The sequence below is a fragment of the Vibrio sp. YT-17 genome, assembly GCF_033337375.1.
Taxonomy (GTDB): Bacteria; Pseudomonadota; Gammaproteobacteria; order Enterobacterales; family Vibrionaceae; genus Vibrio; species Vibrio alginolyticus.
Map to the genome: position 1 here is coordinate 115,344 of NZ_JAWOQP010000008.1, position 57,044 is coordinate 172,387.

General features: G+C 44.4%; 58 protein-coding genes, 1 riboswitch and 1 other annotated feature (2 of these 60 cut by a window edge). Of the genes, 35 read left to right on the forward strand and 23 right to left on the reverse strand.

Translation table 11 applies throughout. From position 1 onward, the window contains the following. The 7 genes in view from R7F67_RS09995 to R7F67_RS10025 are tightly spaced (at most 12 nt apart) and all read left to right on the forward strand, a layout consistent with a single transcriptional unit that may run on beyond the window. Positions 1–285: the 3' portion of an SDR family oxidoreductase gene (locus R7F67_RS09995; protein WP_318057165.1), read on the forward strand. The gene continues 441 nt to the left of window position 1, outside the view; the window shows 285 of its 726 coding nt (coding positions 442–726); its start codon lies beyond the left edge, outside the window; it ends in the stop codon at positions 283–285. 12 nt (positions 286–297) lie between these two features. Further along, positions 298–1,608 (forward strand): NAD(P)/FAD-dependent oxidoreductase, encoded by a 1,311-nt coding sequence (locus R7F67_RS10000; RefSeq protein ID WP_318057166.1) that lies wholly within the window; start codon positions 298–300, stop codon positions 1,606–1,608. A 1-nt stretch (position 1,609) separates the two neighbouring features. Then, a complete protein-coding gene (locus R7F67_RS10005) occupies positions 1,610–2,428 on the forward strand; it encodes a DUF1365 domain-containing protein (protein WP_064368029.1) in 819 nt (272 codons plus the stop codon). Then, on the forward strand, positions 2,422–3,678 hold the full coding sequence (locus tag R7F67_RS10010; RefSeq protein ID WP_025766883.1) for an SAM-dependent methyltransferase: 1,257 nt from the start codon (positions 2,422–2,424) through the stop codon (positions 3,676–3,678). The genes R7F67_RS10005 and R7F67_RS10010 overlap by 7 nt, the downstream gene beginning before the upstream one ends. Positions 3,679–3,684: 6 nt before the next feature. Beyond that, positions 3,685–4,197, forward strand: coding sequence for a DUF2878 domain-containing protein (locus R7F67_RS10015; protein ID WP_025766882.1), 513 nt, complete (start codon positions 3,685–3,687; stop codon positions 4,195–4,197). Then, positions 4,157–4,750, forward strand: coding sequence for a chalcone isomerase family protein (locus R7F67_RS10020; RefSeq protein WP_025766881.1), 594 nt, complete (start codon positions 4,157–4,159; stop codon positions 4,748–4,750). Before R7F67_RS10015 ends, R7F67_RS10020 begins: the two co-directional genes overlap by 41 nt. Next, positions 4,750–5,283, forward strand: a complete 534-nt coding sequence (locus tag R7F67_RS10025) for a DUF3833 domain-containing protein (protein ID WP_005378200.1) — start codon at positions 4,750–4,752, stop codon at positions 5,281–5,283. Before R7F67_RS10020 ends, R7F67_RS10025 begins: the two co-directional genes overlap by 1 nt. A gap of 133 nt (positions 5,284–5,416) precedes the next feature. On the opposite strand, the gene purB is transcribed toward R7F67_RS10025, so the two are convergent. The 3 genes from purB to mnmA all read right to left on the reverse strand — a co-directional run bounded on the left by purB (position 5,417) and on the right by mnmA (position 8,693). Beyond that, a complete protein-coding gene (gene purB / locus R7F67_RS10030) occupies positions 5,417–6,787 on the reverse strand; it encodes an adenylosuccinate lyase (protein ID WP_318057167.1) in 1,371 nt (456 codons plus the stop codon). A gap of 153 nt (positions 6,788–6,940) precedes the next feature. Further along, on the reverse strand, positions 6,941–7,558 hold the full coding sequence (gene hflD / locus R7F67_RS10035; protein ID WP_005378194.1) for a high frequency lysogenization protein HflD: 618 nt from the start codon (positions 7,556–7,558) through the stop codon (positions 6,941–6,943). Between the two features lie 10 nt (positions 7,559–7,568). Beyond that, on the reverse strand, positions 7,569–8,693 hold the full coding sequence (mnmA, locus tag R7F67_RS10040) for a tRNA 2-thiouridine(34) synthase MnmA (protein ID WP_005378192.1): 1,125 nt from the start codon (positions 8,691–8,693) through the stop codon (positions 7,569–7,571). 188 nt (positions 8,694–8,881) lie between these two features. Between mnmA and R7F67_RS10045 the strand changes: the two genes are divergently transcribed. Further along, complete coding sequence (locus R7F67_RS10045) at positions 8,882–9,151, forward strand: hypothetical protein (protein WP_005378190.1); 270 nt, start codon at positions 8,882–8,884, stop codon at positions 9,149–9,151. A 117-nt stretch (positions 9,152–9,268) separates the two neighbouring features. Next, complete coding sequence (locus tag R7F67_RS10050; RefSeq protein ID WP_005378187.1) at positions 9,269–10,573, forward strand: inosine/guanosine kinase; 1,305 nt, start codon at positions 9,269–9,271, stop codon at positions 10,571–10,573. A gap of 128 nt (positions 10,574–10,701) precedes the next feature. On the opposite strand, the gene R7F67_RS10055 is transcribed toward R7F67_RS10050, so the two are convergent. Continuing rightward, positions 10,702–11,109: an H-NS family nucleoid-associated regulatory protein gene (locus R7F67_RS10055; protein ID WP_005378185.1), complete on the reverse strand. Its 408-nt coding sequence runs from the start codon at positions 11,107–11,109 to the stop codon at positions 10,702–10,704. Between the two features lie 582 nt (positions 11,110–11,691). Then, positions 11,692–11,874: riboswitch (Lysine riboswitch) on the forward strand. Positions 11,875–11,983: 109 nt separating this feature from the next. Here R7F67_RS10055 and tet(35) point away from each other — a divergent pair. The 9 genes from tet(35) to hisIE all read left to right on the forward strand — a co-directional run bounded on the left by tet(35) (position 11,984) and on the right by hisIE (position 21,131). Further along, positions 11,984–13,585 (forward strand): tetracycline efflux Na+/H+ antiporter family transporter Tet(35), encoded by a 1,602-nt coding sequence (tet(35), locus tag R7F67_RS10060; protein WP_005378182.1) that lies wholly within the window; start codon positions 11,984–11,986, stop codon positions 13,583–13,585. A 180-nt stretch (positions 13,586–13,765) separates the two neighbouring features. Continuing rightward, positions 13,766–13,903: a sequence feature (His leader region), on the forward strand. Between the two features lie 53 nt (positions 13,904–13,956). After that, entirely contained in the window at positions 13,957–14,853 is an 897-nt protein-coding gene (hisG, locus tag R7F67_RS10065) for an ATP phosphoribosyltransferase (RefSeq protein WP_005378180.1), read from the forward strand. 5 nt (positions 14,854–14,858) lie between these two features. Then, entirely contained in the window at positions 14,859–16,157 is a 1,299-nt protein-coding gene (gene hisD / locus R7F67_RS10070) for a histidinol dehydrogenase (RefSeq protein WP_171342733.1), read from the forward strand. 12 nt (positions 16,158–16,169) lie between these two features. Next, a complete protein-coding gene (gene hisC / locus R7F67_RS10075; RefSeq protein ID WP_054575133.1) occupies positions 16,170–17,210 on the forward strand; it encodes a histidinol-phosphate transaminase in 1,041 nt (346 codons plus the stop codon). Positions 17,211–17,279: 69 nt separating this feature from the next. Continuing rightward, positions 17,280–18,353 carry a bifunctional histidinol-phosphatase/imidazoleglycerol-phosphate dehydratase HisB gene (hisB, locus tag R7F67_RS10080; protein ID WP_033905090.1) on the forward strand — a complete coding sequence of 358 codons (1,074 nt, stop codon included), beginning with the start codon at positions 17,280–17,282 and terminating at the stop codon, positions 18,351–18,353. Positions 18,354–18,379: 26 nt separating this feature from the next. Then, positions 18,380–18,994, forward strand: coding sequence for an imidazole glycerol phosphate synthase subunit HisH (gene hisH / locus R7F67_RS10085; RefSeq protein WP_033905091.1), 615 nt, complete (start codon positions 18,380–18,382; stop codon positions 18,992–18,994). Between the two features lie 12 nt (positions 18,995–19,006). Further along, entirely contained in the window at positions 19,007–19,744 is a 738-nt protein-coding gene (gene hisA, locus R7F67_RS10090) for a 1-(5-phosphoribosyl)-5-[(5-phosphoribosylamino)methylideneamino]imidazole-4-carboxamide isomerase (protein ID WP_033905092.1), read from the forward strand. Further along, entirely contained in the window at positions 19,726–20,499 is a 774-nt protein-coding gene (hisF, locus tag R7F67_RS10095; RefSeq protein WP_004749837.1) for an imidazole glycerol phosphate synthase subunit HisF, read from the forward strand. The genes hisA and hisF overlap by 19 nt, the downstream gene beginning before the upstream one ends. After that, positions 20,496–21,131, forward strand: coding sequence for a bifunctional phosphoribosyl-AMP cyclohydrolase/phosphoribosyl-ATP diphosphatase HisIE (gene hisIE / locus R7F67_RS10100; RefSeq protein ID WP_033905093.1), 636 nt, complete (start codon positions 20,496–20,498; stop codon positions 21,129–21,131). The genes hisF and hisIE overlap by 4 nt, the downstream gene beginning before the upstream one ends. 275 nt (positions 21,132–21,406) lie before the next feature. Here the strand turns inward: hisIE and R7F67_RS10105 are convergent, their stop codons facing one another. From R7F67_RS10105 to R7F67_RS10120, 4 genes are all read right to left on the reverse strand, one after another. Next, on the reverse strand, positions 21,407–21,922 hold the full coding sequence (locus tag R7F67_RS10105) for a YchJ family protein (protein WP_005378159.1): 516 nt from the start codon (positions 21,920–21,922) through the stop codon (positions 21,407–21,409). Positions 21,923–22,009: 87 nt separating this feature from the next. Further along, a complete protein-coding gene (locus tag R7F67_RS10110) occupies positions 22,010–23,224 on the reverse strand; it encodes an EAL and HDOD domain-containing protein (RefSeq protein WP_005378158.1) in 1,215 nt (404 codons plus the stop codon). Positions 23,225–23,322: 98 nt separating this feature from the next. After that, complete coding sequence (gene lpxH / locus R7F67_RS10115; RefSeq protein ID WP_005389817.1) at positions 23,323–24,060, reverse strand: UDP-2,3-diacylglucosamine diphosphatase; 738 nt, start codon at positions 24,058–24,060, stop codon at positions 23,323–23,325. 60 nt (positions 24,061–24,120) lie between these two features. Further along, the gene (locus R7F67_RS10120; RefSeq protein ID WP_205390797.1) at positions 24,121–24,615 is read right to left on the reverse strand and encodes a peptidylprolyl isomerase; all 495 of its coding nucleotides are present in this window, start codon (positions 24,613–24,615) and stop codon (positions 24,121–24,123) included. 202 nt (positions 24,616–24,817) lie between these two features. On the opposite strand from R7F67_RS10120, the gene cysS reads away from it, so the two are divergent. Both cysS and R7F67_RS10130 read left to right on the forward strand, forming a co-directional pair. Further along, entirely contained in the window at positions 24,818–26,200 is a 1,383-nt protein-coding gene (gene cysS, locus R7F67_RS10125) for a cysteine--tRNA ligase (protein WP_205390798.1), read from the forward strand. Positions 26,201–26,287: 87 nt separating this feature from the next. Then, the gene (locus R7F67_RS10130) at positions 26,288–26,866 is read left to right on the forward strand and encodes a thymidine kinase (protein WP_205390799.1); all 579 of its coding nucleotides are present in this window, start codon (positions 26,288–26,290) and stop codon (positions 26,864–26,866) included. A 60-nt stretch (positions 26,867–26,926) separates the two neighbouring features. On the opposite strand, the gene R7F67_RS10135 is transcribed toward R7F67_RS10130, so the two are convergent. The 3 genes from R7F67_RS10135 to R7F67_RS10145 are packed head-to-tail and all read right to left on the reverse strand — an operon-like array spanning position 26,927 to position 29,286. Continuing rightward, a complete protein-coding gene (locus R7F67_RS10135) occupies positions 26,927–27,565 on the reverse strand; it encodes a YdcF family protein (protein ID WP_005389814.1) in 639 nt (212 codons plus the stop codon). Beyond that, positions 27,562–28,389 (reverse strand): NAD-dependent epimerase/dehydratase family protein, encoded by an 828-nt coding sequence (locus R7F67_RS10140; protein ID WP_205390801.1) that lies wholly within the window; start codon positions 28,387–28,389, stop codon positions 27,562–27,564. The genes R7F67_RS10135 and R7F67_RS10140 overlap by 4 nt, the downstream gene beginning before the upstream one ends. Positions 28,390–28,407: 18 nt before the next feature. Further along, positions 28,408–29,286 carry a LysR family transcriptional regulator gene (locus tag R7F67_RS10145; RefSeq protein ID WP_025766872.1) on the reverse strand — a complete coding sequence of 293 codons (879 nt, stop codon included), beginning with the start codon at positions 29,284–29,286 and terminating at the stop codon, positions 28,408–28,410. Positions 29,287–29,375: 89 nt separating this feature from the next. Here R7F67_RS10145 and R7F67_RS10150 point away from each other — a divergent pair, with 89 nt between their 5' ends. Continuing rightward, a complete protein-coding gene (locus R7F67_RS10150) occupies positions 29,376–29,822 on the forward strand; it encodes a PACE efflux transporter (protein WP_025766871.1) in 447 nt (148 codons plus the stop codon). A 43-nt stretch (positions 29,823–29,865) separates the two neighbouring features. Here the strand turns inward: R7F67_RS10150 and R7F67_RS10155 are convergent, their stop codons facing one another. Continuing rightward, positions 29,866–30,099, reverse strand: coding sequence for a TIGR02647 family protein (locus R7F67_RS10155; RefSeq protein WP_005387662.1), 234 nt, complete (start codon positions 30,097–30,099; stop codon positions 29,866–29,868). Positions 30,100–30,398: 299 nt separating this feature from the next. On the opposite strand from R7F67_RS10155, the gene focA reads away from it, so the two are divergent. Then, positions 30,399–31,259, forward strand: a complete 861-nt coding sequence (gene focA, locus R7F67_RS10160) for a formate transporter FocA (RefSeq protein WP_005378146.1) — start codon at positions 30,399–30,401, stop codon at positions 31,257–31,259. An 85-nt stretch (positions 31,260–31,344) separates the two neighbouring features. Here focA and R7F67_RS10165 read toward each other — a convergent pair whose 3' ends face one another. Both R7F67_RS10165 and R7F67_RS10170 read right to left on the reverse strand, forming a co-directional pair. After that, positions 31,345–31,470, reverse strand: a complete 126-nt coding sequence (locus R7F67_RS10165; protein WP_254903806.1) for a hypothetical protein — start codon at positions 31,468–31,470, stop codon at positions 31,345–31,347. Positions 31,471–31,836: 366 nt separating this feature from the next. Next, positions 31,837–32,649: an ABC transporter permease gene (locus R7F67_RS10170; RefSeq protein WP_033905097.1), complete on the reverse strand. Its 813-nt coding sequence runs from the start codon at positions 32,647–32,649 to the stop codon at positions 31,837–31,839. 462 nt (positions 32,650–33,111) lie between these two features. Between R7F67_RS10170 and torE the strand changes: the two genes are divergently transcribed. The 4 genes from torE to R7F67_RS10190 all read left to right on the forward strand — a co-directional run bounded on the left by torE (position 33,112) and on the right by R7F67_RS10190 (position 38,953). Then, positions 33,112–33,291, forward strand: a complete 180-nt coding sequence (gene torE, locus R7F67_RS10175) for a trimethylamine N-oxide reductase system protein TorE (RefSeq protein WP_005378141.1) — start codon at positions 33,112–33,114, stop codon at positions 33,289–33,291. Positions 33,292–33,341: 50 nt separating this feature from the next. Beyond that, complete coding sequence (gene torC / locus R7F67_RS10180; protein ID WP_005378139.1) at positions 33,342–34,526, forward strand: pentaheme c-type cytochrome TorC; 1,185 nt, start codon at positions 33,342–33,344, stop codon at positions 34,524–34,526. Between the two features lie 26 nt (positions 34,527–34,552). Continuing rightward, positions 34,553–37,015, forward strand: a complete 2,463-nt coding sequence (torA, locus tag R7F67_RS10185; protein ID WP_225455370.1) for a trimethylamine-N-oxide reductase TorA — start codon at positions 34,553–34,555, stop codon at positions 37,013–37,015. A 198-nt stretch (positions 37,016–37,213) separates the two neighbouring features. Beyond that, positions 37,214–38,953 carry a glycoside hydrolase family 36 protein gene (locus tag R7F67_RS10190; protein WP_205390804.1) on the forward strand — a complete coding sequence of 580 codons (1,740 nt, stop codon included), beginning with the start codon at positions 37,214–37,216 and terminating at the stop codon, positions 38,951–38,953. A 76-nt stretch (positions 38,954–39,029) separates the two neighbouring features. Here the strand turns inward: R7F67_RS10190 and R7F67_RS10195 are convergent, their stop codons facing one another. Then, complete coding sequence (locus R7F67_RS10195) at positions 39,030–40,244, reverse strand: putative manganese transporter (protein WP_017820871.1); 1,215 nt, start codon at positions 40,242–40,244, stop codon at positions 39,030–39,032. 186 nt (positions 40,245–40,430) lie between these two features. Here R7F67_RS10195 and R7F67_RS10200 point away from each other — a divergent pair, with 186 nt between their 5' ends. Continuing rightward, on the forward strand, positions 40,431–41,336 hold the full coding sequence (locus tag R7F67_RS10200) for a manganese-dependent inorganic pyrophosphatase (protein WP_017634678.1): 906 nt from the start codon (positions 40,431–40,433) through the stop codon (positions 41,334–41,336). Positions 41,337–41,404: 68 nt separating this feature from the next. Then, on the forward strand, positions 41,405–41,794 hold the full coding sequence (locus R7F67_RS10205) for a DUF2750 domain-containing protein (RefSeq protein WP_005378129.1): 390 nt from the start codon (positions 41,405–41,407) through the stop codon (positions 41,792–41,794). An 82-nt stretch (positions 41,795–41,876) separates the two neighbouring features. Here R7F67_RS10205 and R7F67_RS10210 read toward each other — a convergent pair whose 3' ends face one another. The 6 genes from R7F67_RS10210 to pspF form a co-directional block, all read right to left on the reverse strand. Further along, the gene (locus R7F67_RS10210; protein ID WP_005393308.1) at positions 41,877–42,668 is read right to left on the reverse strand and encodes an ATP-binding cassette domain-containing protein; all 792 of its coding nucleotides are present in this window, start codon (positions 42,666–42,668) and stop codon (positions 41,877–41,879) included. Next, positions 42,665–43,660 carry an oligopeptide/dipeptide ABC transporter ATP-binding protein gene (locus tag R7F67_RS10215; protein ID WP_005378126.1) on the reverse strand — a complete coding sequence of 332 codons (996 nt, stop codon included), beginning with the start codon at positions 43,658–43,660 and terminating at the stop codon, positions 42,665–42,667. The genes R7F67_RS10210 and R7F67_RS10215 overlap by 4 nt, the downstream gene beginning before the upstream one ends. Then, positions 43,660–44,547, reverse strand: coding sequence for an ABC transporter permease subunit (locus R7F67_RS10220; RefSeq protein ID WP_005378123.1), 888 nt, complete (start codon positions 44,545–44,547; stop codon positions 43,660–43,662). Before R7F67_RS10220 ends, R7F67_RS10215 begins: the two co-directional genes overlap by 1 nt. Then, positions 44,534–45,496, reverse strand: a complete 963-nt coding sequence (locus tag R7F67_RS10225) for an ABC transporter permease (RefSeq protein ID WP_005378122.1) — start codon at positions 45,494–45,496, stop codon at positions 44,534–44,536. Before R7F67_RS10225 ends, R7F67_RS10220 begins: the two co-directional genes overlap by 14 nt. After that, positions 45,496–47,115, reverse strand: a complete 1,620-nt coding sequence (gene sapA, locus R7F67_RS10230; RefSeq protein WP_205390806.1) for an ABC transporter substrate-binding protein SapA — start codon at positions 47,113–47,115, stop codon at positions 45,496–45,498. The genes R7F67_RS10225 and sapA overlap by 1 nt, the downstream gene beginning before the upstream one ends. A 205-nt stretch (positions 47,116–47,320) precedes the next feature. Continuing rightward, the gene (pspF, locus tag R7F67_RS10235; RefSeq protein ID WP_017820869.1) at positions 47,321–48,328 is read right to left on the reverse strand and encodes a phage shock protein operon transcriptional activator; all 1,008 of its coding nucleotides are present in this window, start codon (positions 48,326–48,328) and stop codon (positions 47,321–47,323) included. Between the two features lie 232 nt (positions 48,329–48,560). Here pspF and pspA point away from each other — a divergent pair, with 232 nt between their 5' ends. The 7 genes from pspA (at position 48,561) to R7F67_RS10270 (ending at position 55,900) form a co-directional block, all read left to right on the forward strand. Beyond that, positions 48,561–49,232: a phage shock protein PspA gene (gene pspA, locus R7F67_RS10240; RefSeq protein WP_005378119.1), complete on the forward strand. Its 672-nt coding sequence runs from the start codon at positions 48,561–48,563 to the stop codon at positions 49,230–49,232. Positions 49,233–49,246: 14 nt separating this feature from the next. Continuing rightward, a complete protein-coding gene (gene pspB, locus R7F67_RS10245) occupies positions 49,247–49,480 on the forward strand; it encodes an envelope stress response membrane protein PspB (RefSeq protein ID WP_005378117.1) in 234 nt (77 codons plus the stop codon). Next, positions 49,473–49,862 carry an envelope stress response membrane protein PspC gene (pspC, locus tag R7F67_RS10250; protein ID WP_017634673.1) on the forward strand — a complete coding sequence of 130 codons (390 nt, stop codon included), beginning with the start codon at positions 49,473–49,475 and terminating at the stop codon, positions 49,860–49,862. Before pspB ends, pspC begins: the two co-directional genes overlap by 8 nt. Before the next feature lie 161 nt (positions 49,863–50,023). After that, positions 50,024–51,055 (forward strand): efflux RND transporter periplasmic adaptor subunit, encoded by a 1,032-nt coding sequence (locus R7F67_RS10255; protein ID WP_005378114.1) that lies wholly within the window; start codon positions 50,024–50,026, stop codon positions 51,053–51,055. Position 51,056: 1 nt separating this feature from the next. Further along, a complete protein-coding gene (locus tag R7F67_RS10260) occupies positions 51,057–52,154 on the forward strand; it encodes an efflux RND transporter periplasmic adaptor subunit (protein ID WP_005378112.1) in 1,098 nt (365 codons plus the stop codon). Then, entirely contained in the window at positions 52,151–55,261 is a 3,111-nt protein-coding gene (gene vmeI / locus R7F67_RS10265) for an efflux RND transporter permease subunit VmeI (protein ID WP_230238176.1), read from the forward strand. Before R7F67_RS10260 ends, vmeI begins: the two co-directional genes overlap by 4 nt. A gap of 72 nt (positions 55,262–55,333) precedes the next feature. After that, positions 55,334–55,900 (forward strand): DNA-3-methyladenine glycosylase I, encoded by a 567-nt coding sequence (locus R7F67_RS10270; protein ID WP_005378109.1) that lies wholly within the window; start codon positions 55,334–55,336, stop codon positions 55,898–55,900. A 24-nt stretch (positions 55,901–55,924) separates the two neighbouring features. Here the strand turns inward: R7F67_RS10270 and R7F67_RS10275 are convergent, their stop codons facing one another. Beyond that, positions 55,925–56,785 carry a lipase secretion chaperone gene (locus R7F67_RS10275; RefSeq protein ID WP_064376947.1) on the reverse strand — a complete coding sequence of 287 codons (861 nt, stop codon included), beginning with the start codon at positions 56,783–56,785 and terminating at the stop codon, positions 55,925–55,927. A gap of 12 nt (positions 56,786–56,797) precedes the next feature. Further along, positions 56,798–57,044, reverse strand: the 3' portion of a protein-coding gene (locus R7F67_RS10280) for an esterase/lipase family protein (RefSeq protein ID WP_017820863.1). It continues 659 nt past the right edge of the window; only the last 247 of its 906 coding nucleotides appear in the window; its start codon lies beyond the right edge, outside the window; it ends in the stop codon at positions 56,798–56,800.

Genomic DNA, 57,044 nt, shown 5'->3' on the forward strand with positions numbered 1-57,044 from the left:
GCAGTCAGTTATTTTGCACGCACGCTCGCCGTCGACTTGAAAAAGAAAGGGATCAAAGTGGTAACGGTGTTTCCTGGTTTTGTTGAAACGCCGTTGACTGACAAAAACGACTTCGAAATGCCAATGATCATTTCTACTCAGCAAGCGTCGGACTCTATCAGGAAGCAGTTAGCCGCCAACAAGACCTATATCTATTTCCCAGCGAGATTTACCAGTATTTTACGTTTTATCTCGTTACTTCCATACAGTTGGCAAGCTCGCCTAACTGCTAAACTCGTATCATAAGAAGGAATAAAAATGAAAACAGCAGGAAGAAAGAAGATAGCGATTGTGGGAACGGGAATCTCTGGCCTTACTTGTGGTTATTACTTGCATAAAGAACATGATGTAACGCTTTTTGAAGCGAACGATTACATCGGTGGCCATACTGCAACCGTTGATGTGAGCCTTGATGGTAGAGAATACGCGATAGACACTGGGTTCATCGTCTATAACGATCGTACGTACCCTAATTTCATTAAAATGATGAGCGAGATTGGCGTTGAAGGTCTGCCGACTCAAATGAGCTTCAGTGTCAGAAACGATGGGAACGGACTAGAGTACAACGGCCACACAGTGTCGACATTGTTTGCTCAAAAACGTAACTGGGCAAACCCTAAATTTTATCGATTTATCTTCGAGATACTTCGTTTCAATAAACTTGCCAAGCGCTTCGCTAGCGAGCAATCTTCGCACTCTCAGACGTTAGGTGAGTTCCTTGACGAACACAAATTCAGTGCTTTTTTTACCGATAACTACATATTACCGATGGGTGCTGCGATTTGGTCGTCGACTTTAGCTGACATGCGCGCATTCCCTCTTATGTTCTTCTTACGTTTCTTCCTCAACCACGGTCTGCTAGATGTGACTAACCGACCACAATGGTATGTGATTAAAGGTGGTTCACGTTCATACATTCCACCATTGACCAAAGGCTTTGCCGAGAATATTCGTCTTAATAGTCCTGTCGAAAAAGTGGTTCGCAACGAAAAAGGGGTTGGCGTTCAAGTTCGCGGAGAAACGCATTGGTTTGATGACGTTATCTTTGCTTGTCACAGTGATCAAGCAATGAGAATGCTAGAGGATATCAGCCCAATTGAGCAGGAAATCTTGGGGGATATGACATACCAAGCAAATGAAGTTGTTCTTCATACCGACTCTGCCGTACTACCAAAACGTAAGGCAGCATGGGCATCATGGAACTACCTATTGGAAGGCAGTGAAGAGCAACAGCAACGCCTCCCTTCGCTCACTTATAACATGAACATTCTTCAGCATATTCAATCAGAACACATGTTTTGTGTAACGTTGAATAGTACTGAGCAAATTAACTCAAATAAAGTCTTGCGTTCGTTCACTTATCATCATCCAGTATTCACCACTGAGTCTATTGCAGCGCAGCAGCGCAAAAATGAGATACAGGGTAAACAAAGTACCTGGTTCTGCGGCGCTTATTGGTACAACGGTTTTCATGAAGATGGCGTGCGTAGCGCGCTTGATGTTGTGAAAGAACTAGAAGAAAAGTACCGCGAACAAAATGTGGTTCCTTTCGAAAAAGGCGCAGCGTGATATGGATAGCCAAATGAACAGCCGATTGTTTATAGGCAACGTTCGTCACCGTCGATTCACGCCGGTGAATCATGAGTTGAACTACTCTTTATTTATGCCCGCCATTGATGTAGACGAGATCGATGCTTTAGAGAAAAAAGTATGGGGTTTTGGTTCGCGTTGGTGGCATTGGGCTCGCTTCAAGCGCAGTGATTACATTGGTGAAGGTAGCGTCAAGTCGGCAGTGCACAGCAAAATTGAAGAACTGACAGGTGTTCGCTGTACCGGCAAGGTAATCGCAGTCTGTCACTTGCGTTATCTAGGACTTTATTTCAGTCCCGTTAATTTCTACTACGTTTATAACGCGGAAGGAGAATGGAAGTATCTCCTCGCAGAGGTGAGTAACACTCCTTGGAATGAACGACATTACTACGTGGTGTCAGCAGATAAAGAAGAAGAAAAGTTTGGTTGGGAACAAGTTAAAGCATTCCATGTTTCACCATTCAACCCGATTGACCAACTCTACCGCTGGAAAATTAAACCTTTGACAGACAAGTTGAATATTCATCTTGAATGTCACAAAGGAGAGAAACACTTTGATGCCACCATGGTTATGAAAGCCAAGCCACTTTCAAGCAAAACCTTATTGAGGTGTTTGATCGTTACACCAATACAAACGGTAAAAGTAATGGTTGGTATTTATTGGCACGCATTAAAACTTTGGGTGAAAGGCGCACCTTTTTATTCTCATCCTAAATATTCAACGCATGAAGAAATAGAAGCCGATACTGAAAAAACAGACAAAAAAAATAAAAAGCACAAGGAGAATTCTGCATGTTAAATACTAGTTCTATGACATTGCCGCGTAAATTGACGACAACGCAAAAAGCGGCTCGCGGAGTTATTTTTCAATGTCTGCAAAAAATGGAAATCGGCTGTTTAACAGTTATTGAAAGTTTTAAGACGGAAACGACAGAGCGAAGCGAGCGTTTTAGTGCGCCAAATGGGGAGTACAGTGGTCAACCTGTTGTCGCTACTATAGAGGTAAAACATCCAGGCTTTTATTCACGGATCTTGCAGGGCGGCAGTATTGCTGCTGGTGAGGCTTATATGGATGGGTGGTGGGATAGCCCCGATTTAACCTCATTAATGAAACTGATGGCCCTTAACATGCGTGCTCTAGATAAACTCGAAGAGCAAGGCAGTTGGTTGACTAAAATACTGTACAAGTTCAGCCATTGGTCAAACAGAAACTCTGAAGAGAACTCACGTAAAAATATCCATGCGCATTACGACTTGGGTAACAACCTATACGAAGCGTTCCTTGACACCAATATGCTGTACTCGTCGGCGCTTTACAATCATGCGGACGACTCTCTAGAGCAGGCTCAAATCAACAAAATGGATCGTCTATGTCAGCAACTTGAGCTGAAATCTACCGATCATGTTGTTGAAATTGGCACTGGGTGGGGCGCTATGGCGATTTACATGGCTGAACAATACGGTTGTCAGGTCACCACAACAACGATATCTGAAGAGCAACACGCGTACGCGGAGCAAAAAATCAAAGAGCGTGGCTTAGAAGACAAAATCACTCTACTCAAAGAAGATTACCGAAACCTAACCGGCACTTATGACAAGCTCGTTTCTATTGAAATGATTGAAGCTGTGGGCAAACAATTCCTGCCTTCGTACATTAAGGTCTGTGAGTCTTTATTGAAGTCTGGTGGCTTGATGGCGATTCAAGCGATTACGATTGCCGATCAGCGTTACGATTACTACAGTAACAACGTCGACTTTATCCAAAAGTACATTTTCCCGGGTGGTTTTTTACCGTCGGTAACCTCACTAACCCAAGCAACAACAAAGTACAGTGACTTAGTGACGCGAGACTTGTTCGATATTGGTTTGGACTACGCCAAGACGCTGAACGAATGGCACCTTCGTTTTAATCGAGCAGAGAATGAAGTGCGCTCGTTTGGCTACGACGATCGCTTTGTGCGTATGTGGCGCTACTATTTGAGCTACTGTGAAGGGGGCTTTTTGGCTCGCACGATCAGTGCAGTTCACATGACGTTTCAACGCCCGTAGTTCGTTATGAAGGTATTTCTTGCTTCGACATGGTTCCAACTCTGCTGGTTTGCAGCGGTGCTTGGAACCTATCAATGGCAATGGGTGACGTTATTCCTTACTTTGGCAACCCTACTATATTGTTTGAAAACTGACGCATCTTCGCTCAAAAGTATTGGTGTGATCGTCACGAGCGGGCTCGTGCTTGATACGCTCAATCAACAACTCTCGGTCTTTGTCTTTCCAACCCCATGGCTGCCAGTCTGGTTATTATGCTTGTGGGTTTTGTTTTCTTGGTATGCCTATCAACTTAAGTCAATTTTGTACCGTTTCCCAAAAACCTACGTATCAATAGTAGGCGGACTCGGAGGAACAGTGAGCTACTTTGCTGGCTATAAGCTCCAAGCCGTTGAATTTGGATTTAGCACTGGCGCTACACTGGCAATGTTGTTTGTCGAATGGTGCGTCATGATGCTCTTGATACTCAAGGTGTACGGAAATGAAAAGCTTGAAGAGAGTTTTAACTCAGAGACTGACTAGGTTGCTTGCGTTGGTAATAGTAACTGGTTCTTTTGCTCTGCAAGCTCAACCCGTTGGAAACAGCGAAGCTGCTAGCAACATTGCTAATTGGAAGGGATGGAAAACTGTTGGAGAAGCCCAACTTACCTGGTTCATCTTCGATATTTATCACTCAAGATTAAAAGCGCCTGATGGAAAGTTCATCGTAAGCGATGACGTATCGCCACATCCCCTTGCGTTGGAAATTAATTACAAGAGAGACATCAGTAAGCAACAGCTGCTTGATGTGACGGATGAGCAGTGGGCGAAATTGGGTTTTACGGACTCATATCGAAAAGCCTGGATCAGCGAGCTCGATCGTATGTTTCCTGATATTCAAAAAGGTGACGAGCTTACTTATCTAACAGATGGAAAATCTGGTCAGCTGTTTTATAAGCAGGTTGGGGACGTGCAAGTAAAGAACGTTGGCATCATTGAAGACGAACGAATGAACGATGCATTTTTAGCTATATGGTTATCACCCAACACAGAATTCCCGAAACTCCGAAAACAATTGATAGGGCAGGTTAGATAGTGCTTAAACGAATTTTTAAATCAGCGACTTTAGTGGCAGCTGTTTTTCTTTCGGCATGTTCCGCAGACATTGATAATTACCGCTCTTCTACACCGACTTTTGACGTATTCGGTTATTTCGAAGGCGACATAAAGGCGTGGGGGATGGTGCAAGATTATACCGAACAGCAAACCCGTCGCTTTGAAGTCGATATAGTGGGTACTGTAGAAGGTGATACGCTGACGCTGGTGGAAGACTTCGTGTTTGATGACGGAGAGGTGGACCAGCGAATTTGGGTTATCACTAGATTAGAAGACGGTAGTTATGAAGGTAAGGCAGACGATATTATAGGTGTAGCAACAGGGGAAGAGCAGGGCAATGCGCTACAGTGGCAATATGACTTTGAGCTACAAATGGAGGATTCATCAGTGACGGTTGCTTTTGATGATTGGCTTTATCGTCAGGATGACAGACACGTTTTCAATCTAACGAAAATAAAAAAGTTTGGTGTGGAAGTAGGAACAATAACCTTGTTCTTCCAAAAGCAGCCATAACAAATGGGGCTGATCTTCAATTAATAATCCATTCCATATAACTAAAATTATTTTCTCCCGACCTAACTCCCCTAACTAAAAAAGGTTGACGCTTTCGCGTCAACCTTTTAAGTATCTGGTCGTTACAGGAGTATTACAGCTTATCTGTCAGCTCGATTGCTTGACCGATATAGTTCGCTGGTGTCATTTCTTTCAGACGTGCTTTCTCGTGCTCAGGAAGCTCAAGACCGTCGATGAAGTTACGCATTGCTTCGCCGTCTACACGCTTACCACGAGTTAGCTCTTTCAGCTTCTCGTATGGCTTCTCGATGCAGTAACGACGCATAACGGTTTGTACTGGCTCAGCTAGTACTTCCCAGTTCTTGTCTAGTTCAGCAAGAAGCGCTTCACGGTTTACTTCTAGCTTGCTGATGCCTTTAAGTGTCGAAGTGTAAGCGATGATAGCGTAGCCAACACCAACACCAAGGTTACGTAGAACCGTTGAGTCAGTTAGGTCACGTTGCCAACGAGAGATAGGCAGTTTCTGTGCTAGGTGGCCGAATACAGCGTTCGCAAGACCTAGGTTACCTTCTGAGTTTTCAAAGTCGATTGGGTTAACTTTGTGAGGCATTGTTGAAGAACCGATCTCACCAGCAATAGTTTTTTGCTTGAAGTGGCCTAGTGCAATGTAACCCCAAACGTCACGGTCGAAGTCAATCAGGATAGTGTTGAAACGAGCGATAGCGTCGAACAGCTCAGCGATGTAATCGTGCGGTTCGATTTGAGTTGTGTAAGGGTTCCAAGTTACGCCTAGAGACTCTGTGATGAACTCTTCAGAGAACTTGTGCCAATCTAGCTCTGGGTAAGCAGAAAGGTGTGCGTTGTAGTTACCTACTGCACCGTTGATTTTCGCTAGGATCTCAACGTTTTCGATTTGCTTGAATTGACGCTCCATACGGTACGCCACGTTTGCCATTTCTTTACCCATAGTAGATGGAGAAGCAGGCTGACCGTGTGTACGAGATAGAAGAGGAATGTCGCGGTATTCCACTGCTAGTGCTTTGATAGCGTCGATTAGGTTACGGATTTCTGGAAGAATCACGTTCTCACGCGCTTCTTTAAGCATTAGAGCGTGTGATGTGTTGTTGATGTCTTCAGAAGTACATGCGAAGTGGAAGAACTCGTTTACTGCGTGCAGTTCAGGAACGTCTGCTACTTTCTCTTTTAGGAAGTACTCAACCGCTTTTACGTCGTGGTTAGTTGTACGCTCGATCTCTTTGATACGGCGTGCATCTTCTTCAGAGAAGTTTGCAGCAAGGTCGTCTAGGAATTGGTTTGCTTCTGCGCTAAACGCTGGCACTTCTGCAATTTCAGCAGTAGCAGCAAGCTTTTGTAGCCAGCGGATTTCAACGATAGTACGGTACTTTAGTAGACCGTATTCACTGAAAATTTCGCGTAACGCAATTGTCTTGCTTCCGTAACGGCCGTCTACTGGTGAAACAGCAGTCAATGCTGACAGTTCCATGATGTTCTCCTGAATTGGGTTTCTAAATTTCGTGAGCTTTATACCAATAACTGTGGCAATTGTCACGAATATTGCGCAAACGTTTGCGCGAGATTTGTTTTAGTCGAAAAAAATGAGCTCGCGATAAACGCGAGCTGCTTATTTGATATTTTACTACAGACGAGCAAGAAGGATTTGTGCTTGCTCTACCATCTTCTTGCGCCCGAAGATTAGGTGGCGACGCTTACCACCAACTTGACGCCAAAGAACTGCACTACGAATGCCAGATAACAACAGCGCACGAACTTTGTGTTGGCTTGCCGTCTGCTGCAGTACAGATGGCGTGCCCGTTACTTGAATGCGTGGGCCAATAGGGCTAACGACATCCAGATAGATGCTCGCTAAATTGCTGATCATTTGATCGTCTAGTAGCTCAAAGTGCTCTGACTGACGCTTGGCCATTTGAATACGATCACCAAGCTGAGACATAGCATCGTTACGAGAGCTTAACTTACGCTCTAACGCCATTAAACTAATAATGTAACGAGTAATTTCACTGCCTGATGGTGTGCTATCAATCCCTTTAACCAAGCATTCTAGGCCGAGCTTTAGATCGGCTTCGCGACCGAATACGCCAACTGTGTTAGCAGGGTTCGTGCTCAAAATAGCGTTGATTGATGTTTCAAAAGCATCTTGATCACAATGTCCGTTTCTCGCTACCTGTTGAACTAAAGCAACAGCTTGGCAAATCCCAGCGAAAGCGATAGTACGGTCATAAAGTGTATTCGCCACGTAACGACTCCTAAGCTTGAGAATATTTAATGCGTTGCTCGATGATGCCGCCACCTAGGCACACGTCACCTTTGTAGAACACTGCTGATTGACCTGGAGTTACAGCAATTTGTGGCTCGTCAAAGATAACTTTAATGTTTTCATCATCGATAGGGATGATTGTACAAGGAATATCTTCCTGACGGTAACGAGTTTTCACTGTGCACTTCATAACATCGCGAATTGGCTCACGATCTACCCAATGAAGTTGTGATGCAAGTAGACCTTCTGATTTCAACATTGGATGGTCTTTACCTTGAACAGCAATCAAAACGTTACGTTCTAGATCTTTCTCACCAACGAACCAGGGGTCCTCGTTACCACCGCCGCCTTTACGGCCACCGATGTGTAGACCTTTACGCTGACCAAGTGTGTGGTACATCAGGCCTTGGTGTTGACCAATCACTTCGCCTTCTGGCGTCTCGATATTACCAGGCTGAGCTGGAAGGTAGCGACCGAGGAATTCTGTAAACTTGCGTTCACCGATGAAACAAATACCAGTTGAGTCTTTCTTCTTAGCGGTAATTAGATCTTGTTCTTCCGCAATGCGGCGCACTTCTGGCTTCTCTAGATCACCAACAGGGAATAGGCTACGTGCGATTTGCTCGTTGCTTAATGTGTACAGGAAGTAGCTTTGATCTTTGTTGCCATCTAGACCACGTAGCATCTGTGGTTTTTCACCATTTTCTGGGAAAGAGCGACGCACATAGTGGCCCATTGCAATGTAATCAGCATCAAGTACTTCATCAGCGAATTCTAGGAATGCTTTGAACTTGATTTCTTTGTTACAAAGAATGTCAGGGTTCGGAGTACGGCCAGCTTTGTATTCAGCAAGGAAGTACTCAAATACGTTATCCCAGTATTCGGCAGCAAAGTTGATAGTGTGTAGGTGGATGCCTAGCTTGTCACATACTGCCTGAGCGTCAGCAAGATCTTCTGCCGCTGTACAATATTCTTCGTTGTCATCTTCTTCCCAGTTCTTCATGAAAAGGCCTTCTACTTGGTAGCCTTGCTGCTTTAGAAGATACGCGGAAACAGATGAATCAACGCCGCCGGACATACCGACGATGACTTTCTTTTGGCTGTTATCAGACATTACTAAACACCACTTAAATAAACGGGATGCAGATTCTATCAGAATCCACAGACCGGTGACAGATCCGAGATCGAAATCACAATTCGTTTCGCTGGATTTTTCTTCAACAAAGATTCGAACGAGTAATTTCGCAAGTATAGAAGAGGTATATATGGCATAGTTGGCCAAAATCCAAGAGGAAACATCAAATGACAGAAGAAAACCAATTTATGCAAGAAAGTGAGTTGATTGAAATTGTTGAAAATCAGCTCGAAGATGGTAACCCGCTTAAAGTAAAAGAAACCCTTATGCGTTTAATGATGACTGGCACACCACGTGAAGATGCGGTTGCGATGATGGCATGTGCGATGTCAATTGAGATTTTTGATGTAATGAAGAATGAGGGTGAGTTCAACCTAAAGCGTTATAGCGAGCACCTTGAGCAACTACCAGATCTCAGCTTTATGGAAGGTGAATAAGCCACCTAAAAGAAAAAAGTAGTCAGCAAACGTTTGCTATAATCGCTTTTATTGCTGCTTTATTATTAGCGGTATAGAATCCGCTCTCCTTTTCATCCCCTTACTCAGACTGACAATATGAAATTTCCTGGACAACGCAAATCGAAGCACTATTTTCCTGTTCATGCTCGTGACCCGCTGGTGAGCCAAGCACAAGAAAGCAAGAAGATGACGCGCACTCACATCATTGGTATTGACCAAACCTTGGTTGATATTGAAGCAAAAGTTACAACGGATGTGATTGAAAAGTACGGTCTGAGTAAAGGTCACTCTCTGGTTATCGATGACGAAAGAGCAGAAGAGTTATACCAGCAACTGAAAGAAGAGAACTTGATTACCAATGAGTATGCGGGCGGTACAATTGGTAACACGCTACATAACTACTCCGTGCTAGCGGATGACCGCTCCACACTACTTGGAGTGATGAGCCAGGATATTAAGATTGGCAGCTACGGTTACCGCTATCTTTGTAATACATCAAGCCGCATGGACTTGAACTACCTACAAGGTGTAGATGGTGCAATTGGCCGTTGTTTTGCTCTTATCACAGAAGACGGTGAACGTACTTTTGCTATCAGCGAAGGGCAAATGAACCAACTCCATCCTGATAGCATTCCAGAGAAAATCTTTAAAAATGCATCAGCACTTGTACTGACGTCATATCTAGTACGTTGCAAAGACGGCGACCCAATGCCGGAAGCAACAATGAAAGCAATTGAGTACGCGAAAAAGAATGATGTGCCTGTTGTTCTGACTTTAGGCACAAAGTTTGTTATTCAAGATGACCCTAAATATTGGCAAGAATTCATTCGAGATAACGTTTCAGTCGTTGCGATGAATGAAGATGAAGCAGAAGCACTGACGGGGGAATCTGATCCACTTGCTGCGTCTGATAAAACATTGGAGTGGGCTGATCTAGTATTGTGCACGGCGGGTCCTGTAGGTCTATTTATGGCTGGGTATACGGAGGATAGCGCGAAGCGCGAAACTTCTTTGCCATTACTTCCAGGGTCAATTGCTGAATTTAATCGTTATGAATTCAGTCGTCCGGCGAAAAAAGACTCATGCGAGACGCCAATAAAAGTGTACTCGCATATCTCGCCATATATGGGTGGCCCAGAAAAAATTAAGAATACAAATGGCGCAGGTGATGCTGCGTTATCTGCTGTTCTTCATGATATGGCAGCAAATAAATACCATAAAGAAAATGTGCCTAATTCAAGCAAGCACAGTAACGAGTATTTAACTTACTCTTCTTTTTCTCAAGTCTGCAAATACGCAAACCGTGCTAGCTACGAAGTTCTCGTGCAACATTCACCACGATTGTCGCGCGGACTTCCTGAGCGAGAAGATAGCCTAGAAGAAGCATACTGGGAACGTTAATACGAAGCGATTTAATTAACTATTCTGTAACTAAAGTAAAAGGCACATTAAGAAATGTGCCTTTTTTATTTGTAATGGTTTAAATAAAAAAGGCTCCCTATGGGAGCCTTTTAAAAAATAGCACGGATCTAGATTAGGAACTCATCCAGAGATTTACCTGCATCAAGTTGCTCTTGAATCGCCGAAGGTGTACGACCTTGGCCAGTCCAAGTTTTCTCATTACCGTTTGAATCTGTGTATTTGTATTTAGCAGGGCGAGGTGCGCGCTTCGCTTTGCCTTTCGTCTTAGTTTCGCCAGATAGCGCAGTAATAAGTGCTTCTACGTCAATACCGTCTTGAGCGATTTTCTCAGCAATCTCTGCAAGCTTAGCTTCTTGCTCTGCTTGTGCTGCGCGTTCTGCTTCTTCTGCTTCACGACGCTCATCTACGACAGTAGTGAGTTTATCTAGAGCTTCTTCCAATTGTTCTAGAGTCAGCTCACGAGAAAATGCACGAAGGCTACGGATATTTAGAAGGGTTTTAGTCAGCTCTGACATAACGATTCCTATTAAAAGGTTAATGTGTTGGGCACTTTTTATCGTTACGATTAAATAATGCCAATCTATAAATAAACAAAGAGTCCTTATATTTAACTTTATCTTTTCCTTATGTGCAAATGCTAAATCAAGATTTTGTTTAAATTTGACTATTTTTTAAAGCAATTAATATTATTACACTCGAAATAAATCATTATTAGATGAGAACTAAAATCAACAATCATTATTGTATAGAGAGAGTGACAGCTTGGTTTTTTATAAAAAAATTTGAGTTATTACTTAAAAATATGAAGCATCCATCTTTAATGCTGTGTCATATATCCTTAATTTATTGATATAAGATAAACCATGATATTTCTAAGGTAGTAATAATGTTTCATAAATAACATGATTGATGTGATTTCAGTTGCACAAAACTTATGGAAGTAGGCAAGGTTTATAAATTATCTCAGTCATTATTTATTTGTTTAATTTAGTTTGATGTGTTGCATTGACTCTCATCATAAGTACAATGGCTGCCACCTGATGCAATATTGCAGACAATTTGTTGTTAATTTGTACAGTTAGTGGTTAATTGTTTGTTGTTGCCGTAGAGGCGCGGTCTCGAAGAGTAGCTATTATTGGGGTGATGCCAATGAATAATAGTGGAAGGCGAAGATTGCCGAAGTAAGTAACTCATCAAAGTTACTTGCTGGGGTTGTATCTGAAAGGAACAACACTGCCATAGTATATATTCACATTAAACTATGGAGCGCTACTGTAGGGTTGGGTGGAGTGTTCGCTTCCCTGTCGCTAAGTTCAACATGAGCACGTATCGTATGCTACGTGACTTGTCTGCAGTAGATCTCTAGCCAAACTTTGGTTTTTGAAGATCATGAATTTAATAGATTTTTCTAGTTCTCCTGTTTCATTATTGCCACCTATTGTCGCTTTGACTTTGGCGATTTTGACTCGACGTGTATTAGTTTCCTTGGGTGTAGGTATCGTGCTAGGTGCGGTGCTACTTAATAGCTGGTCTATCAGCGACACCGCAGGTTACGTCAGTTCTCAAGTTTCTTCTGTCTTTATTGAAGATGGCGGAATTAACACTTGGAACATGAGCATTGTTGGTTTCCTAATCTTATTAGGTATGACAACAGCTTTATTAACGCTATCTGGCGGTACTCGTGCTTTTGCTGAATGGGCACAATCTCGAGTGAAGAGTAAACGCGGCTCCAAACTTCTTGCCGCCTTTTTAGGCGTATTCATTTTTGTCGATGATTACTTTAATAGCCTTGCTGTTGGTGCGATCTCTCGCCCAGTAACCGATCGCTTTTATGTGTCTCGCGCTAAGCTTGCGTACATTCTAGACTCAACCGCTGCTCCAATGTGTGTAATTATGCCTGCTTCTAGCTGGGGTGCTTACATTATTACTATTATTGGCGGGATCTTAGTCTCACATGGGATCACAGAGTATTCGGCTCTTGGCGCATATGTTCGTCTTATTCCAATGAACTTCTACGCCGTTTTTGCGCTGCTAATGGTGTTCGCTGTTGCGTGGTTTGGTCTTGATATTGGTAAAATGCGTGAGCATGAGATCTCTGCATCGCAAGGTCGTGGCTTTGATAAAGACAAAGAAAATGACTCGCAAGAAGCGCATGACCTAAACGAAGAGCTAGATATCCGTGAAAGTGAAAAGGGTAAAGTGTCAGATTTGATACTTCCTATCGTGACGCTGATTATCGCGACTATCGCTTCAATGCTTTACACGGGTGGCCAAGCATTGGCTGCTGATGGTAAGGAGTTTGCGCTTCTTGGTGCTTTTGAAAATACAGATGTAGGTACATCACTAATCTACGGTAGCTTGCTTGGCTTAGCAGTTGCACTGTTTACTGTTGTGAAGCAAGGTCTACCAATGGCTGAGATCGCACGTACACTTTGGATTGGTGCTAAGTCTATGTTTGGTGCGATTCTAATCTTAGTATTTGCCTGGACCATTGGTTCTGTTATCGGTGATATGAAGACTGGTACTTACCTTTCGACAATGGCGCAGGGCAATATCAACCCTCATTGGCTCCCAGTTATCCTATTCTTGTTGTCTGGCCTGATGGCGTTCTCAACAGGTACTTCATGGGGTACGTTCGGCATTATGCTACCAATCGCGGGTGACATGGCTGGCGCAACAGACGTAGCGCTAATGCTACCGATGCTGAGTGCGGTTTTAGCTGGTGCGGTATTCGGTGACCATTGTTCACCAATCTCAGATACGACTATCTTGTCATCGACGGGTGCACGTTGTAACCACATTGATCACGTATCAACACAGCTACCTTATGCATTATCAGTCGCGCTTGTTTCATGCGTGGGCTTTATTGCCCTTGGTATGACTGCTTCAATTGCGTTTTCGTTTATTGCAGCGTCGATAACATTCGTTATCGTTTGCGCTATTTTGTCATGGCTTTCAAAGTCTAAAATAGCGTCTTGCCAGAGTGCGTAATTCACTGATTTAAAAAGTAAATTTTTAGGAGGCTTCGGCCTCCTTTTTTATTTGTATTATACAATTCGAATTTTTTTAAAATTAAGGGTTGAAAAAAGTAATCAGCTTGGTTAGTGTGGTTGGTAACAAAGCAAATGAGAAGAGCCTTGAAATAAGTATGCGTAATTTTGTAATGAACATTCATCACCATCATCACCCAATCTAGTCTTTCGGGCGATGTACGCATACCCGGGAGGCAGGAAACTCCCGGAGGTAAAATCAAAGTAAAAGCAGATTTTAAACCCTCGGGAGACTTCAATCTCCCGAGGGTTTTTTAGTTTTATTAGTTTGAAAAATACTTAGATATCAAAATCTTGCATAGGGACAAAGCAATGCAAACACAACGTTTAAGAATCGCAATTCAGAAAAAAGGTCGTCTTAGCAAAGAGAGTCAAGCTCTACTAAAACAGTGCGGCGTAAAGTTCAACGTAATGGGCGAGCGTTTAGTTGTCCATTCTGAAAATATGCCAATTGATTTACTCTTGGTTCGTGACGACGACATCCCAGGTTTAATTATGGATGGCGTGGTTGACCTTGGCTTTATTGGCGAAAATGAACTAGAAGAAGTTCGCCTTGACCGCAAAGCATTAGGTGAACCCTGCGAGTTTGTTCAGCTTCGTCGACTTGATTTTGGTGGCTGTCGTTTATCTATCGCAATCGACAAGGACGAAGAGTACAACGGTCCACAAGACTTAGCTGGCAAGCGTATTGCTACAACGTATCCTCAACTTCTAAAAGCGTACATGGATGAAGCCGGCGTTCCATTCTCTACATGTATGCTGACAGGCTCTGTAGAAGTTGCCCCTCGCGCGGGTCTCGCTGATGCTATCGCTGATTTGGTTTCTACAGGTGCAACACTGGAAGCGAACGGCCTTAAAGAAGCTGAAATTATCTTTAAATCAAAAGCGACATTGATTCAACGCACAGGTGAGTTCGACGCAGACAAAGTGGCGCTAATCGAAAAGCTGTTAACTCGTATGCAAGGCGTGCAGCAAGCGAAAGAATCTAAGTACATTATGCTTCACGCCCCAGCAGAGAAGTTAGATCAAATTAAAGCACTACTGCCAGGTGCTGAAGACCCAACTGTTCTTCCTCTTTCTGCAGATAAGCAGAAAATGGCTGTTCACTTAGTGAGTTCTGAAAACCTATTCTGGGAAACAATGGAACAGCTGAAAGAGTTGGGCGCAAGTTCAATTCTCGTTCTACCAATTGAAAAAATGATGGAGTAAGCATCATGAGAACAGTCGTTTGGCAATCATTAAGTGAGAATCAGCAAGACTCTATTTTGGAGCGCCCTGCTATTGCAGAAGGTGCCAATATCACCACTGCTGTGGCCGAAGTTATTGCTAAAGTTCGAGAAGAAGGTGACTCTGCTCTTATTGAGCTGACAGAAAAGTTTGACCGTGTTAAGCCTGAATCCATTCGTGTTTCTTCTCAGGAAATTAAGGCAGCGTCAGAGCGTTTGTCAGAGTCAATGAAGAGCGCACTAGAGCAAGCTTACGCCAATATTTCTAAGTTCCACAAAGCGCAAAAGCCGCAACCGCTCAAGGTGGAAACGCAGCCAGGTGTTCTTTGTGAACAAGTAACACGTCCAATTCAAAAAGTGGGTTTGTACATTCCTGGTGGCAGTGCGCCTTTGCCATCGACTGTTTTGATGCTCGGCGTTCCTGCAAAAATTGCAGGTTGTCGTAAAGTCGTTCTTTGTTCTCCACCGCCAATCGCTGATGAGATCCTTTATGTCGCGAAGCTGTGTGGCATTGATGAAGTGTACAACGTCGGTGGTGGCCAAGCAGTTGCTGCAATGGCTTATGGCACCGAGACTGTATCGAAAGTAGATAAGATCTTTGGTCCGGGCAACGCTTACGTGACCGAAGCAAAACGACAGGTTAGCAATGATTTCCGCGGTGCTGCGATTGATATGCCAGCAGGGCCATCAGAAGTTCTTGTGATTGCCGATGAAACCGCAGATGCAGACTTTATCGCTGCGGATCTTTTGAGCCAAGCAGAACACGGTCCTGATTCTCAAGTGGTATTGGTGACTCCTTCTCCTGTGATTGCTGATAAAGTGACGGATGCGGTTCAACGTCAGCTTAAGGAGCTATCTCGTGCGGACATCGCAGAGCAAGCATTGGCTTCAAGCTTGATCATCATTGCCGAGTCTCTTACTCAATCGGTTTCCATTTCGAATTACTACGGTCCTGAGCACTTAATTGTTCAGACTAAGAACCCACGCGAGCTTTTACCTCTATTAGATAACGCAGGTTCTATCTTCCTAGGTGATTGGTCGCCTGAATCAGCAGGTGATTACGCATCGGGCACCAACCACGTTCTTCCTACTTACGGTTACACACGCACGTATTCAAGCTTAGGTTTGGCCGATTTCTCCAAGCGTATGACGGTTCAAGAACTGTCTGCTGATGGCCTAAAGAACCTTGCACCAACTGTGGTCACCATGGCGGAAGCAGAAGGTCTGGATGCGCACAAACGTGCAGTGACCATTCGCGTAGAAAAATTAGCAAGTAAGAAAGAATAAGAGAGTAATGAGATGGAAAAGCTAGCGCGTAAACAAGTCCAACAGCTTACCCCTTATATGTCGGCTCGCCGAATCGGTGGTACGGGTGACGTATGGCTAAACGCCAACGAATCGCCATTCAATAATGAATATAAAACAGACTTTGCTCGTCTTAATCGTTACAGCGAATGCCAACCGAAAGAACTGATTTCCGCTTATGCAGCGTATGCGGGTGTGAAACCAGAACAAACGCTGACTTCTCGCGGTGCTGATGAAGGTATTGAGTTATTAATTCGTGCATTCTGTGAGCCGGGTGAAGATGCGATTCTTTACTGCCCACCAACTTACGGCATGTACGCCATCAGTGCAGAAACCATAGGTGTAGAGCGTAAAACCGTGCCGCTAACGTCAGATTGGCAACTAGACCTTGCAGGCATCGAAGCTAATCTGGATAACGTGAAACTGGTTTTTGTATGTTCGCCAAACAACCCAACAGGTAACTTGGTTAAGCGAGAGGACATTGTGTCTCTGCTTGAGATGACAAAAGACCGTGCAATCGTGGTGATGGATGAAGCGTACATCGATTTTTGTCCAGAAGCGTCAACGGTGGACCTACTGGCGCAATACTCGAATCTTGCGATTCTGCGTACTCTGTCGAAAGCTTTTGCGCTTGCAGGTCTGCGTTGTGGATTTACGCTTGCGAACGAAGAGCTTATTAATGTACTTCTTAAAGTTATCGCACCTTACCCAGTCCCAGTTCCAGTGGCAGAAATTGCGACTCAGGCGCTTTCGGAAGCTGGTTTAGCACGAGCGAAGTTTCAAGTTCTCGATTTGAATGCAAACCGTGCTTACTTGCAAGTTGGCCTTTCAATGATTCCGGGCTTGGAAGTGTTTGAAGGGTGGGGGAACTACCTATTGGTGAAATTCCCAGATGGCGATGACCTTTTCAAAGCGGCTTGGGATACGGGCATTATTTTGCGTAACTCGCCAATTGAAAATTGTGTGCGTATCAGTGTGGGTAACCGTGACGAGTGCGAAAAAACGCTTGGATTTATCAGAAACTACTACGCATAAATAGAGACAGAATTTATCGCTCTCGCTCAATAGCGGGAGCGCCAAAAGAATAGCAATAAGGAAGTTCGAGTGAGCAAACAACAAAAAATCCTTTTTATTGATCGTGATGGCACCTTAATTGTCGAGCCGCCGATTGATTTTCAAGTAGACCGTTTAGACAAACTAAAGCTAGAGCCATTTGTTATCCCAAGCCTGTTGTCGTTGCAGGATGCAGGATACCGTCTAGTGATGGTCACGAACCAAGATGGTTTGGGTACCGACAGCTACCCACAAGAAGATTTTGATGCACCACACAACATGATGATGGAGATCTTTGAATCTCAAGGTGTGAAGTTTGATGATGTGCTGATTTGTCCTCACTTTGATGAAGATAACTGCTCTTGCCGTAAGCCTAAATTGGGCTTGGTAAAAGAGTACCTTCAAGGTGGCAAAGTGGATTTCCAAAATTCTGTTGTGATTGGCGATCGTCAAACTGATCTTCAACTTGCAGAAAACATGGCAATTCGTGGCATTCAATACAACCCAGAAACCATGGGTTGGAAACAGATCCTGAAAGATCTCACGGTGAAGGCACGCGTTGCTGAAGTGGTTCGCACCACAAAAGAAACGGACATCAAAGTATTCGTTAATCTTGACGAACAAGGCGGCAATGACATCTCTACTGGTCTTGGCTTCTTCGACCACATGCTGGATCAAATCGCGACACACGGCGGGTTCCAGATGGTGTGCAAAGTAGAAGGTGACCTGCACATTGATGATCACCACACAGTAGAAGATACCGCTCTTGCGTTGGGTCAAGCGTTGAAAGAAGCACTGGGTGACAAGCGTGGTATTGGTCGCTTTGGCTTTAGTTTGCCAATGGATGAGTGTTTGGCGCAATGCGCACTAGACCTATCAGGTCGTCCTTACCTTAAGTTCGACGCGCAATTCAGCCGTGAGCAAGTGGGTGATCTTTCAACAGAGATGGTGGTTCACTTCTTCCGTTCTCTGACTGACACATTAGCGTGTACGCTGCACCTGTCTTCTGCGGGCAACAATGATCACCACATCATTGAAAGCTTGTTTAAAGCGTTTGGTCGTACTTTGCGCCAAGCAATCAAAGTAGAAGGCACTGAGCTACCAAGTAGTAAAGGCGTGCTTTAAGGCTAACTTTAGCAAGGAGAAAAACAGTGACAGAACAGAAAGTTGTCATTATCGATACTGGCTGTGCCAACGTCTCTTCGGTGAAGTTTGCTATTAAACGCCTAGGCTATGACGTAACTATTTCAAAAGATCCGCAAGTTGTATTGTCGGCAGATAAGCTATTCCTACCAGGCGTGGGAACCGCCAGCGAAGCGATGAAGAATCTAGAAGAGCGCGATCTTATCAGCTTGGTAAAACAGGTAGAAAAGCCATTGCTAGGTATCTGTTTAGGCATGCAACTGTTGGGCAAAGTGTCTCAAGAGAAAGGGCAGAAAGCCGACGAGTTGGTTGAGTGTCTTGGACTTTGTGATGGCGAAGTGAAGTTGCTACAAACCGGCGATTTACCGCTGCCGCACATGGGTTGGAATACAGTGTCTGCAAAAGCAGGTAATCCACTTTTCAAAGGTATTGAAGAAGGTGAGTACTTCTACTTCGTGCACAGCTTTGCAATGCCTGTTGGGGATTACACGATTGCGGAATGCGAGTACGGCAACCCGTTCACAGCAGCAGTACAAAGCGGTAACTACTACGGCGTGCAATTCCACCCTGAGCGTTCTTCAAAAGCGGGCGCGAAGCTTATTCAAAACTTCTTAGAATTATAAAAGGGATTTAGTGTGATTATTCCAGCTCTTGATTTAATTGAAGGACAGGTGGTTCGCCTTTATCAAGGTGATTACGGCCAAGTAACCGAGTACAAAGTCGACCCAGCAGAGCAGTTCAACTTGTACCACCAAGCGGGTGCTAACTGGCTGCACTTGGTGGATTTAACTGGCGCGAAAGACACGACAGCACGCCAGCTTGATTTGATTGCAAAGCTACTAGCAAGCACGCCAGCGAACATCCAAATCGGTGGCGGCGTACGTACAGAGCAAGACGTGATTGACCTGCTAGAAGCTGGTGCTCAGCGTGTTGTTGTTGGTTCTACAGCAGTAAAACAGCCAGAGCTTGTGAAATGTTGGATGGAAAAATACGGCGCAGAGAAAATCGTTCTCGCGCTAGACATCAACATCGATCAAGACGGCACGCGTAAAGTGGCGATCTCTGGTTGGCAAGAAGACTCAGGCGTGACTATCGAAGCTCTGATCAACGATTACCTAACGGTAGGTTTGCAGCACGTGCTTTGTACGGACATTTCTCGTGACGGTACGCTAGAAGGCTCAAACGTAGAGCTTTACGTTGACCTATGCAAACAGTACCCACAAGTGCAGTTTCAATCTTCAGGTGGCATTGGCTCATTAGCAGATATCGAAGCGCTAAAAGGCAGCGGTGTGGCTGGTGTGATTGTTGGTCGTGCACTGTTAGATGGTAAGTTCACAGCAGAGGAGGCGTTTGCATGTTGGCAAAGCGAATAATTCCATGTCTTGATGTTCGTGATGGACAAGTGGTAAAGGGCGTTCAGTTCCGTAACCATGAAATTATTGGCGATATCGTTCCTCTGGCACAGCGTTATGCAGAAGAAGGCGCAGACGAGCTTGTGTTCTACGATATTACCGCTTCAAGTGATGGTCGTGTCGTCGATAAAAGTTGGGTCGCTCGCGTTGCAGAAGTGATTGATATTCCTTTCTGTGTGGCTGGTGGTATTAAATCAGCGGAAGATGCAGCGCGCATTCTTGAGTTTGGTGCAGACAAAGTGTCCATCAACTCACCTGCATTGGCGAACCCGCAACTGATTACTGACCTTGCTGATAAGTTTGGTGTGCAATGTATCGTCGTTGGTATCGATTCATACTACGACAAAGAGACAGGTAAGTATCAGGTTTACCAGTTTACCGGTGATGAAGAACGCACCAAAGCAACTCAATGGGAAACGCGTGATTGGGTGCAAGAAGTACAAAAACGCGGCGCTGGTGAAATCGTACTGAACATGATGAACCAAGACGGCGTGCGTAACGGCTACGATATTGAACAACTTAATATGGTGCGTGAAGTGTGTAACGTGCCATTGATTGCATCGGGTGGTGCTGGTGCCATGGAGCACTTCGCAGAAGCCTACCAAAAAGCAAATGTGGATGGCGCGCTTGCCGCATCGGTATTCCACAAGCAAGTCATCAATATTGGTGAACTAAAGCAGTATTTGAAACAACAAGGCATTGAGGTACGACTATGAGTGTGAAAGCCGCCGAAGTAAGTTCGCTAGCTGAGCGAATCAACTGGGAAAAGGTGGATGGTCTGGTACCTGCCATCGTACAAGATTTCCAATCAAGCCAAGTGCTGATGATGGGTTACATGAACCAAGATGCGTTGGCAAAAACGGGTGAAACAGGTCAAGTGACGTTCTTCTCTCGCACCAAGCAACGTCTTTGGACGAAAGGTGAGACTTCTGGCAACGTATTGCAATTGGTGAACATGCAGCTCGATTGCGACAACGATACGCTACTGGTGAAAGTTAATCCCATTGGCCCTACGTGTCACCTGGGTAACACAACTTGCTGGGATGTGGACCCTCAAGAGGAGTCACAAATGGTGTGGCTTCATCAACTTGAGCAGTTACTGGCTGCCCGCAAGAGTGCCGACCCAGATTCCTCTTATACTGCCAGTCTTTATGCCCGTGGCACCAAGCGTATTTCGCAAAAAGTGGGCGAAGAAGGCGTTGAAGTCGCGCTTGCGGCGACGTCGGGCGATAAGTCGGAGTTAGTGTGTGAATCAGCAGATTTGATTTACCACTTAATGGTATTGCTTCAAGACCAAGGCTTATCGATGAATGACGTAGTGAATAAACTGAAAGAGCGTCATAAGTAAGCTTGCGATAAGTGAAAGCCCCTATGCTCTCGAGCCTAGGGGCTTTTTACTTTAGTGTTCTTGATTCGGGGCAAAAACCGGCAACAGTGCTGGTGGCGATTAGATTCTGAATCACGCTCGTCCCTCGCTGTTCAGAATGACGGTATATTTTCTAATGGTACTTGCAGTAGAGTTATTTACTTCAAATAGGTACATATATTAACGTCACTCCAACGAACCTAGGCGAAGTCAAGAATCCAATTAAATCGAGCTCAATAAGCTAGGAGTGGATGATCTTACCCACAACACTTCTTAAATTTCTTACCGCTTCCACAGATACACGGGTCGTTACGACCTACTTTTAGGCTACTCACTGGTTGGTTTAGGCGAGGATCTTGTTCTGGTTCTTCTTCTAGCTCTTCTTCTGGAAACGTGCCGTCAATGTAGTACCAAAGCCCATTTTCTTTTACAAAGCGAGAACGCTCTGTCATGCAGTAGCGTTTGCCGTCTTCGTCAAAGTAAGCGTTGAATTCAACAAAACCTTCATTCTCGTTACAACCCGCTTCAGCTTTCACTACCTCAAGCTTGCACCAATCGCTGTCGATAGATTGGGCAATGCCTTCACGTTGCTCTTCTGCATTACAGCTTGGGTGGTATGTGTTCACCACGTAATCCACTAGACCTAACACATGCGCGCTGTAACGAGAGCGCATTAGCTGCTCCGGAGTGGTGACGTCAGCGTGGTTATTGTGGGCAATTTCACAACACTGTTGGTAGGTGCGGTTAGAGCCGCAAGGACAAGAAGAAGCCATAAAATGAAATCTCGATTAATTAAGCGGTAAAAACAAACAACCCCACATAAGTGAGGTCGCAGGTATTCTTTGGGGCATTATAGCCGTTTAGGGCGTTTGAGACAGCAGTTCTTGAGCCCATTCCGTCGATTGATTAAAAGCGTCTGCTAATTGAGGTTCGGTTAATTTAAGAACGGTGCAATATCGCTCGGCTAACTCCCAGTCCGCTTGTTCGTAGGCGATCGTCATCGAAAGTAAGTGACCAAGTACGCCTTTTCGACTGGTTAATGCGAGTTTTATATCTTCGTCAACGGGGATATCTTCAATGACATCCGAGAGAGGTTGATCGAGCAAAGATCCGAGTAAAGAAAACATGCCTGTTAAAAAAGCCTGCCCAGGGTCATACCTAGTGTTCATTTGACTAAGTAACAGTTCACACATTCGTGCACGCTGAATCGCTAAAGAGTAAAGAGAGTCAGGTTTATCTTCTTGAACGGACGCAATTGCAACTAAGGAAATAAAGCGTCGTAGTCGCTCTTCACCCAGATAAATAAGCGCCTGTCTGAACGATTTTATCTTAGTCGTTAATGTATATCCTGAATTTACGTAAGTAAGCAACTTGTATGACAGCGTCACATCAATCGAAAACAGACGTTCAACCTCATTGAAGTCGATGGGCTTATCTGCAATCTCTTTACAAAGTTGGATGACGGTAAGAAACGCGGGGTTCAACCGTTTTTTCTGGATCATCTCAGGTTTGCTAAAAAAATACCCTTGAAAATAGTTAAAACCGGCTTCTAGAGCTTGCTCAAACTCTTCATAGGTCTCTACCTTTTCCGCAAGAAAGTCGATTTTAAATGGGCTCAACGCCTGAATAAAAATGGCAGCTTTCTTGATCGGCACAAGTCTAATATCAAACTTGATCATGGAAACGTATGGAAGAAAACGCTTCCAAGCTTTCGTCGGAACAAAATCATCCAGAGCAATTTTGTACCCGCACTCATGAAGGTGCTTGATGGCTTCTAACAGTTCTTCTGTCGGTTCGCAGTCTTCAAGGACTTCAATGACGAGAGATTCTTTAGGAAACAAAGTTGGGACCAAGTTCACCAAGCTTTGATGCGGAAAGTTAACAAAGCCAAGTTTGTTTCCTAATGTGTTGTAATGCGTCGATAAAAAATGATCGGATAGCAGTCGACTAGTAGCCAGCTCTGGTTCTACTTCAGGGAAGGTATTTTTAGGGCCGTCTCGAAAGAGGAGTTCGTAACCTATGGTTCGTTTTTCTCTATCCAGAATCGGTTGGCGAGCTACGTAAGAATACTTCAATTAGGTACTTCGTTCTGTTTAACTTAGTATTATGATAATAGCGATTTTTTACAAAATATCTACGACTTGAGCGTGAATCTTCTACAAGCTCTACATGCTTAACGCAAATTCTGTATGAACGGTCTCGTTTGTAGGTCAAAACTATCAGAATTTACTTTTAAAACTGAGCCTTGCGTATACCAATCCCCTAAAACAATTCGGGTCTTTTTAACGCCATCGACGTCAAAAAAATGTGTGTTCGGGCGATGCGTGTGACCATGAATCATTAAGTTGACGCAGTTCTGAGACATCACTTTCTCGACCTCATTTTGGTTAACGTCCATGATATCTAATGACTTGCTCATTTTATCATCACGAATATCGGATTGAACTTTTGAGACAATTTTCTTCTTAATGAACCAAGGAATACGGTTAAACAACCATTGTAGCCATGGCTTGTGAACGGTTTTTCTAAACTCTTGGTATTTCACATCGTCAATGCAGAGCGTATCGCCATGTAGGATTACGGCTTTTTGACCATAAAGATCAATCGTGCAGACATCGTCGAGTAATGTCATACCGGTTTCTTTGCAAAAGCGTTTGCCGAGTAAAAAATCTCGATTGCCTTGGATGAAAAAAGTTGGCACACCCGCATCCGTCAGTGCTTTAAATTCTGCGCGGATTTGGTCTGCAAAAGGGGTGTTGTCATCGTCACCAATCCAGAACTCAAACAGATCGCCGAGTACATAAAGTGCATCAGCTTTTGTTGCTTCTGTTCGCATGAACGTCACAAAACATTCCGTGATATCAGGACGTGATGGGGTAAGGTGAAGATCGGAAATAAATAATGTCGTCATAGAAATAAGGGGAAGCTATGCCTCCCCATTAACTTATCTTTTAAAAATAATTCCTAAGAATTACTCTTCAATTGTTGTACCAGTGATTACTACGTCTTCTAGAGGTACGTCTTGGTGCATGCCGTAAGAACCAGTGCTAACGCCTTTGATCTTATTTACGATGTCCATGCCTTCGATTACTTCACCGAACACACAGTAACCCCAACCGTCTAGGCTTTCGCTACGGAAGTCTAGGAATGTGTTGTTGTTTACGTTGATGAAGAACTGAGAGCTTGCTGAATGCGGCTCCATAGTACGTGCCATAGCAAGTGTACCCACTCTGTTGCTTAGGCCGTTGTTTGCTTCGTTCTTGATAGGTGCACGAGTCGCTTTTTCACGTAGACCAGACTCCATACCACCACCTTGGATCATGAAGCCGTCAATAACACGGTGGAAAAGCGTGTTGTCGTAGAAACCGTCGCGGCAGTACTGAAGGAAGTTTGCGCTTGTCTCTGGCGCTTTCTCTTCGTTTAGTTGAATCTTGATGTCACCAAAATTAGTGTGAAGGGTGATCATGCTACTTTCCTTTACTGTGTTGTGTTGAGCCCGAGATTCTAGCCTAAGTTCTAGTGCTTTAAAAACTCAGGAAGAGGAAATTCTTCGTTTTGTGCTTGAAGTTTAGCCGATTATCGTTTTATCGGTTAATTGCTATTACCTAACTAGGTTGGAGTTGATATACTCATCTTCTTTTATTCATTCACAATCATAGATAGAGATCATGTTAAAGATATATAACACACTCACAAGACAGAAAGAGGAATTCAAACCAATTACAGCTGGCAAAGTCGGTATGTATGTCTGTGGAGTTACCATCTACGATCTCTGTCACATTGGTCACGGTCGTACTTTCGTCTCTTTTGACGTTGTATCACGTTACCTTCGCTACTTGGGCTATGATCTGACGTTTGTACGTAACATCACAGATATCGACGATAAGATCATCAAACGTGCCGCAGAAAATGGTGAGTCTTGCGATTCATTGACTGAGCGTTTGATTGGTGAAATGCACGCTGATTTTGATGCGCTGAACATGAAACGTCCGGACGTTGAACCTCGTGCGACACAGTTTATTGCTGAAATCATCGAATTGGTTGAGAAGCTAATCGAGCGCGGTTTTGCATACGTTGCAGATAACGGTGACGTAATGTTTGAAGTGGGTAAATTCAACGAATACGGCAAGCTTTCTAAGCAAGACCTTGATCAGCTTCAAGCTGGCGCGCGCGTTGATATCGAAACAGCAAAACGCAGCCCTCTAGACTTTGTACTTTGGAAGATGTCTAAGCCGGGTGAACCAACGTGGGAGTCACCATGGGGTCCAGGTCGTCCAGGTTGGCACATAGAGTGTTCAGCAATGAACTCTTCAATCCTAGGTAACCACTTCGACATTCACGGCGGCGGTTCTGACCTTCAGTTCCCACACCATGAAAATGAAATCGCGCAATCATGCTGTGCACACGATACACAATACGTGAACACATGGATGCACAGCGGCATGGTAATGGTAGACCGTGAGAAGATGTCTAAATCTCTAGGTAACTTCTTTACTATCCGTGACGTTCTTGGTCACTACGATGCTGAAACAGTGCGTTACTTCCTAATGTCTGGTCACTACCGTAGCCAGTTAAACTACAGCGAAGATAACCTAAACCAAGCACGTGCTTCGCTTGAGCGCCTGTACACATCTCTACGTGGTTTAGACCTAAACGCTGCGCCTGCTGGTGGTGAAGAATACGTATCTCGCTTCACTGCAGCGATGAACGATGACTTCAACACACCAGAAGCTTACTCAGTACTGTTCGACATGGCGCGAGAAGTTAACCGTCTGAAGACAGAAAACCTAGAGAAAGCGAGCGAACTCGGTGCGCTAATGCGTGAACTAGCTGACGTGATCGGTATTCTTCACCAAGATCCTGAAGCCTTCCTAAAAGGTGATGCGGGTAACGATGATGAAGTGGCTGAAATTGAAACTCTGATCAAGCTGCGTAATGACTCTCGCGCTGCGAAAGATTGGGCGAATGCAGATATGGCTCGTGACAAGCTGACCGAAATGGGCATTGTTCTGGAAGATGGTCCAGAAGGCACAACGTGGCGTCGTAAGTAATTGAATTTTCATTTTTAAAGGGCTGATAATTCAGCCCTTTTATTTTCCATTTCCATAAATTAAAACTTTAACTTTAGGTAATGCTCTGTGGCTCAGATGTATTTCTATTACTCAGCAATGAATGCGGGTAAATCAACAACGCTTCTTCAATCCTCTTTCAACTATCAAGAACGCGGCATGACGCCAGTTATTTTTACGGCTGCGCTAGATGATCGTTTTGGTGTCGGTAAAGTGAGCTCTCGTATTGGTCTTCAATCTGACGCACATTTATTTCGTCAGGATACCAATTTGTATCTAGAGATCGCAGATCTGAATGAGGTTGAAAAACGTCACTGTATTCTTGTTGATGAGTGTCAGTTCTTGTCGAAAGAACAAGTTTATCAACTTACTGAAGTCGTTGATAAGTTGCATATTCCAGTATTGTGTTACGGCCTTCGCACCGATTTTCTAGGCGAACTTTTTGAAGGCAGTAAGTATCTATTATCTTGGGCAGACAAGCTGGTTGAGCTCAAAACAATCTGCCATTGCGGCCGCAAAGCGAATATGGTTATTCGTACCGATGAACACGGCGTGGCAATTAAAGAAGGCGATCAAGTTGCGATCGGCGGTAACGATAAGTATGTCTCCGTATGCCGCCAACATTACAAAGAAGCGCTCGGTAAATAAGCCGTATTGATACATAAAAGCCACCGAACTTGGTGGCTTTTTGTTGTCGGTTAGAAAAAGTTAGACTAAGTCAAAACCAAACCGCTCGAGTAAAACCTGGTAAGAAGATTCGACTTGCTGAGGGATGTTCTGCTCGGTTTGAAATCCTTTCTCTGGATAGCTTTTTACGCGAGAGAAATCTTCCATTAGTGCTTCTAGCACCATCATTAATGGCATGTCTTCATTAATGTATTCAAAAAATGGAAGAGCCGCAGAGCTTACTTGGAGCTGAGTGTAGGGTGACTGCCACTGTTTTTCAAATGTCGCGATTGCTCTACGCTCCATAAACGGTTTTTGTACCAGAATAAACGAGGAACATTGTTTTCCTTCCTCTTTTAATCGTTGCTCAGTAAAGCGAACGTTTTCTCCACTGTTTGTGGATTTAGTCTCGAGCAAAATTGCTTCACTTGGAACGCCCGACAACTTTGCAATCTCGGCAAAGGTTTCTGCCTCGCTTTTTTCAAACAGTCCATCTGTGAAGCGACCTTCACCCCCTGAAAATACAATCAAAGGTGCCAACTTTTGGTGGTAGAGCTTGGCAGCGTGCTCCGCTACACGCACATCATTACTGCACATCACAAACAAACAGTCCGCAGGTTTCAGTTCATGTTTGAGTTGCATGTAATCCCAAAGCGTTTCTATATGTCTATAGAGCCTCATAGCGCATCCAAAGTTGAATTGAAGTGAAATCGATAACCAAGTGAGAGTAGTTTGTCAGCAAGAATACGCTTGTCAGCTTGCTCTGTGACGGGTGGAAGAGGTATCTCACTTCCGATTTTGTTTATGGCAGCTTGGTAGAACTCAGCCTTGCTGACAGTATGAGGTGTCGTAACGTTAATGACTTGGTTGCTTAAATTGCCTAAGGCAAATTTCGCAGCCGAGACAGCATCATCTTGATGAAGCATATTAGCTGGTGCTTTACGACTAACTTGTTGAAGCCTTGCTGCAAAGCGAGATGGGTGTCTATCTGGCCCGATTAATCCGCTACAACGTAGAATAACAAAGTTAATATTCGAGTCGATAACATGCTGCTCTGCTTGAAGCATAATACGTGCATTGTCAGAGAAATAAGGGCTTTCGGCTGCTAAAGAGATTGACGCGTCAGCTTCTTCCATATCGGAAGCAAGGTTAGGGTAAACCGTGGTAGAGCTGATCATGAGAAGTTTTTCAACGTTGTTTTGCTTAGCTGCGTTGGCAAGTATTTGCCATTGCTGTGCATATTCTTGACCGCGTCCTTTACGAAATCCTGGAGGAAAAGCACCGATAACGTGCGTAATTTGATGCTGTTTGAGCAGCTCATCTAGCCGTGCTGTGGCGTTCAATTGATTGAAATCGAACAATGCGGAGTGAGTTAATGAGGTGGGTAACTCTTTTAATCGAGTTTGGCTACGACGAGTGACGACAACATAGTGTCCATCTTTCATCAATGTTTCTGCTAGCGGAGTTCCGAGCCAGCCTGCACCTACGATCAATGTATTTGCCATTTGGGTCTTCCTACTTACTTATGTCTGCCCGAATAGGTTGAGCAGTTCTGCTTTGGCTTGTTGATGGAGGGGATCTGAATGCCATTTCTGGTGCTGAATAAGGTCAACATTGACTTGCCAAGCCAGTTTTGTGAAATCATCCCCAACTTTTTTTAATGTATTAGGTGAATACGCGACTAAATGCTGTGGTAGAAAGCACCAACCAAACCCTTTATTCGCCAATTCCAACAAAATATAGTAGTTATCAGCGTACCAGATATCTGGGCTAAATGCTTGATTGAGACCACATGGCTCTGCACTTTTGGATCGTATGACCAATTGACGATGTTGTTTTAGTTGATCAATGTGAGTGATTTGCTGCTTTGCTAAAGGATGCGTTGAAGAGACATAGACATCAAATGCAATATTGCCAAGATTGGTGAAATCGATGTGCCTTGGCATTTGTAAATCACTCAAAATAATCCCAGTCGTGGCGCGTTCCGACTTAACCAATTCAATGATATCAGGGCTTGATGCCGTTAAGCATTCAACTTGTAAGTGTGGAAAGCGTTGCTCTAACTTCTTTAGCACATCCGGCAAGCGAGTCAGAGGAATCCCTTCATCAATAGCTAAGGCTAATTTGTTCGTTGGCGTGGAAAAGAGCTGCGATGCCCTATTGTTTAGGCGGTCGAGTTGGCTGATTGTTGCTTGTGCATAGGGTACGAGAGCGAGGCCATTCTCAGTTAATTTAGGGTACCTGCCTGATCGATCAAAAAGCTCAACGCCACAGTCGATCTCCATATTCATGATGTGCTGGCTCACTACAGATTGAGCTCGCCCCAGTTTTCTAGCTGCTCCTGAAAATGATCCTGCTTCTGATGTAGCAATAAAAGCTTGCAGTTGTTCGATGGTAAACATATCGCTTAAACCGATGGTATCTAACTTTTGGTTATCTAAATAATAGATAAAATTCTAAGCATTGAGTAGAACTATTTGGACAGAGAAATATGACTCGTAACGAACGAATTTTTCATGCAGTACTTTTTGAGTTAATCGCACTCGCGATTATTGTACCAGCGGCTTCATTGATCACTGGAAAGGGCTCTAGTGATCTTGCGTTGGTTGGGGTCGGGTTGAGCATGTATACCGTGCTATGGAACTACATCTACAACTTGTACTTTGATAAGTGGTTTGGTGACAATCGAGCTGAGCGAAGTTTAGCGATGCGGCTTGGACACACTATTGGTTTCGAGGGAGGATTAATCTTTATCTCTCTACCTGTGATTGCCTGGTTCTTAGAAATTACGCTTCTTCAAGCTCTAATGCTGGAAGCCGGCTTCCTCGTTTTCTTCCTATTTTATGCCACTGGTTTTAACTGGTTGTATGACAAGGTTCAACCATTTAGCAAAATGAAAAAGCGATTATTGCCACAGGCATCGACAGGAAAAATATAGGACTAAAAAACGCCACCGAGTTCGGTGGCGTTTTTTGTTCAAATTACACAGACAGAACTCTCAAAATCTTATCTGCATGTTCTGCAACTTCAATGCCTTCGTCTGTTAGATAACCACCGTCAGGCTGTGTACAAAGTTGCTTCTTATATAGACGAGCAACGGCTGCCTGCATTTCTTCTGACGCGTCTGTATGAACTTTAATACCAGTTGCAGCACTACTTAGGTCGAACTGAAGAAGTAGATTCAATTCGGCGATATGTTCAGCTGAATATTTCATAAATGATTCCTTTGCGCTTTTTTTACCAAGCTAGTCTGAAAAGTAGCGTTGGGCAACATTCAACGACAAGAAGTGTTAAGTATGGCGCTATCAGGCTGATATAACGCAGGATCTTTGTTCGAAAGGCCGAATACTTGTTAAGTATCAATGATACTTACGGTAGCGAATGATAGGCGCTATTTATTGCTTGATCTCCCAATAACAACGATTTTAGTAAACACGCCAAACAGCACTTGAAAAAATAGGGAAATAGAGCGATTATCCGCGCCTCTTTAAATGTTTCTAAATGTTACACCAGAATGAACTTTAATCAGTTTGACTCACTATTACCGCCACAAGCTGCGGAACGCGCGGCTGAAGTGGGGGTAGGCAAAGCAACGAAAGCTCCAATCAAATCTTTTCTGCTCGCCATTTCTGCGGGGCTTCATATTGGTATTGCTTTCATCTTCTATACCACGGTAACGACAGGCGCAGGCGAGCTGCCTTGGGGCATTACACGACTCATTGGTGGTCTGGCATTTAGCCTTGGTTTGATTTTGGTGGTGGTTACTGGCGGCGAGCTTTTCACTAGCTCTGTGCTGACACTAGTTGCGCGTGCGAGTGGAAAAATCTCTTGGCAAGCACTTATCAAAAACTGGTTGGTGGTTTACTTTGGCAATATGGTTGGGGCCATTTTGCTCGTGGCCTGTATGCTAGTTACCAAGCAATATATGTTTGATCATGGCCAAGTTGGTCTTAACGCGATGGCGATCTCCCAACACAAATTACATCATGGTTTCTTTGCTGCTGTTGCGCTTGGCATTATGTGTAACGTATTAGTTTGTATTGCAGTTTGGATGACGTTTAGTGGGCGAACATTGACAGATAAAATAGCGGTCATGATTTTGCCTGTGGCTATGTTCGTGTCGGCAGGTTTTGAGCACTGTATTGCGAACATGTTCCAAGTACCTATGGCGATTGGTATTAAGTACTTTGCGCCAGAAGCGTTTTGGCAAATGACAGGGGCAGATATTGCAAACTACGCGGACTTAAACATGATGGGGTTCATCGTAAACAACCTAATTCCTGTTACGATAGGAAACATTATTGGTGGTGGCGTATTTGTTGGCATGTGGTATTGGATGATTTATCTACGCGATGAAGATAACCATTTGCGATAAGTTTAGAAGATCACAAGAAAGGCGAACCAGATGGTTCGCCTTTCTTTTTATTTGTCTCTGCAAATGTCAAATAAGTCGAGTCATGCTAAATCAACTCTTCGTTGATGCCAAAATCGGTTGGGAGCCAATGAGAAGTTACTTCCTTTGGTTCTTGAACGAGCCAATCCAGAGGTGCATCGGACAGGAGTTCATCGTAATTTTCTTTGATCATTAAGACATCCATGTACGTCTCTCCAAGTTTGTGGTCACTGCCTTTACTATAAAATTAGAACATGTCAGTCACGTGATCAATGCATGACGATTCGATTGATCACTTATGTTGCTATGTTTCTGGTTGCGTATGGGTTTTGGGGGCTTATCCACATTTTCTGTGGATAACCTGTATCAAAGGTCGTGCGTATCTAAACTTGCAAAGAAAATTTCATAAAATTAGAGGCTTATATCAAAAAGAATTCTGCCTGACTTTTCATCTGAAAGCGTCTTGATGAGTGCTCGAAGAATAGTTGAGTTATTCAGTTATAAGTACGTTCGACTTGGCACCATAAGTTGTTTAACGGGCTTTACCCACAAGCGCCAACTAACCGTGAGTTTTGGTCGATTCGGGTTGCTCGATTTTTATCTTGATTCGGCCTTCTTTGGTTTGTACCCAGCGCAATGTCATTTCTAACGTTATGGTTACGGAGGCACTCAACATGACGAAAATAGCCAGCATAATTACTAACTGGTATTTAATCGCAACCATCGGGCTCGCGCCACCTAGAATTTGACCGGTCATCATACCCGGTAAGGTAACCAGCCCTGTAGTGGCCATAGAAGCTAAAGTCGGGGCAAGGGACTTTCTAAGAGCCTCCTGAATGAAGGGGAAGGATGCGTAGCGAGGAGAGGCTCCAAGTGAGATTGCAGCCTCATATTCTGCTTGTCTCTGCTCAAAAGCCGTAAACAAGTTCTGAAGAGCGATGATATTACTACTCAAGCTGTTACCCAATAACATACCAGCAAGTGGGATCATGTACTGCGCATTGTAAATAGGGGATGGTTGCACTAGGCCTGCTGTAATTGCAATCAGAAGTGGTATTAGACCACAGGTAAGGCCCGTTAGTAGCGGAAGCATAAGTGGCTTTTTAGGTAACTGAGCTTTTCCCGCAATTGAGCTGGCACCAATCAGTAGCATGATGGCAAGCCAAAGTATATTGACAAGTAAACTGTTTAATTGAAAAAGATATTCTAAATACACGCCAATCAATATGAGCTGAAATGTCATTCGGATAACACTGATTATCGTGTCTTTTGCTATCCCTAATTTGTAGCGGGCATTGATAAAGAAGGGGACCAATAAAATCAAACCAAACAGTGCCAGTTTGACCCAGCTTATATCCACCACGTTATCCATAATCGCTCCTTGAAAATACGCGAATAATTGTATCTAAGCCTCCCCTTTATATGAACCACTATGTGCACTTTTTGCTGTTCTTAAAGTAAACCTTGAGTGCTATTTTAGACATTAATACGCAGCATTCTGTTTACAAGTGGTTATCTTTTTCGGAGTTTTTAAGTCGATTTATGGCATGGTAATTACGATTTAAATGTGATCGATGTTTCTTAAATGTTGTTTATTTAACAACTCCTTAAAAGACTTATTTTGTCACATCTGTTCATGTTTTTTAATAAATAACATCAATCCATCATATCTCTGGATGAGCTCAAAAAAGTGTTGAATTACAAGGTCTGAGGTCGCTTATTTGATTGAACCCTACTATTAGTATGGTCTAACATTTTCCATTAGAGATTGTAAAAAACTTAAGCTTGGTTACGCGGGCTTTTCAATAACACTAGATACAAAATAGGCAAATGTATGAGTGATGTTAATAAAATTGAGAGTGGTGAAAAACGCTCCCTGGAGTGGAAGTCGTTCCTCTTCATTGCAGTTGTTCTCTTCCCAATTCTGAGTGTGGCCTTTGTTGGCGGCTACGGGTTCATCGTTTGGATGTTGCAAGTCTTCTTCTTTGGACCTCCAGGCGCGCACGGCATGTAAGCCAGTGAGCTCATAACCACACTTTTGAAAAGATTTTAAGAGAGCAAATAATGAAATCATTAATCATTAAACTGTGGCGTACCATGACGCGCCCAGCTGTACATATCAGCCTAGGTGTGCTGACTATGGGCGGCTTTATTGCTGGTGTTATCTTTTGGGGTGGCTTTAACACCGCTCTAGAAGCAACCAACACAGAAGAATTCTGTATTAGTTGTCACACAATGCGTGACAACGTGTACGTTGAGCTACAAGAAACGGTGCACTGGAAAAACCACTCTGGTGTTCGTGCTACCTGTCCTGATTGTCACGTTCCACATAACTGGACAGATAAGATCGCTCGTAAGATGCAAGCTTCTAAAGAAGTATTTGCACAAGTATTTGGCAACTACGACGAACCGGGTGTGTTCGAAGAGCGTCGTATCGAACTTGCTAAACACGAATGGGATCGTTTCTCGGCAAACAAATCTCTGGAGTGTAAAAACTGTCACAACTACGAATCGATGGATTTCGAGCAAATGTCTCCTACGGCTCGTATCCAAATGAAGCAAGCCGCTGAGAAAGATCAAAGCTGTGTTGACTGTCACAAGGGTATTGCGCACAACCTACCAGCAGGCATGGACAGCATTGGCGGTATCGTGGGTGATCTAGAGGGTATGACTTCTAACACTGATTACGGCGTTGGTCAGCAACTCGTGAGCGTTCGTCACCTACCAATCTACTTTGATGCGCAAGGCAGTAAAGAAGCTGGTCTTCTTAATCCTGCATCGACCGTTAAAGTTCTTGAAGACAAAGGCGAGTTTGTTGAGATCGAAATTGACGGTTGGCGCAAAGCAAAAGGTTTTGGTCGTGTAATTCAAGAAGACTTCGGTAAGAACATTGCGACTGCGTCTCTGATGAAAGAAGCAGCAACAGACAGCAACATTGTGACGACTGGTGAGAAAAAAGTGGATGAGTTAACAGGCCTTCCTTGGGAAAAAGTAGCGGCGAAAGTATGGATTAAGAAAGAGTCTATGCTGAACGACATCAATCCTGTTTGGGAAAAATCTCGTGAAGCCTACAAGACCAATTGTTCTGTATGTCACACTCAACCTGCGGAAGCGCACTTCGACGCGAACACCTGGCCAGGTATGTTCGACGGTATGTTGGCGTTCGTTAACCTAGATACAGACAGTGAAGCACTGATCTTGAAGTATCTACAGAAACACTCTTCAGATTATGCTGAAGGTCACCACTAATAAGCGTCGGATTGGAGTAATTTTAAATGGCTATTACACGAAGAAGTTTTCTTAAAGGTGTAGCAACCACAAGTGCAGCGTCAGTAATTGGTCCTAGCTTATTGGCGTCCGCCTCTGCAAATGCCGTTGAGACGACAGGTACTTGGAAAGTAACCGGTTCTCACTGGGGCGCGTTCCGCGCCCACATCTACGCGGGTAAAGTTCAAGAGATCAAGCCGCTAGAGCTAGACAAAAACCCAACAGAAATGTTGAACGGCATTAAGGGTATTATCTACAGCCCTTCACGTGTTCGTTATCCAATGGTTCGTCTAGATTGGTTGAAGAAACATAAATACAGCGCAGATACTCGCGGTAACAACCGTTTCATCCGAGTAACTTGGGATGAAGCGCTAGACTTGTTCTACCGTGAGCTAGAACGTATTCAAAAAGACTACGGCCCATGGGCGCTGCATGCAGGTCAAACAGGTTGGAACCAAACGGGTTCATTTAACAACTGTACCGCGCACATGCAACGTGCAGTGGGTATGCACGGCAACTTCATCACGAAAGTAGGTGACTACTCGACGGGTGCAGGCCAAACCATTATGCCTTACGTGCTAGGTTCAACCGAAGTTTACGCACAAGGTACGTCTTGGTCTGAGATCCTAGAAAACTCTGACAACATCGTTCTTTGGGCTAACGACCCAGTGAAAAACCTTCAAGTAGGTTGGAACTGTGAAACGCATGAGTCGTTTAAGTACCTTGCACAACTAAAAGAAAAAGTGGCGAAAGGTGAGATCAACGTTCTATCTGTAGACCCAGTGAAGAACAAAACTCAGCGCTACTTAGAGAACGATCACTTGTACATCAACCCGCTGACAGACGTAGCGTTCATGCTCGCTGTGGCACACGTGTTGTACAACGAAAACCTGTACGATAAGAAATTCATTGATACTTACTGTCTAGGCTTTGAAGAGTTCATTCAATACGTTCAAGGTAAGACAAAAGACAAAGTAGAGAAGACGCCTGAATGGGCAGCAGCGATTTGTGGCGTGAAAGCGGACAAGATCCGTGAATTCGCACGCATGCTAGTCAGCGGTCGTACACAGATCCTGATGGGTTGGTGTATCCAGCGTCAAGAGCACGGTGAGCAGCCATACTGGGCAGCGGCTGTGGTTGCTGCAATGGTTGGTCAAATCGGTCTACCTGGTGGTGGTATCTCTTACGGTCACCATTACTCAAGTATCGGTGTGCCTTCTACTGGTTTCGCGGGCCCTGGTGGTTTCCCTCGTAACCTTGACCAAGGTATGAAACCGAAGTGGGACAACAACGACTTTAACGGCTACAGTCGTACTATCCCAGTTGCACGTTGGATCGACTGTCTGCTAGAACCTGGCAAAGAGATCAGCTACAACGGCGGTAAAGTGAAACTGCCAGACTTCAAGATGATGGTTATCTCGGGTTGTAACCCATGGCACCACCATCAAGATCGTAACCGCATGAAGAAAGCGTTCCGCAAACTTCAAACGGTTGTAACGATCGAGTTTGCTTGGACTGCGACATGTCGTTTCTCAGATATCGTTCTACCGGCGTGTACGCAATGGGAACGTAACGACATCGACGTATACGGTTCATACTCGAACAAAGGTCTGATTGCGATGCATCGCCTAGTTGATCCATTGTTCCAATCTAAGCCTGACTTCCAAATCATGAGTGAACTAACTCAGCGTTTTGGTCGCCGCGAAGAATACACTCGTGGTATGAGCGAGATGGAATGGATCGAAAGCCTTTACAACGATTGTAAAAAAGCGAACGAAGGTAAGTTTGAAATGCCAGAATTCAACGAGTTCTGGGAGAAGAGCGTACTAGACTTCGGTGAAGGTAAACCTTGGGTTCGTCATGCGGACTTCCGTAAAGACCCTGAGCTTAACCCATTAGGTACACCGTCTGGCTTCATCGAGATTACATCACGCAAGATCGGCCGTTACGGTTACGAACACTGTCAAGAGCACCCAATGTGGTTCGAAAAATCAGAGCGTTCACACGGTGGTCCTGGTTCAGATAAATACCCATTCTGGTTGCAGTCTTGCCACCCTGATAAGCGTCTGCACTCTCAAATGTGTGAGTCTGAAGAGTTCCGCGCGACTTACGCGGTACAAGGTCGTGAGCCGGTTTACATCAACCCAGCGGATGCCAAAGCAAAAGGCATCAAAGATGGTGATTTGGTACGTGTATTCAACGGTCGTGGTCAGCTATTAGCTGGTGCTGTTTTGACTGACAGCTACCCACGTGGCGTTATTCGTATCGAAGAAGGTGCGTGGTACGGTCCTCTAAACGAGAAAGAAGGCGCAATCTGTACCTACGGTGATCCTAACACGCTAACGCAAGACATCGGTTCTTCTGAGCTTGCACAGGCGACTTCTGCGAACACATGTATCGTAGACTTCGAGAAGTTCACAGGTAAAGTGCCGCCAGTCACTTCATTTGGTGGTCCGATCGAAGTTGCTTAATTAGTGCAGTTTGCATAAATCCAAATACCAGCCTCAGGGCTGGTATTTTTTTATCAAAATTTCAGTGAGCGTTGTCTCAATAGTAACTTCATAACGTTAAACGAGACTGGTATTCGTGATGATGGTAACGAATTGGGTGAGACAAGCAGGAGATAATGCGCCAAGCTAAACAATAATAATTAAGTGAGTAGACTCTTTATGGCTCAGAGCATTCAATTAGCAAATCACACTGAGATCACTGTGAATAACAATGACTTCCAAGTTGAAGTCGAGGGTAATCAATTACATTTTTCTTTTGCTGGTCTTCACAATAAAACCTTTACGGACCGTGAAGTGTTATTCGAAATGCCGTTTTTGTACGAGCACGAGGCCAACGTAATTGGGGATGGTTTTCAAATGTTGGCGCAAACGGCGGGAACGATCAATCACCCCGTTGATATTGGTCGCTGCCCAGACAATAATCCTTCTTATCGAATCTACCCTAAAGATGCCCCTAAGCGTTATTACAACTATTTAGTGGTGGAAGGTTCAGCGGGCTACACATTATTTGGCTTCACATCATGTCATCGCTTTGCAGGCTATTTTGATGTTGTGCTGCGTGATGGGCATTGGGTTTTATCAGCCGCAATTGATGGTGAGTTGACTCAAGTGGCGGATTGGGAAAGTAATCAACTTGAATCCGTGGCGGTACTCTGTGGTCAATCGCTGTCCGAGCTTTATCAAACCTATGGCGAGATGATTGCAAAGCATCATCCTGTTCGCCAAGGTGTGACACAAGATGCGCCTGTTGGTTGGTGTTCGTGGTACGCGTACTACGCGGACGTGACAGAGCAAAACATCATGCAGAACGTGGATTGCATGCAAGATAAGCTCGAAGACCTAGAGTGGCTACTTCTGGATGATGGCTATCAAGCCTTTATGGGCGATTGGTTAACCCCATCAGATAAGTTTTCTGGTGGCGTAAAAGAGCTCATTCATAATATCCGTGCAAAAGGAAAAAAGCCGGCAATTTGGATGGCGCCTTTCATTGCACAGCCTGAGTCGGAGATCTTCAAACAGCATCCAGATTGGTTTGTTCTCCACAAGGATGGTGGCTTACTTAAAGCAGAAGATGTCACATACGGTGGTTGGCGATGCACGCCCTGGTACATACTCGATACCTCAAACCCAGAAGTGCAAGACCATCTGACGCATGTGGTCTCTGTTATGCGTCAAGAGTGGGGCGTTGAGCTATTCAAATTAGACGCAAACTACTGGGGCACCTTAAAAGGTGTTCGTAAACAATCTGGTATTACAGGCGTTGAGGCGTATCGCTTAGGAATGGAAGCGATTGCCAAAGGCGCTGGTGATGCGTGGCTTTTAGGTTGCAACGCGCCAATGTGGCCATCTCTGGGGCTTGTGGATGCAATGCGTGTTTCTGACGATGTAGAGCGTCATAGTCGTCGATTCGAACAGATAGCCAAAGAAACCTTTTACCGTAGTTGGCAGCACCGAAAATTGTGGCAAATTGACCCGGATTGCGCCACGTTCACTTCATTAGCTAATCAATCTGCATCCAGAGAAGAGTATGAATTTCATCGCACGGTGTTATTAGCGAGTGGTGGTTTGCTGCTGTCTGGTGACCCGCTCCCTGAGATTACGCCGTTTGCTAAGAAGACACTGTCTAAGCTCATGTTACGTCAACAACGTAACCAGCAATCTGCAAAGTTTACCGCTTTGAGTTTAAATCACGCGTTTTTAAAACTAACGACGAAGAATGACCTCCATTGTTTGTTTAATTATGCGAGTTACGGAGCGATGGAATTTACGCTGACGTCTGATCAACCGGTGGACTGGTATGATTACTGGACAGGGGAAAAGCTAAACCAAGAACCTTGCCAGTTGTTAATGGTGAGCGTGGATAAAGGGCTCAATGCGAAAGCGATCGTTACAGCATAACGTGAAGTAAATCGCCTAATACCAAGATCAAGAAAGGAGCCTATTGCGGCTCCTTTCTCGTTTGATGCTCTGAGCGTTAGAACTCGAATAAAAAGTAATACCCGTATCCAACAATAAACGCAGGAATGGACGAGTAAATAGTCGCGACCAAAGCAGCTTTCGGTGCCATTGCAATAGCGGGGAATAGGGCGTCACCATCGTTAGAAATCGCATTGGCCAGTTGCGCAGAAAGTGGCGCTGCACCAGAAATGTATAGGCTAGTGACTAAAATTTGCGGTCCACAACCAGGCAACATACCAATGGCTAGGCCAGCTAATGGCATCCAAATTCCCCAATGAGAAAAGGTTTCTACAAGGTCGAGTCCAGAAAAATAGGTCGTCAGTTCAAACGCCAGAAAAGCGACGATCACCCAAGCACTGACGAAATTCGTATCTTGTGCTGCTTTTTGAATCGGGTGTGAGTCCACGATTTTTTCATCTTCAGAGACCGTTGACTGATAATCGCCGAGCTCTTTTGTCATAGCCCACAACGACATTGTGATCACCGCGAAGATAGCGCCCAGCCATTCAATGGTATTGGCCTGCAAAGACAACAGCTGATTAATATCGATTTGGAAAGACATTAACACAGCAACGACACTAGCAGGCACAATAAGCCATTTCCAAAATGCGCCTTGTAGATTGATTGCACGTTGTTCAAGGGGTGTGTGTCGGTCTGTCTGGTGTTGGCAACAAGCATGTGTCTGAGGTGCTTCTTTTGGTTCTGGTCGCAGAAAGTTATCAGCATGAAAAGCATTAACGACTAACCCTGAAAGAGTACCCACGATAATGCCTAATCCAACCACGCCTAATCCAACACTTGGTTTGGCGGCCAGAAGTAAAAAGGCAGCGTCACCCATTGTTGAAGTAAGTACCGCGACAATCGCACCAAATCCTACTCGGCCACTAATAAATTGCGTTGTCACAACAATAGCGCCACCACAGCCAGGCAAAGCACCCAACAAAGAAGCAAAGAAAACCTGATGATTACGCGAGCGATGATATAGCTCGGTAATTCGATTGGTTTTCGACATAAAGTTTGAAAGATAATGATAAATAGCCAATGTGGCAGCAACATAGCATGACACCGCCCAGAATGAGTCGGATAGCGTCTGTACGGCTACGTCACGTGTATTTTCATTGCCTAGCAAAATGAGCATGACGATAGGGATCAGCAATCGCTTATAAGCTAAACGAAACTGAGTAGGCTGAAACAACTGTTGTGCAGAGTGTAATAATTGGGTCGCGTTCATCGTTTACTCAAATGCAAATAGGAATAATTATCATTATATGTAAATGAGATTTATTCGCAATAGCATTGTGAACTTTTCTTCGTGTCAAACTCTCTGAAATCAGGTAAAGTATCGGCCTTTGTGAGCAAACACGCCCTAATTAACTGTATTAGGCGGCGTATAAAATTGACTTGAATAGGAAGAAACATGATTCTAGTTGTAGGTCATAAGAACCCAGACAGTGACAGTATTTGTAGTGCACTCGTTGCAACTGAACTTCTAAAAGCGCGTGGCGTTGAAGCTATGCCAATTCGCCAAGGCGAAATCAACCGTGAAACTCAGCACATCCTAGAAGTTGCTGGCGCTGAAGTTCCTGAGCTTCGCACATCAGTTGCGGGTGAGACCGTTTGGCTAGTAGATTACTCAGATCTAGCACAAGCACCAGACGATATCGCAGAAGCTGAAATTGCGGGTATTGTTGACCACCACCGTCTAGGTGACGTGATGACAGTAAACCCAATGGAAGCATGGATCTGGCCTGTTGGTTGTACCAACACTGTTCTATTCAACATGTTCAAGATTGAAGGTCACGCGATTACTCCACAAATTGCTAAGCTAATGATGTCAGCAATTCTATCTGACACAGTAGGTTTTGCTTCTCCAACTTGTACACAAAAAGACAAAGATGCCGTTGCTGAATTAGCGGCAATCGCAGACGTACAAGATGTTGACGCGTTCACTAAAGATCTTCTAATTGCTAAAACAAACATCGAAGGTCTATCAGCGGCTGAGCTTGTTGAGAAAGACCTTAAAGGTTACCCATTCAACGGTCGTGACGTAGTGGTTGGTCAGGTTGAACTTGCAACTCTTGAGCAAGTTGACGGTATGATCGAAGCACTAGAAGCAGACCTAGAATCTCGTTGTGAGAAAGATAACCTAGCGTTCGCTGCTGTAATGCTAACAGACATCACGACTGCTCAAACTCGTCTTCTATACAAAGGTGAGTGGGCTGAGAAGCTTGTTAAGCACGAAAAAGACGGCATGCTAATGATGGAAAACACGCTAAGCCGTAAGAAGCAAGGTTGGCCTTGGCTTCAAACTGAGCTAGCTTAATTTTCTAGCATATACTTTAAATGCCCGCCTAGCTGCGGGCATTTTTCTATGGGAAATAGGAGACGAATATGTCTGAGCAACTGACCCAAGAGCAGATGGATACCATTAATCGCTACAACGAAGAGCAACGTTTAAAGTACTGCGTAAAAGAGATTGTGGCGAATCGTAAGGTTTGGATTCTGAAAGACGAACATGGCTGTGTCATGTTAAATACAGAAGATGATGATTGTGTACCAGTATGGCCAAACGAAGAGTTCGCTTTGCAATGGGCGAATGGTGATTGGGAAGATTGCGAGCCTGAGGCGATCTCTTTAAACAAGTGGCACAGCCGTTGGACCTCTGGTCTAGAGGATGACGAGCTATCGATTGTTGTATTCCCAAATCAAAATGAAGAAGGGGTCGTATTGTTTCCTGACGAGTTTGATTTTGAACTGCGCAAACAAGCGAGCCGCCGTTAGTTCTTTGATTAGTACCCATGCAATAAAGAAGCCTGCGTTAAAGCAGGCTTCTTTACATTTGAACGATTACATCTTTGATAAGCTATTTTGTTTGATGGCTTGGCGCTTTATAAAAGTGGCTTTCGACTAGTCGTTGAGTAATAGGATGCTCGGGATGAGTCAGTACTTGGTTGGTCTCGCCAAACTCGACCACTTCACCTTCATGCATCACCATCACTTTATCAGTAATATGCTTAACAATGCCAATATGCTGAGACACGTACACAAATGACAATCCCATCTCTTCTTGCAACTCGAGGAATAAGTTAATGATCTGCGAGCGCATTGCCATATCCAAACCGTTTAACGCCTCATCAGCGACAATGATGGAAGGTTGAAGAATAAGTGCACGAGCCAAACACACGCGCTGTTTTTGACCGGCAGCTAGCATTTGTGGATAAAAATAGGCGTGCTCAGGCAGCAATCCTACGCGGAGCAGGGTGTTCTTTACACGCTGCATGCGCGCATCTGGCGGCATGTTGGTATTTCGCTTTAGCGGACCTTCTAAAATACGACCAATCTGGATTCGTGGGTTTAACGATGTGTTTGGATCTTGGAAAATCATGCGGATGAGCTTGCAGCGTGTCGCGTAATCTTTGTGCTCCAATCGTTCGCCATTCACACGGATCTCTCCGGAGCTTGGTTCAACAACGCCAGCAAGCATACGAGCTAGTGTGGATTTTCCTGACCCGTTTTGACCAATAAAACCAATAGTTTGCCCTGGCTCTAAAGTAAAGCTTACCGGTTTTACTGCCTCATTAACCTGGCGTTTGAACAGACGGGAGCGCGTAACAAATTGCTTCGATAAATTATCGACTTCAAGTAACGCACTCATGACTTTTTCTCCGTGTTCAATGGAAAGTGGCAGTTAAATTTATGATTCTTAATTCGTCTGGTGTGTGGAATTTCTACACATTGTTTCTGCGCATATGGGCAACGTGGTCCGAGGCGACAACCGATAGGTAGATGCTGCAATGGCGGAATCGAGCCCGGTAGGGATTGGAGTTTTTGCTTGTGTGGTACCCAATCATTAAAGTCAGGCATCGCTTTAAGCAAGGCATCGGTGTACGGGTGCTTGGGTGCCGCAATGATTTTACTGGTATCGGCAGACTCCACCGACTGACCACAATACATTACCGTAATACGTCCTGCCCACTGTGTTATGGTCGCTAAGTCGTGGCCGATAAGCAGAATGGTTGTGTTATTAAGTTGGTTCATGCGGCTCAACAGACGCAAAATTTGCGATTGGGTAATCGGGTCTAAGTCGTTGGTTGGCTCATCTGCGATCAGCAACTTTGGTTTGGTCGCTATCGCCATGGCAATCATGACTTTTTGACACTCACCATCAGTCAGTTCATAAGGATAGCTACCCATTAAACGCTTGTGATCTTTAATACCCACTTTATGCAAAAGCGCGATGGCCTGTTTTTTACGCCATTTAAATCGCTCCCACCATTTCCCTTCAAATGCGCGAGATGGAATGGATTCAATCAATTGACGCCCGACTTCCTCTGAAGGGTCAAGACAAGTTGAAGGTTCTTGGAAAATCATCGCAATATCACGAGCAATGACGCGCCGACGCTCTTTTGGTGTAAGCTGAAGCAAGTCAATATTGCCAAGGCGCATACGGTCTGCGGTGATGCGCCAGTTATCTTTACTTACCCCGACAATCGCTTTTGCAACTAAGCTTTTCCCTGAACCAGACTCACCTACAAGACCACGAATTTCGCCTTCGTTCAAAGTTAGGCTCATTCGGTCAACGGCTTTGACCAACCCTTGAGGTGTTTCGATCTCAATGGTCAAATGTCGAATATCTAACAACGGCATTATTCGATCCCCGCATTAAGCGCTTGACGTACACCTTCACCTACTAAGTTTAGGGTAATAACAGTAAACATGATGGTCAGGCCGGGTAGGGTCACTGTCCAAGGTGCAATATAAATAAGCTCGACAGAGTCACCTAATATTGCTCCCCACTCGGTGCTTGGGGCCTGTGCGCCTAGGCCAAGAAAACCCAGTGCCGTAATATCTAAAATCGCAGCAGACAGCGCGAGTGTGATTTCAGCGGCAATGACCGTCAGAATGTTAGGAAGAATTGAACTCCACAGTAAGTAGAAATCATTAGCTCCATCAAGGCGTGCTGCCATTATGTAGTCTTTTTCAACTTCGGTGTGGACTGCGATATAAACAGAGCGAATAAAACGCGGAATCAAAGCTAAGCAGATTGCGAGTAAAATATTGAACCCACCAAAGCCGAGAAATGCCACAAAAATGATTGCTAATAAGAGCGACGGGATCGACATGACGGTATCGAGCAAGTGGTTGAGAGTACTCGACAGTAAGCCTTTCGTCATACCTGCCAATACGCCAATTAAACAGCCTACAACGGCAGCAATTGCGGTGATGGCGACAGCAGCGCCAAATGTTAGCTGAGAGCCCATAATCAGGCGCGAAAGAATATCTCTACCTAAGTCATCGGTCCCCAAAAAGTAATCAACCGTTCCTGCTGGGGCCCATGATGGCGGCACAAGCAACTCACCTGACTGTGCTTGGGCGTCAAATGGTGCAAGTAGGGGCGCAAAAATGGTAATAAGGACGATAAACACCAAGCACCACAAGCCAAACATGGCTAGTCCGTTGGCGCGGTAGCTTCGCCAAAAACGCTCAAACTGTGTTGGAATGCGCTCTTCCTGATAAACGTTATTTGTTAGCATACCATTCCTTTCGAACTAAAGGGTTAATCATCGCGCCAATCAAATCCGAGAGAATGTTAGCGGTAAGAACCAAAGTCGCAAGTACCATCACGCCAGCTTGGATAGATGCATAGTCTTGGCTTGCTAGCGCATCTAAAAGCCAACGACCAATACCTGGCCAGTTAAAAATAGACTCCGTGATGATAGCTAAGGTAATCATACTCGAAAGTTGAACACCAACTTTGGGAATGATAGGCGGTATCGCATTCCGCAATACATGTTGAGTTACGATTTCGCGGTTAGAAAGACCTTTGATTCTCGCTGCACGGATGTAGTTTTGGCTCATCACTTCCGCTACCGAGGAACGCATTAGTCCGACAACCTGGGTGGTTGGAGCCAAAGCGAGCACCAAACATGGCAGCACCATATGCTCAATGACGCTTTGCAGTGCATGAGCGCGGTATTCGCCTTTCGCCATGAATGCGTCGATAATGGCAAACCCGGTTACATGATCAATTTCGTAAAGTAAATCATACCGTCCCGCAACGGGAAAGAGTTGGTATTCCAATGAAAAGACCATGATAAGTAACAGAGCAACCCAAAAGATTGGGGCGGAATAACCAGACATTGACATGAATGAAATGCTGGTATCGAGCCATTTACCTTGCTTCATCCCAGCCACGGTTCCAAGTGGAATGCCGATCAAAAGGGACACCAAAAAGGCAAAGAAACACAATTCCAAAGTGGCTGGGAATACAACGGCGAGCTCGTCGTAAATCGCATTGCCGTTTTTACTTATGCCAAAATCGAGTTGAGAAAGGTTGATCAAGTAAGTTTGCCAGCCAGACCAAAAATCAACGTTTGCCCAGTGCGAGAGAGGGTCAAGGCGCAGCAGAGAAAAACCCACTAATGTAAGGATCATCAAAGTGATGATAAATAGGTTAAAGCGTCGAACGGTATACCAAAACATCAGTGAATTCTCTCAACTCTATCAAACGGTTGGGCATTGAAAGGGCTTGATTTGAAGCCTGTCAGCGATTTGTCGTGCACACGGAACTGCACGCCATGCGCCAGAGGAATAACCGGGAACTCTTGATTCAAAATGTTCTGTGCTTGGCGATATAGGTTCAAACGGTAACGCGGTTCTTGAGTTTCTAAAGCCAAATCGAGCAAGAAATCGAAGTCATCGTTACACCACATGGACACGTTAAGGCCAACGCGGTCAGACTCGCAAGATAATAAAGGGCGGAAAAAGTTGTCAGGATCCCCGGTATCACCAATCCAACCAGTTAAAAGTAAATCGATATCGTTGATGTTCTCCAAATCCACACGTTCAAACCTATCATCGGTAAGTAGCGTTAATTTAACCCCAATATCGGCAAAATTCGCTTGGATTAGCTCTGCGGTCTTGCGAGGGCTTGGGTTAAAAGCACGTGGTTCAAGTGGTACCCACATGGTCAATTCTAGGCCGTCTTCGTAGCCTGCATCTCGAAGTAGTGCCAATGCATAATTCCGGTCATAACGAATTTTTACGCTGTCTTTTTGATAAGCCCATGAATTAGGTGGTAGCAAGGTATAAGCTTGGGAGCCAGTTCCGTAGTAAACCGAATCTAAAATATTTTGACGGTTGATCGCTAAGTTAAGAGCTTGGCGAACTCGAGCATCACTCAGCGCGGTGGTTTCTGTGTTTATCGCAATAAAGGAAACGTTGTTAGCTGGTGTAGCCGTCAGCTCAAGGTTGTCATTTTCTTGAATGACAGGTATTTGGCTCGAAATAGGTGAAGAGAGTACGTCACACTCGTTTCTTAAAAGTTTAGCTAATGTACCCGTCCCTCTGTGAGAGATATCGAACACCACTTGTTCCATTTTTGCTGGTGACTTCCAGTAATTTGAATGACGCTCTAATCGAATCAAGTCGTTCACTTGGTACTCTTTTAATTGATAAGGGCCGGTACCGATAGGAAGTTGGTCGATTTCTTCTTTATGATCTTTTGCTGCCAATTGCTGTCCATACTCCGCAGACAAGATAACCGCATGGCTGGTGGCAATATTGGCCAAGAAAGAAAAGTTTGGCTGAGATAACGTAAACCTTACCGTATACTCATCTATTGCAACCACGTCTTGGAGTAGGTTTTGAAAATCTAACCCTGCAAACCATGGATAAAAACCACCACCTACTTGGTGAAAAGGATGGTCTACATCGATGATTCGCTTGAAGCTAAATACCACATCTTTTGCATTCAATGAGCGAGTGGGTGTGAACCAAGGTGTGGTTTGGAATTTAAGACCACGTTTAAGCTTAAACGTGTATTCCGTCCCTGATTCATTTACTGACCAACTCTCGGCGATGCTTGCCACGGGCTGATGTGATTTAGGATCGAGCGTGAGCAGCGTATCGTACAGCTGCGGGCTCAGAGCCTCTGCGGTAATACCGCTATCAATAAGCTGAGGGTTAAACGTGGTCGGCTTACCTTGTCCGCAAAACACAAAGCCAGCTTTGCGAATATCATTGTGGTCAATTTCATCGCCACAAGCGGTCAGTAGGCTAATCCCAATAAGGCTCAGCGATAATCTTATAAAAGCATTCATAATATGAAATGTTCATTGGATCTTGCTCGTTTCGTTTGATCTTACTCTTTCAAAGCTAACAAGCGAAAATGATCTCGCTAATTTATCACCTTTGTGAACTCGCTCCAAACATAAAATCCATACACTGTAAGGTGTTATGCCATAAATGCATGCGAATTAGAGCGCAGTCACGAGCTCGTGTATTGATTGAGTACTCTCGGTCAAGTTAGCTTTGTCCGACCAAACCATATTTTCTAACCATCCCTCGTAATTGGTGATAGCTCAAGCCAAGTAGCTCGGCTGCTTGACGTTGATTAAACTTGGCTTCTTCCAATGCACGATTGAGTAAATGGATATCTTGTTCCTCTTGCCATTGTTTATAGTCTAGAGGGAATTGGATGGTGTTGCTTGATGCTTCCTCTTCTTGTTGTTCTGCTTGTTTTGCACTATGGCCAAGCGCGCTGTGCCAAACCGTTTCAAAAGGATTGAAAACCAGTTCATCAATTGGGTGAGCATTCAGACCATGTTGGTAAATCGCACGTTCAATCACGTTTTTTAGTTCGCGGACGTTACCGGGCCATTCATATTCAATAAGCGACTGCTGCGCTTTTGGGGTAAAACCGACAAAGTATTCCAGTTGCAGTTCACGACACATTTTCATCGCGTAGTGCTCTGCTAAAGAGAGAATGTCTTCTTTGCGCTCGCGAAGAGGCGGTAACATAATGACATCGAAGGCTAGCCTGTCGAGCAGATCTGCACGAAAATCACCTTGCTCTGCCAATTTTGGTAGGTCGGCATTGGTTGCACAAACAAGTCGAACATCCGCATTGAGAGCGGTATGACCGCCAACTCGCTCATATTCACCATATTCGATGACGCGTAATAGCTTTTCTTGAACTAAAAGTGGTGCGGTCGCCAGCTCGTCAAGAAACAAAGTACCGCCCTCGGCACGCTCGAAACGCCCTTTATGCTTACCTTTAGAGCCTGTGAAGGAGCCGGATTCATGTCCAAACAATTCGGAATCTATTAGCCCTTCGCTTAATGTCGCACAGTTGAGTGATAGTAGTGGTTTATCCCAACGTCTTGATAAATAATGCAAACGCTGAGCGATGAGTTCTTTACCCGTACCTCGTTCACCAATGATGAGGACAGGGCGCTCAATGGGTGCAAGTTGTGATACTTTATCTAGTACAGCGAGAAAAGCAGGTGATTCACCAATCAGGTTTTGCTTCATAAAGTCCTTCTTATTTAACAGCCGAGCCATGATTTAGAGATAGAGTTGGTAAATTTCACCAACAGTTGGTGAAAAACATCATAGCACAATAGTGTGTAACGACAACAAAATGAATAACACTCTGATTTAAAAGAAAATTATAAGTTGGCACGTTACTTGTTATATATTCAGGGAGACACAAGGTTAATCACCACCTTGTCGAGTTTTAATAGGAAAAAAGAGGAGTTCCGTTATGGGTATTTTTTCTCGATTTGCAGATATCGTTAACTCAAACATCAGTGCATTACTGGACAAGGCGGAAGATCCTGAAAAAATGATCCGTCTTATCATTCAAGAAATGGAAGACACACTTGTTGAAGTGCGTACTAACTCGGCTAAAGCGATTGCAGACAAGAAAGAGTTGGCTCGTAAGGTTGAAACGTTAGAAGAGCAAATTGGCGAATGGGGCCAAAAAGCGAGCTTAGCATTAGTTAAAGAGCGTGAAGATCTAGCTCGTGCAGCGTTAATTGAAAAGCAAAAGCTAGAGCAAGTGATTAAAGGCCTCCACACTGAGCAAACCTTAGTGGAAGAAACGATCGATAAGCTTACTGGCGAGATTGGTAAGTTGGAAAGCAAAATTGCTGAAACGCGCGCAAAACAGCAAGCACTAGCAATTCGTAACCAAACTGCATCTAACCGTCGTGATGTGCAAAAACACCTGCACACTAGCCGTACTAATGAAGCGATGGCGAAATTCGAGCAATACTCACGTAAAGTGGATGAAATGGAAGCGGAAGCAGACCTGTATGCTCAAACCGGTAATGCTAAATCGCTAGAACAAGAGTTTGCAGAGTTGCAGGCACAAGACGAAATTGAAAAAGAGTTGGCAAAACTGAAAGAACAGATGTCATCGAAAGATAAATAAGAAAGGAGCCATTTATGTCGGCATTTTTTATAGCAGGACCAGTGATTGTCTTTTTAATCTTTGTCGCTCCACTATGGCTCTTCTTACACTATCGCAGCAAACGCAAAACAGATAGTGCACTGTCGAGCCAGGATTTAGAGCGCCTTCAGGTACTATCTGAAAAAGCAGAAGCGATGCAGTCCCGAGTTGATACATTGGAGCGCATCTTGGATGCTGAGTCACCAACATGGAGACGCAAGTATGAATAATCGAGAACTGTATCGTGATCCAGTAAATGGCAAAATCTCCGGTGTTTGCGCCGGTATTGCCAACTACTTTGGTGCAGAAGTTTGGTTGATTCGTATTGTAGTGATTTCTGCAGCGCTGTTAGGTGGTACGTTTTTGGTATTGTTAGCGTACGTCGCGATGGCGTTTATGTTAGAAAAGCAACCAGTAACGTATTCTGAAAATATCAGAGCGCAGCAAGAGCATACGCTCAAAAGTAAGCCTTGGCAGAAAGGGCAAAGCCCTGATCAACTGCTCAGTGTGTTGGAAAGGGATTTTGACCGTCTTGATGGCAAAATTCGTAACATGGAAGCTTATGTTACGTCTGATACATATAGGGTGAACAGAGAATTCAGTAAGCTTTAGGCATTTTGTATCCAAAGAAGATTTAACTGAAGCAGGCATAAAGCCTGCTTTTTTATCACAAATTACTAATTTTAAAGCACTATTAATCTTTTCTGCTCTGGAAGTTCGTTCAAAATTCATCTACTTTAAAAATAATCCCCCAATTTTTATGGATGAATGTAATGAGAAAATTGCTCATTCCTATTGCCATCTCGGCTGTCTTGTCGGGGTGCGGTAAAGAACTTCCTCCTGTTCCTGAACCTGAATCGCGCCCTGCGAAGCTATTTACAGTATCTGTTGGCAATGCCCAGTTTGAGCGACATTTTCCTGCCACGACGGAAGCTGGCGATAGAGCAGTACTGACATTTCGAGTTCCTGGGCTTCTTCAAACGATAGAAGTGAATGAAGGTCAAGTCGTCAGTAAAGGTGATGTTTTGGCGTCATTAAACCCAGATGAATATTCTCTGCTCGAACAGCAAGCTCGGGCAAATTTTTTGCTCGCAGATGTGCAATACAAGCGATACCAAAAGCTACGTAAAGACCAAGTAGTATCTGAGCAAGATTTTGATGAGGCAAAAGCGAACCACAACTCGGCAAAAGCTCAATGGAATCAAGCAAAGGCAAACTTAAGGTATACCAAACTTGTCGCGCCATATGATGGAACTATTTCGTACATTCCAGCAGAAAACCATGAATATGTTGCCGCGAAAGAAGGGGTGATGAATATTCAGTCCAACCAACTCCTCAAAGTGATATTCCAAATCCCAGACTATCTTCTAAATCGTTACACGCAGGGGAGCGATGTCTCTGCCAGAATGATATTTGATGCGTTCCCCGAGCGAGCCTTTGACTTAACCTTTCAGGAAATCGATACAGAAGCCGACCCTAAAACGGGCAGTTACAAAGTCACGATGGTCATGGAGCGGCCAGCAGAAATTGGCCTTTTGCCGGGAATGTCTGGCAATGCTTACCTCCTGTCCAAAAGTGCAGGAGCGACAAAGATTCCTAACTCCGCGTTGCTAGAAGAAAACGGCAAAACATACGTTTGGCGTGTCGATGAGCAAGGCATTGTATCCAAAGCCGCAATTGAGATGAATGACAAAAATCAAGTGTTAGCCGGGCTTAACGATGGCGACCAAATCATTATCTCGGGTGTCAGTGTAATTGAACCCGGAATTAAGGTAAGAGCGTGGATTAAGGAAAGAGGGTTGTAATATGAAAGGAATCATCTCTCTAGCGACTTTACTTTCAACGCTTTTTCTCGTTGGCTGTGGGGATAAGGCGCCAGAAAAAGAGCTCGAAACGCCACGAGTTAGAGTTACGTCATTAGCGGGAAACAAGGTGGATGACAACTTGTACTTCCCTGCGGTTGCGAATGCAGCGGATCGCTCTCATTTGAGCTTCAGAGTGGCAGGAGAAGTCAGCCGCATCATGGTAAAAGAGGGCGACAAAGTCACGAAGGGTGATGTTATTGCAACGCTAGATCCCACTGACTATGAGTTGGATGTAGATAATGCGAGTGCGCGTTTTTCTGTTGTCGACAGTCAGTATCGCCGCTCACGCCCTTTGGTTGATAAAGGCCTATTAGCTAAGTCTCAGTTTGATGAAATTGCAGCACAACGACAAATCGCCTTAGCTGAGCTTCAGTTAGCCAAACTTCGTCTATCATTTACTGCCTTAAAAGCGCCCGTGGATGGGATTATTTCGCGAGTTAATATCGACCAATTCGAAAATGTTCAAGTCGGACAGCATATCGTTAATATTCACAGCTTGGAGCGAGTCGAAGTGTTGATTCAGCTTCCTGACCGCCTCTATGTGAACCAACCGCCAACGGAAGAAAGGCTTACCGCGATCAAAGCATTAGTGCGCGTGCCCAGTGGTAATGAATATAACGCGACGGTAAAAGAATTTACGACTGAGCCCGATCCAACAACAGGTACGTTTACTGTCACACTGTCGCTTCCTATGCCGGAAGAAGAGTACATCCTAGATGGTATGGCTGTTGAGGTAACTTCTAAAGACGAGAATGTTGGGCTTGATCTCAACCTAGGAATTAATGTCCCTATCGAAGCCATTTTCAATGCGGACGGTGACGAGCTGGGGCGCGAAAACAAATTTGTTTGGGTACTGAATGACGACAATACGGTATCGCGCAAACAGGTGCGAGCAGGTAAGGCATCTAAAACGTCCATTCAAATCCTTGATGGTCTCATGCTCAAAGACAAAGTTGTGATTGCCGGTGTTTCTCGATTAAGGGATGGCATGAAAGTGGAAGTGATACAGGAAATGGCTACGCAGGAGGCCGGTCTATGAGCGATCTTAATAAATCAGTGCCTCAAAGTGATGATGATGTGACCGGTATTGCTGCGTACTTCATCCGAAATCGCGTCATCAGTTGGATGGTTGCACTGATATTTTTGATTGGTGGTATCGCCGCATTCTTTGGTTTAGGGCGTCTTGAGGACCCTGCTTTTACTATTAAAGATGCGATGGTAGTGACCTCTTACCCTGGTGCGACACCGCAACAAGTCGAAGAAGAAGTGACGTATCCAATCGAAAAATCGATTCAGCAGCTTACTTATGTTGATGAAGTGAATTCGATTTCTAGCCGAGGATTATCGCAAATCACGGTCACGATGAAGAACAATTATGGCCCTGATGATCTACCACAAATTTGGGATGAGTTGCGCCGTAAAGTGAACGACCTTAAAGGGACGTTGCCTCCAGGTGTGAATGAACCTCAAGTGATCGATGATTTTGGTGATGTTTACGGGATTTTGTTAGCGGTGACTGGCGACGGTTATAGCTATAAAGAGCTACTGGATTACGTCGATTACTTACGCCGAGAGCTCGAACTGGTTGATGGCGTGAGTAAAGTTTCGGTATCTGGGCAACAGCAAGAGCAAGTGTTCATCGAAGTATCGATGAAAAAATTGAGCAGTATAGGTCTTGCTCCGGATACCGTGTTTAATCTTCTTTCGACGCAAAACGTAGTTTCTGACGCAGGAGCGATCAGAATTGGTGATGAGTACATCAGAATTCAGCCGACTGGCGAGTTCCAGAGTGTGGATGAGCTAGGCGATTTGTTGATTACTGAGTCGGGTGCTCAGGGGCTCATCTTCTTGAAAGATGTGGCGGAAATAAAACGTGGTTACGTAGAAGTCCCGAATAATATTATTAATTTTAACGGCAGCCTCGCACTAAACGTGGGTGTTTCTTTTGCTGAAGGCGTCAACGTCGTTGAAGTCGGAAAAGCGTTTGATCATCGCCTTGGAGAGCTAAAGTACCAACAACCTGTTGGTATCGAAATCTCGGAAATTTACAGTCAGCCTAAAGAGGTGGATAAATCGGTTAGCGGTTTTGTTGTCAGCTTGGCTCAAGCTGTCGGTATCGTCATTATCGTACTTCTGTTCTTTATGGGGCTACGTTCAGGTCTGCTTATCGGTTTAATTTTACTGCTGACGGTGTTGGGTACGTTCATTTTCATGAAGTATCTCGCGATAGATTTGCAGCGGATTTCATTAGGTGCCTTGGTTATCGCGTTAGGTATGTTGGTGGACAATGCAATCGTCGTGGTTGAGGGGATTTTGATTGGTACGCAAAAAGGGCGAACTCGACTCCAAGCGGCGACTGACATCGTTACCCAAACCAAGTGGCCATTACTTGGGGCAACTGTGATTGCTGTAACTGCATTTGCGCCCATTGGACTGTCTGAAGACTCGACGGGTGAATACTGTGGCACTTTGTTTACGGTTCTGCTGATCTCATTGATGTTGAGTTGGTTTACCGCTATCTCGTTGACACCGTTCTTTGCTGACATCTTCTTTAAAGGCCAGAAGATTAAACAAGGTGAAGGGGAAGAAAATGATCCATATAACGGGGTTATTTTCGTTATTTATAAAAAGTTTCTTCAGTTTTGTATGCGTCGTGCTTGGTTTACCGTTGTGGTGCTGATTGCGGGATTAGCGGCAAGTGTTTACGGGTTCACCTTTGTGAAGCAAGCGTTTTTCCCATCTTCGACAACGCCGATTTTTCAGTTAGATGTATGGATGCCAGAAGGAACTGATATTCGAGCAACCAACACAACGCTTAAAGAGTTAGAAAGTTGGTTAGCTAAGCAAGAGCATGTTGACCATATCACGACGACCGCGGGTAAAGGCTTACAGCGCTTCATGTTAACGTACGCGCCAGAGAAAAGTTATGCGGCTTATGGTGAGATAACCACTCGTATGGAAAACTACGAAGCGTTAAAACCATTAATGGCGAAGTTTCGAGAGTATTTAAAAGCCAACTACCCAGAAATCAATTACAAGCTCAAACAGATTGAGTTAGGCCCTGGTGGTGGTGCAAAAATTGAAGCGCGCATTATTGGTTCAGATCCAACCGTCCTTCGTACGATAGCCGCTCAGGTCAAGGACATCATGTACGCCGATCCTCAGGCAACAAATATCAGGCATGATTGGCGTGAACGAACCCAAGTTCTTGAACCTCAGTTTAACGAGAGTCAGGCACGTCGCTATGGCATTACAAAATCAGATGTCGATGACTTCTTGTCCATGTCATTCTCTGGAATGACGATAGGTCTTTACCGAGACGGCACTACGCTCATGCCTATCGTGGCTCGCTTACCTGAAGATGAACGCATTGATATTCGTAACATCGAAGGCATGAAAATATGGAGTCCAGCACAGAGTGAGTTTATCCCACTTCAACAAGTCACAATGGGTTACGACATGCGTTGGGAGGATCCTATTATTGTGCGTAAGAACCGTAAGCGTATGCTCACTGTGATGGCAGACCCAGATATTCTAGGTGAAGAAACCGCATCGACGTTGCAAAAACGCTTACAGCCCCAAATCGAAGCGATTCAATTACCACCAGGTTATTCCTTAGAGTGGGGTGGTGAATACGAATCTTCAGGTGATGCTCAAGAGTCACTGTTTACTACTATGCCAATGGGGTACTTGTTCATGTTCTTGATCACTGTATTCCTATTTAACTCTATCAAAGAGCCACTCATTGTTTGGCTTACCGTGCCGCTGGCGTTAATTGGTGTCACCACTGGTTTGTTGGCACTCAACACGCCGTTTGGTTTTATGGCATTGCTCGGCTTCTTAAGCTTATCGGGAATGGTGCTCAAAAATGGCATCGTATTACTGGACCAAATTGAAATTGAAATGAAGTCCGGTAAAGAGGCTTATGACGCGGTCGTTGATGCTGCGGTAAGTCGCGTCCGTCCCGTTTGTATGGCTGCTATCACGACGATCCTTGGTATGATCCCACTGTTGCCAGATATTTTCTTCAAACCAATGGCGGTTACGATTATGTTTGGTTTGGGTTTTGCGACAGTCCTGACACTGATTGTCGTGCCAGTGTTGTATCGTTTGTTCCATAAAGTGGCAGTACCGAAACAGGCTTAGTGCTACTGATATAACGATGAAAAATATCGCGCCTCTAGCTCATCAGTTAGAGGCGCTTTTTAAGGAAGAATAATGACAGAACAAAAAACGTGTGCGTGGGCGATGAATCACCCATTAGAACGCGAATATCATGATTCCGAATGGGGCGTGCCAGTATATGACGACCAAGTCCTGTTTGAATTTATTACTTTGGAAGGTGCGCAAGCTGGGCTTAGCTGGATCACCATCCTTAAAAAACGCGAAGGTTACAGAGAAGCGTTCGAGAACTACGACCTAGATGCGTTGGAACAAAGAAATGAAGAACGCGCTGAATACATCGTGGAAAACTTCGATGTTGTGAGACATCGCGGAAAGATTAACTCGGTATTTAGTAATGCCAAAGCGGCCAAAGCGTTAATTGCTGAATACGGGAGTTTATCAGACGCGTTGTGGCAGTTCGTGGACGGTGAACCAATCGTCAATCAATGGCAACATATGAGTGACGTACCAGCTTCGACAGAGCAATCCAAAGCCATGAGTAAATTCCTAAAAAAGAAAGGCTTCAAGTTTGTCGGTGAAACCATCTGTTATGCTTTCATGCAAGCCGTCGGCATGGTGGATGACCATATCGTTGGATGTCCTAAAAAGCAGAATAAGTGACGTTTGGCTATTAAGCTAATGTTGTTAGTTCTGGCTATCATGAATACGTTCCAAAGCTTCGATTCGACGCCATTGAGTGGCATCGAAGCTTTGTTTTCTTAAAGCAATGATTTCTGCCTGTTTTTCGTCTTGCCCTAGAAAATCCCTATTCAGAATATTTTGACGCTGCTTTAAGTAAGTGGCGAGTTGAGTCTTAAATGATGCTCTTTGCTCATCAAGCTTTTGCAGCCTCTGCGCTCCGGCATCTCCTACCAGAGCAACACGGGCGATGTACATGTCTTGTGAATCAAGCTGAGAAGCTTGCTCGAGCTGCTCTGCTAATGCGTTATTGCGTTCACTTTCTCGTATGTAATCCGGTTGTTCTGATAACGCTTGATTGAGAAGGTGGGTCTGACTCTCGATATCCGATGCCTGTGTTTTAATCGTCAGTTTTTCCAATGCAAGTTGGCGAAGTCGGTTTTCTTCGTCAAACAATTGGGTTATCTGCACCTCGTTAAAGTATTGAAGCTGTAAGTTCAGTATTGCTTCATTCAGCATGGTTAACTGTTCAAGCGTTAGGTGGTTGTGCTCAAAAGGCTCTAATGCAGAGAGTGCTTGCTTGTAGGAAAGGTAGGTTTGAAAAAGTTTGGCATCAATATTCAGAGTTTGCTTTGCTAAAGTGTCATCATTGACTTCCGCTTTGATCGTATCGAGATCTTCTTCGCCCAGCCGGCTAAGAGAATATTCGAAGAAATCTTTTGGGGAAGAGACATCGGCGGCTATATCTTGCTGAGATGGCGAATGGTTAGAGGTTATCTCTTGTTGTTTGTCGCTTTGCAACAGAGAAAGCGCTCCCACGCCAAATATCGAGAGCAGGATAAAAGTGGTGAGAGCGACTTTCTTCATTGTGATGACCTCTTATAAACCTTGAAGTTTGAGACGATTTGCATGTTGGCGATAAAGCGTGACTGGATCGGTTTCAAAAAGATGATGAATACCGAGTAGGCCGTTAATTTCATCCAAATGGTTCATTTGATAATCATCACGTATGACTTTGCCCAAATGTGTGCTGCACGCACCAACTAAGCCATCATTTGGCCCATCAAAGGCTAAGCCAAGTACCATCATGGCAGCGTCAGTCGGATCGAAAACGTTTGTAAAAGTG

What these genes read in the sequence shown, in the direction of transcription:
- R7F67_RS10000 (WP_318057166.1), top strand. Translation starts at nt 298, where the DNA reads ATGAAAACAGCAGGAAGAAAGAAGATAGCGATTGTGGGAACGGGAATC.
- R7F67_RS10005 (WP_064368029.1), top strand. Translation starts at nt 1,610, where the DNA reads ATGGATAGCCAAATGAACAGCCGATTGTTTATAGGCAACGTTCGTCAC.
- R7F67_RS10010 (WP_025766883.1), top strand. Translation starts at nt 2,422, where the DNA reads ATGTTAAATACTAGTTCTATGACATTGCCGCGTAAATTGACGACAACG.
- R7F67_RS10015 (WP_025766882.1), top strand. Translation starts at nt 3,685, where the DNA reads ATGAAGGTATTTCTTGCTTCGACATGGTTCCAACTCTGCTGGTTTGCA.
- R7F67_RS10020 (WP_025766881.1), top strand. Translation starts at nt 4,157, where the DNA reads ATGAAAAGCTTGAAGAGAGTTTTAACTCAGAGACTGACTAGGTTGCTT.
- purB (WP_318057167.1), bottom strand. Translation starts at nt 6,787, where the DNA reads ATGGAACTGTCAGCATTGACTGCTGTTTCACCAGTAGACGGCCGTTAC.
- mnmA (WP_005378192.1), bottom strand. Translation starts at nt 8,693, where the DNA reads ATGTCTGATAACAGCCAAAAGAAAGTCATCGTCGGTATGTCCGGCGGC.
- R7F67_RS10045 (WP_005378190.1), top strand. Translation starts at nt 8,882, where the DNA reads ATGACAGAAGAAAACCAATTTATGCAAGAAAGTGAGTTGATTGAAATT.
- R7F67_RS10050 (WP_005378187.1), top strand. Translation starts at nt 9,269, where the DNA reads ATGAAATTTCCTGGACAACGCAAATCGAAGCACTATTTTCCTGTTCAT.
- R7F67_RS10055 (WP_005378185.1), bottom strand. Translation starts at nt 11,109, where the DNA reads ATGTCAGAGCTGACTAAAACCCTTCTAAATATCCGTAGCCTTCGTGCA.
- hisG (WP_005378180.1), top strand. Translation starts at nt 13,957, where the DNA reads ATGCAAACACAACGTTTAAGAATCGCAATTCAGAAAAAAGGTCGTCTT.
- hisD (WP_171342733.1), top strand. Translation starts at nt 14,859, where the DNA reads ATGAGAACAGTCGTTTGGCAATCATTAAGTGAGAATCAGCAAGACTCT.
- hisC (WP_054575133.1), top strand. Translation starts at nt 16,170, where the DNA reads ATGGAAAAGCTAGCGCGTAAACAAGTCCAACAGCTTACCCCTTATATG.
- hisF (WP_004749837.1), top strand. Translation starts at nt 19,726, where the DNA reads ATGTTGGCAAAGCGAATAATTCCATGTCTTGATGTTCGTGATGGACAA.
- hisIE (WP_033905093.1), top strand. Translation starts at nt 20,496, where the DNA reads ATGAGTGTGAAAGCCGCCGAAGTAAGTTCGCTAGCTGAGCGAATCAAC.
- R7F67_RS10105 (WP_005378159.1), bottom strand. Translation starts at nt 21,922, where the DNA reads ATGGCTTCTTCTTGTCCTTGCGGCTCTAACCGCACCTACCAACAGTGT.
- lpxH (WP_005389817.1), bottom strand. Translation starts at nt 24,060, where the DNA reads ATGACGACATTATTTATTTCCGATCTTCACCTTACCCCATCACGTCCT.
- R7F67_RS10120 (WP_205390797.1), bottom strand. Translation starts at nt 24,615, where the DNA reads ATGATCACCCTTCACACTAATTTTGGTGACATCAAGATTCAACTAAAC.
- cysS (WP_205390798.1), top strand. Translation starts at nt 24,818, where the DNA reads ATGTTAAAGATATATAACACACTCACAAGACAGAAAGAGGAATTCAAA.
- R7F67_RS10135 (WP_005389814.1), bottom strand. Translation starts at nt 27,565, where the DNA reads ATGAGGCTCTATAGACATATAGAAACGCTTTGGGATTACATGCAACTC.
- R7F67_RS10140 (WP_205390801.1), bottom strand. Translation starts at nt 28,389, where the DNA reads ATGGCAAATACATTGATCGTAGGTGCAGGCTGGCTCGGAACTCCGCTA.
- R7F67_RS10145 (WP_025766872.1), bottom strand. Translation starts at nt 29,286, where the DNA reads ATGTTTACCATCGAACAACTGCAAGCTTTTATTGCTACATCAGAAGCA.
- R7F67_RS10150 (WP_025766871.1), top strand. Translation starts at nt 29,376, where the DNA reads ATGACTCGTAACGAACGAATTTTTCATGCAGTACTTTTTGAGTTAATC.
- R7F67_RS10155 (WP_005387662.1), bottom strand. Translation starts at nt 30,099, where the DNA reads ATGAAATATTCAGCTGAACATATCGCCGAATTGAATCTACTTCTTCAG.
- focA (WP_005378146.1), top strand. Translation starts at nt 30,399, where the DNA reads ATGAACTTTAATCAGTTTGACTCACTATTACCGCCACAAGCTGCGGAA.
- R7F67_RS10165 (WP_254903806.1), bottom strand. Translation starts at nt 31,470, where the DNA reads ATGATCAAAGAAAATTACGATGAACTCCTGTCCGATGCACCTCTGGAT.
- R7F67_RS10170 (WP_033905097.1), bottom strand. Translation starts at nt 32,649, where the DNA reads ATGGATAACGTGGTGGATATAAGCTGGGTCAAACTGGCACTGTTTGGT.
- torE (WP_005378141.1), top strand. Translation starts at nt 33,112, where the DNA reads ATGAGTGATGTTAATAAAATTGAGAGTGGTGAAAAACGCTCCCTGGAG.
- torC (WP_005378139.1), top strand. Translation starts at nt 33,342, where the DNA reads ATGAAATCATTAATCATTAAACTGTGGCGTACCATGACGCGCCCAGCT.
- torA (WP_225455370.1), top strand. Translation starts at nt 34,553, where the DNA reads ATGGCTATTACACGAAGAAGTTTTCTTAAAGGTGTAGCAACCACAAGT.
- R7F67_RS10190 (WP_205390804.1), top strand. Translation starts at nt 37,214, where the DNA reads ATGGCTCAGAGCATTCAATTAGCAAATCACACTGAGATCACTGTGAAT.
- R7F67_RS10195 (WP_017820871.1), bottom strand. Translation starts at nt 40,244, where the DNA reads ATGAACGCGACCCAATTATTACACTCTGCACAACAGTTGTTTCAGCCT.
- R7F67_RS10200 (WP_017634678.1), top strand. Translation starts at nt 40,431, where the DNA reads ATGATTCTAGTTGTAGGTCATAAGAACCCAGACAGTGACAGTATTTGT.
- R7F67_RS10205 (WP_005378129.1), top strand. Translation starts at nt 41,405, where the DNA reads ATGTCTGAGCAACTGACCCAAGAGCAGATGGATACCATTAATCGCTAC.
- R7F67_RS10210 (WP_005393308.1), bottom strand. Translation starts at nt 42,668, where the DNA reads ATGAGTGCGTTACTTGAAGTCGATAATTTATCGAAGCAATTTGTTACG.
- R7F67_RS10215 (WP_005378126.1), bottom strand. Translation starts at nt 43,660, where the DNA reads ATGCCGTTGTTAGATATTCGACATTTGACCATTGAGATCGAAACACCT.
- R7F67_RS10220 (WP_005378123.1), bottom strand. Translation starts at nt 44,547, where the DNA reads ATGCTAACAAATAACGTTTATCAGGAAGAGCGCATTCCAACACAGTTT.
- R7F67_RS10225 (WP_005378122.1), bottom strand. Translation starts at nt 45,496, where the DNA reads ATGTTTTGGTATACCGTTCGACGCTTTAACCTATTTATCATCACTTTG.
- sapA (WP_205390806.1), bottom strand. Translation starts at nt 47,115, where the DNA reads ATGAATGCTTTTATAAGATTATCGCTGAGCCTTATTGGGATTAGCCTA.
- pspF (WP_017820869.1), bottom strand. Translation starts at nt 48,328, where the DNA reads ATGAAGCAAAACCTGATTGGTGAATCACCTGCTTTTCTCGCTGTACTA.
- pspA (WP_005378119.1), top strand. Translation starts at nt 48,561, where the DNA reads ATGGGTATTTTTTCTCGATTTGCAGATATCGTTAACTCAAACATCAGT.
- pspB (WP_005378117.1), top strand. Translation starts at nt 49,247, where the DNA reads ATGTCGGCATTTTTTATAGCAGGACCAGTGATTGTCTTTTTAATCTTT.
- pspC (WP_017634673.1), top strand. Translation starts at nt 49,473, where the DNA reads ATGAATAATCGAGAACTGTATCGTGATCCAGTAAATGGCAAAATCTCC.
- R7F67_RS10255 (WP_005378114.1), top strand. Translation starts at nt 50,024, where the DNA reads ATGAGAAAATTGCTCATTCCTATTGCCATCTCGGCTGTCTTGTCGGGG.
- R7F67_RS10260 (WP_005378112.1), top strand. Translation starts at nt 51,057, where the DNA reads ATGAAAGGAATCATCTCTCTAGCGACTTTACTTTCAACGCTTTTTCTC.
- vmeI (WP_230238176.1), top strand. Translation starts at nt 52,151, where the DNA reads ATGAGCGATCTTAATAAATCAGTGCCTCAAAGTGATGATGATGTGACC.
- R7F67_RS10270 (WP_005378109.1), top strand. Translation starts at nt 55,334, where the DNA reads ATGACAGAACAAAAAACGTGTGCGTGGGCGATGAATCACCCATTAGAA.
- R7F67_RS10275 (WP_064376947.1), bottom strand. Translation starts at nt 56,785, where the DNA reads ATGAAGAAAGTCGCTCTCACCACTTTTATCCTGCTCTCGATATTTGGC.